Annotated in this window: 49 protein-coding genes (1 of these 49 cut by a window edge); 31 read left to right on the top strand and 18 right to left on the bottom strand. The window is 70.1% G+C overall.

What is annotated here, in order from left to right; genetic code table 11:
- Positions 1-585: the 5' portion of an NAD(P)-dependent alcohol dehydrogenase gene (locus ACFU8W_RS35895; RefSeq protein ID WP_384046576.1), read on the bottom strand. Its footprint begins 498 nt before the window's first position; 585 of the gene's 1083 nt are visible here — the first part of the coding sequence; the start codon lies at positions 583-585; its stop codon lies off the left edge, out of view.
- 73 nt (positions 586-658) lie between these two features.
- On the opposite strand from ACFU8W_RS35895, the gene ACFU8W_RS35890 reads away from it, so the two are divergent.
- The 8 genes from ACFU8W_RS35890 to ACFU8W_RS35855 all read left to right on the top strand — a co-directional run bounded on the left by ACFU8W_RS35890 (position 659) and on the right by ACFU8W_RS35855 (position 9738).
- Positions 659-2107: an aldehyde dehydrogenase family protein gene (locus ACFU8W_RS35890; protein WP_384046573.1), complete on the top strand. Its 1449-nt coding sequence runs from the start codon at positions 659-661 to the stop codon at positions 2105-2107.
- A gap of 499 nt (positions 2108-2606) precedes the next feature.
- Positions 2607-2918 (top strand): hypothetical protein, encoded by a 312-nt coding sequence (locus ACFU8W_RS35885; protein ID WP_384046571.1) that lies wholly within the window; start codon positions 2607-2609, stop codon positions 2916-2918.
- Positions 2915-4294, top strand: a complete 1380-nt coding sequence (locus ACFU8W_RS35880; RefSeq protein ID WP_384046568.1) for an amidohydrolase family protein — start codon at positions 2915-2917, stop codon at positions 4292-4294. Before ACFU8W_RS35885 ends, ACFU8W_RS35880 begins: the two co-directional genes overlap by 4 nt.
- A 252-nt stretch (positions 4295-4546) precedes the next feature.
- Positions 4547-5641 carry a BMP family ABC transporter substrate-binding protein gene (locus tag ACFU8W_RS35875; RefSeq protein WP_384046565.1) on the top strand — a complete coding sequence of 365 codons (1095 nt, stop codon included), beginning with the start codon at positions 4547-4549 and terminating at the stop codon, positions 5639-5641.
- A 29-nt stretch (positions 5642-5670) separates the two neighbouring features.
- Positions 5671-7227, top strand: a complete 1557-nt coding sequence (locus ACFU8W_RS35870) for an ABC transporter ATP-binding protein (RefSeq protein WP_384046562.1) — start codon at positions 5671-5673, stop codon at positions 7225-7227.
- Positions 7224-8402 carry an ABC transporter permease gene (locus tag ACFU8W_RS35865; RefSeq protein ID WP_384046560.1) on the top strand — a complete coding sequence of 393 codons (1179 nt, stop codon included), beginning with the start codon at positions 7224-7226 and terminating at the stop codon, positions 8400-8402. The genes ACFU8W_RS35870 and ACFU8W_RS35865 overlap by 4 nt, the downstream gene beginning before the upstream one ends.
- Positions 8399-9313: an ABC transporter permease gene (locus ACFU8W_RS35860; RefSeq protein WP_384046557.1), complete on the top strand. Its 915-nt coding sequence runs from the start codon at positions 8399-8401 to the stop codon at positions 9311-9313. The genes ACFU8W_RS35865 and ACFU8W_RS35860 overlap by 4 nt, the downstream gene beginning before the upstream one ends.
- A 41-nt stretch (positions 9314-9354) precedes the next feature.
- Complete coding sequence (locus ACFU8W_RS35855) at positions 9355-9738, top strand: nuclear transport factor 2 family protein (RefSeq protein WP_384046554.1); 384 nt, start codon at positions 9355-9357, stop codon at positions 9736-9738.
- A 100-nt stretch (positions 9739-9838) separates the two neighbouring features.
- On the opposite strand, the gene fdxA (ACFU8W_RS35850) is transcribed toward ACFU8W_RS35855, so the two are convergent.
- The 5 genes from fdxA (ACFU8W_RS35850) to ACFU8W_RS35830 form a co-directional block, all read right to left on the bottom strand.
- A complete protein-coding gene (fdxA, locus tag ACFU8W_RS35850) occupies positions 9839-10153 on the bottom strand; it encodes a ferredoxin (RefSeq protein ID WP_384046621.1) in 315 nt (104 codons plus the stop codon).
- A 160-nt stretch (positions 10154-10313) separates the two neighbouring features.
- Complete coding sequence (locus ACFU8W_RS35845) at positions 10314-10781, bottom strand: VOC family protein (protein WP_384046551.1); 468 nt, start codon at positions 10779-10781, stop codon at positions 10314-10316.
- 78 nt (positions 10782-10859) lie between these two features.
- Complete coding sequence (locus tag ACFU8W_RS35840; RefSeq protein ID WP_384046548.1) at positions 10860-12263, bottom strand: amidohydrolase family protein; 1404 nt, start codon at positions 12261-12263, stop codon at positions 10860-10862.
- Positions 12260-13381 (bottom strand): methyltransferase, encoded by a 1122-nt coding sequence (locus tag ACFU8W_RS35835; RefSeq protein WP_384046545.1) that lies wholly within the window; start codon positions 13379-13381, stop codon positions 12260-12262. The genes ACFU8W_RS35840 and ACFU8W_RS35835 overlap by 4 nt, the downstream gene beginning before the upstream one ends.
- On the bottom strand, positions 13378-14475 hold the full coding sequence (locus tag ACFU8W_RS35830) for a zinc-binding dehydrogenase (protein ID WP_384046542.1): 1098 nt from the start codon (positions 14473-14475) through the stop codon (positions 13378-13380). Before ACFU8W_RS35830 ends, ACFU8W_RS35835 begins: the two co-directional genes overlap by 4 nt.
- Positions 14476-14805: 330 nt before the next feature.
- Here ACFU8W_RS35830 and ACFU8W_RS35825 point away from each other — a divergent pair, with 330 nt between their 5' ends.
- From ACFU8W_RS35825 to ACFU8W_RS35810, 4 genes are read left to right on the top strand one after another with little or no spacing between them, the layout of a single operon-like run.
- Complete coding sequence (locus ACFU8W_RS35825) at positions 14806-15675, top strand: fumarylacetoacetate hydrolase family protein (protein WP_384046539.1); 870 nt, start codon at positions 14806-14808, stop codon at positions 15673-15675.
- 27 nt (positions 15676-15702) lie between these two features.
- Positions 15703-16866: an amidohydrolase family protein gene (locus ACFU8W_RS35820; protein WP_384046537.1), complete on the top strand. Its 1164-nt coding sequence runs from the start codon at positions 15703-15705 to the stop codon at positions 16864-16866.
- Positions 16867-16894: 28 nt separating this feature from the next.
- On the top strand, positions 16895-17668 hold the full coding sequence (locus ACFU8W_RS35815) for an HpcH/HpaI aldolase/citrate lyase family protein (RefSeq protein WP_384046534.1): 774 nt from the start codon (positions 16895-16897) through the stop codon (positions 17666-17668).
- Positions 17665-18021, top strand: a complete 357-nt coding sequence (locus ACFU8W_RS35810; protein ID WP_384046531.1) for a cupin domain-containing protein — start codon at positions 17665-17667, stop codon at positions 18019-18021. The genes ACFU8W_RS35815 and ACFU8W_RS35810 overlap by 4 nt, the downstream gene beginning before the upstream one ends.
- A 76-nt stretch (positions 18022-18097) precedes the next feature.
- Here ACFU8W_RS35810 and ACFU8W_RS35805 read toward each other — a convergent pair whose 3' ends face one another.
- The 3 genes from ACFU8W_RS35805 to fdxA (ACFU8W_RS35795) all read right to left on the bottom strand — a co-directional run bounded on the left by ACFU8W_RS35805 (position 18098) and on the right by fdxA (ACFU8W_RS35795) (position 20349).
- A complete protein-coding gene (locus tag ACFU8W_RS35805) occupies positions 18098-18883 on the bottom strand; it encodes an IclR family transcriptional regulator (protein ID WP_384046528.1) in 786 nt (261 codons plus the stop codon).
- A 156-nt stretch (positions 18884-19039) separates the two neighbouring features.
- A complete protein-coding gene (locus ACFU8W_RS35800) occupies positions 19040-20038 on the bottom strand; it encodes an NAD(P)/FAD-dependent oxidoreductase (RefSeq protein ID WP_384046525.1) in 999 nt (332 codons plus the stop codon).
- Entirely contained in the window at positions 20035-20349 is a 315-nt protein-coding gene (fdxA, locus tag ACFU8W_RS35795; protein ID WP_345509729.1) for a ferredoxin, read from the bottom strand. The genes ACFU8W_RS35800 and fdxA (ACFU8W_RS35795) overlap by 4 nt, the downstream gene beginning before the upstream one ends.
- A 206-nt stretch (positions 20350-20555) precedes the next feature.
- Here fdxA (ACFU8W_RS35795) and ACFU8W_RS35790 point away from each other — a divergent pair, with 206 nt between their 5' ends.
- From ACFU8W_RS35790 to ACFU8W_RS35775, 4 genes are read left to right on the top strand one after another with little or no spacing between them, the layout of a single operon-like run.
- A complete protein-coding gene (locus tag ACFU8W_RS35790) occupies positions 20556-21908 on the top strand; it encodes an SRPBCC family protein (protein WP_384046522.1) in 1353 nt (450 codons plus the stop codon).
- Positions 21905-22429, top strand: coding sequence for an aromatic-ring-hydroxylating dioxygenase subunit beta (locus ACFU8W_RS35785; protein WP_345509510.1), 525 nt, complete (start codon positions 21905-21907; stop codon positions 22427-22429). The genes ACFU8W_RS35790 and ACFU8W_RS35785 overlap by 4 nt, the downstream gene beginning before the upstream one ends.
- A gap of 21 nt (positions 22430-22450) precedes the next feature.
- Complete coding sequence (locus ACFU8W_RS35780) at positions 22451-23662, top strand: Dabb family protein (RefSeq protein ID WP_384046518.1); 1212 nt, start codon at positions 22451-22453, stop codon at positions 23660-23662.
- Positions 23659-24822, top strand: coding sequence for a hypothetical protein (locus ACFU8W_RS35775; RefSeq protein WP_384046515.1), 1164 nt, complete (start codon positions 23659-23661; stop codon positions 24820-24822). Before ACFU8W_RS35780 ends, ACFU8W_RS35775 begins: the two co-directional genes overlap by 4 nt.
- 413 nt (positions 24823-25235) lie before the next feature.
- On the opposite strand, the gene ACFU8W_RS35770 is transcribed toward ACFU8W_RS35775, so the two are convergent.
- A complete protein-coding gene (locus ACFU8W_RS35770; protein WP_384046512.1) occupies positions 25236-26309 on the bottom strand; it encodes a TauD/TfdA family dioxygenase in 1074 nt (357 codons plus the stop codon).
- A 752-nt stretch (positions 26310-27061) separates the two neighbouring features.
- Positions 27062-28048, bottom strand: coding sequence for a LacI family DNA-binding transcriptional regulator (locus ACFU8W_RS35765; protein ID WP_384046509.1), 987 nt, complete (start codon positions 28046-28048; stop codon positions 27062-27064).
- A gap of 291 nt (positions 28049-28339) precedes the next feature.
- On the opposite strand from ACFU8W_RS35765, the gene ACFU8W_RS35760 reads away from it, so the two are divergent.
- The 6 genes from ACFU8W_RS35760 to ACFU8W_RS35735 all read left to right on the top strand — a co-directional run bounded on the left by ACFU8W_RS35760 (position 28340) and on the right by ACFU8W_RS35735 (position 33919).
- Positions 28340-28678, top strand: coding sequence for a PfkB family carbohydrate kinase (locus ACFU8W_RS35760; RefSeq protein WP_384046506.1), 339 nt, complete (start codon positions 28340-28342; stop codon positions 28676-28678).
- Positions 28679-28710: 32 nt separating this feature from the next.
- The gene (locus ACFU8W_RS35755; RefSeq protein WP_384046503.1) at positions 28711-30057 is read left to right on the top strand and encodes an NtaA/DmoA family FMN-dependent monooxygenase; all 1347 of its coding nucleotides are present in this window, start codon (positions 28711-28713) and stop codon (positions 30055-30057) included.
- Positions 30058-30091: 34 nt separating this feature from the next.
- The gene (locus ACFU8W_RS35750; protein WP_384046500.1) at positions 30092-30616 is read left to right on the top strand and encodes a flavin reductase family protein; all 525 of its coding nucleotides are present in this window, start codon (positions 30092-30094) and stop codon (positions 30614-30616) included.
- The gene (locus ACFU8W_RS35745; RefSeq protein ID WP_384046498.1) at positions 30609-31067 is read left to right on the top strand and encodes a riboflavin kinase; all 459 of its coding nucleotides are present in this window, start codon (positions 30609-30611) and stop codon (positions 31065-31067) included. The genes ACFU8W_RS35750 and ACFU8W_RS35745 overlap by 8 nt, the downstream gene beginning before the upstream one ends.
- A gap of 120 nt (positions 31068-31187) precedes the next feature.
- Entirely contained in the window at positions 31188-31871 is a 684-nt protein-coding gene (locus tag ACFU8W_RS35740; RefSeq protein WP_384046495.1) for a nicotinamide riboside transporter PnuC, read from the top strand.
- Positions 31872-32164: 293 nt separating this feature from the next.
- Positions 32165-33919 carry an AAA family ATPase gene (locus tag ACFU8W_RS35735; protein ID WP_384046492.1) on the top strand — a complete coding sequence of 585 codons (1755 nt, stop codon included), beginning with the start codon at positions 32165-32167 and terminating at the stop codon, positions 33917-33919.
- Here ACFU8W_RS35735 and ACFU8W_RS35730 read toward each other — a convergent pair.
- Together ACFU8W_RS35730 and ACFU8W_RS35725 are read right to left on the bottom strand one after the other, a co-directional pair.
- Positions 33894-37670: a S8 family serine peptidase gene (locus ACFU8W_RS35730; protein WP_384046489.1), complete on the bottom strand. Its 3777-nt coding sequence runs from the start codon at positions 37668-37670 to the stop codon at positions 33894-33896. The two genes, ACFU8W_RS35735 and ACFU8W_RS35730, sit on opposite strands and share 26 nt — an antisense overlap.
- 195 nt (positions 37671-37865) lie before the next feature.
- Positions 37866-38861, bottom strand: a complete 996-nt coding sequence (locus ACFU8W_RS35725) for a TrmB family transcriptional regulator (RefSeq protein ID WP_384046486.1) — start codon at positions 38859-38861, stop codon at positions 37866-37868.
- A 166-nt stretch (positions 38862-39027) separates the two neighbouring features.
- On the opposite strand from ACFU8W_RS35725, the gene ACFU8W_RS35720 reads away from it, so the two are divergent.
- From ACFU8W_RS35720 to ACFU8W_RS35710, 3 genes are all read left to right on the top strand, one after another.
- A complete protein-coding gene (locus ACFU8W_RS35720; RefSeq protein ID WP_384046483.1) occupies positions 39028-42135 on the top strand; it encodes an ATP-binding protein in 3108 nt (1035 codons plus the stop codon).
- A 10-nt stretch (positions 42136-42145) separates the two neighbouring features.
- Positions 42146-42448 (top strand): hypothetical protein, encoded by a 303-nt coding sequence (locus tag ACFU8W_RS35715; RefSeq protein WP_384046481.1) that lies wholly within the window; start codon positions 42146-42148, stop codon positions 42446-42448.
- Positions 42449-42600: 152 nt separating this feature from the next.
- Positions 42601-45774: a S8 family serine peptidase gene (locus ACFU8W_RS35710; protein WP_384046478.1), complete on the top strand. Its 3174-nt coding sequence runs from the start codon at positions 42601-42603 to the stop codon at positions 45772-45774.
- Positions 45775-46074: 300 nt separating this feature from the next.
- On the opposite strand, the gene ACFU8W_RS35705 is transcribed toward ACFU8W_RS35710, so the two are convergent.
- Positions 46075-46755: a 4'-phosphopantetheinyl transferase gene (locus ACFU8W_RS35705; RefSeq protein WP_384046475.1), complete on the bottom strand. Its 681-nt coding sequence runs from the start codon at positions 46753-46755 to the stop codon at positions 46075-46077.
- The gene (locus ACFU8W_RS35700; protein ID WP_384046472.1) at positions 46752-47594 is read right to left on the bottom strand and encodes a metallophosphoesterase family protein; all 843 of its coding nucleotides are present in this window, start codon (positions 47592-47594) and stop codon (positions 46752-46754) included. Before ACFU8W_RS35700 ends, ACFU8W_RS35705 begins: the two co-directional genes overlap by 4 nt.
- Positions 47595-47826: 232 nt before the next feature.
- Between ACFU8W_RS35700 and ACFU8W_RS35695 the strand changes: the two genes are divergently transcribed.
- The 3 genes from ACFU8W_RS35695 to ACFU8W_RS35685 are packed head-to-tail and all read left to right on the top strand — an operon-like array spanning position 47827 to position 50786.
- Complete coding sequence (locus ACFU8W_RS35695) at positions 47827-48129, top strand: hypothetical protein (RefSeq protein WP_345509529.1); 303 nt, start codon at positions 47827-47829, stop codon at positions 48127-48129.
- Between the two features lie 13 nt (positions 48130-48142).
- On the top strand, positions 48143-49420 hold the full coding sequence (locus tag ACFU8W_RS35690; protein ID WP_384046468.1) for an activator-dependent family glycosyltransferase: 1278 nt from the start codon (positions 48143-48145) through the stop codon (positions 49418-49420).
- Positions 49421-49466: 46 nt separating this feature from the next.
- Positions 49467-50786, top strand: coding sequence for an activator-dependent family glycosyltransferase (locus ACFU8W_RS35685; RefSeq protein WP_384046465.1), 1320 nt, complete (start codon positions 49467-49469; stop codon positions 50784-50786).
- Here the strand turns inward: ACFU8W_RS35685 and ACFU8W_RS35680 are convergent.
- On the bottom strand, positions 50774-51547 hold the full coding sequence (locus tag ACFU8W_RS35680; RefSeq protein ID WP_384046462.1) for a TetR/AcrR family transcriptional regulator: 774 nt from the start codon (positions 51545-51547) through the stop codon (positions 50774-50776). The two genes, ACFU8W_RS35685 and ACFU8W_RS35680, sit on opposite strands and share 13 nt — an antisense overlap.
- 103 nt (positions 51548-51650) lie before the next feature.
- On the opposite strand from ACFU8W_RS35680, the gene ACFU8W_RS35675 reads away from it, so the two are divergent.
- The 3 genes from ACFU8W_RS35675 to ACFU8W_RS35665 are packed head-to-tail and all read left to right on the top strand — an operon-like array spanning position 51651 to position 54794.
- Positions 51651-52613 carry an ATP-binding cassette domain-containing protein gene (locus ACFU8W_RS35675; protein WP_384046459.1) on the top strand — a complete coding sequence of 321 codons (963 nt, stop codon included), beginning with the start codon at positions 51651-51653 and terminating at the stop codon, positions 52611-52613.
- Between the two features lie 5 nt (positions 52614-52618).
- Positions 52619-53422, top strand: a complete 804-nt coding sequence (locus ACFU8W_RS35670; protein WP_345509731.1) for an ABC transporter permease — start codon at positions 52619-52621, stop codon at positions 53420-53422.
- A 19-nt stretch (positions 53423-53441) separates the two neighbouring features.
- Positions 53442-54794 carry a carotenoid oxygenase family protein gene (locus tag ACFU8W_RS35665; RefSeq protein WP_384046455.1) on the top strand — a complete coding sequence of 451 codons (1353 nt, stop codon included), beginning with the start codon at positions 53442-53444 and terminating at the stop codon, positions 54792-54794.
- Between the two features lie 59 nt (positions 54795-54853).
- Here ACFU8W_RS35665 and ACFU8W_RS35660 read toward each other — a convergent pair whose 3' ends face one another.
- Both ACFU8W_RS35660 and ACFU8W_RS35655 read right to left on the bottom strand, forming a co-directional pair.
- Positions 54854-56050 carry a class I SAM-dependent methyltransferase gene (locus ACFU8W_RS35660; RefSeq protein WP_384046452.1) on the bottom strand — a complete coding sequence of 399 codons (1197 nt, stop codon included), beginning with the start codon at positions 56048-56050 and terminating at the stop codon, positions 54854-54856.
- Positions 56051-56081: 31 nt separating this feature from the next.
- A complete protein-coding gene (locus ACFU8W_RS35655; RefSeq protein WP_384046449.1) occupies positions 56082-57548 on the bottom strand; it encodes an NDP-hexose 2,3-dehydratase family protein in 1467 nt (488 codons plus the stop codon).
- Between the last annotated feature and the right edge of the window lie 123 nt (positions 57549-57671).

The following is a 57671-nucleotide window of genomic DNA, read 5'->3' as shown; positions in this document are numbered from 1 at the left end:
GCCGACGGCCCCGACTCCGAAGACCGCGATCGACGAGCCGGGGCGTGGCCGCAGCACGTTGAGCACACCGCCCGCTCCGGTCTGGAAGCCGCAGCCGAAAGGTCCGGCACGCAGCAGGTCCCACGACGGGTCGATCCGGACGACCGCCCGCTCCGGTGCGACGACATGGCTGGCGAACGAGGACTGACCGAGGAAGTGCGCGTTGACCTCCAGCCCCCCGTGGGTCACCGCGGTGGAGCCGTCGGGCCGGCGGCCGGAGAAGTTCACCGCGTCGAAGCTTCGGCAGTAGGCGGGCGAGCCCGTCAGGCACAGGGCGCAGGTACCGCACGATGTGAAGGACATGGCGACGTGGTCGCCCGGACGTACGGAGGTGACCTGTGCGCCGACCTTCTCGACGATGCCCGCCCCTTCGTGCCCGAGCAGCGCGGGCGTGGGGAAGAAGCCGGCGAACTCAAGGTCCGTACCGCAGACACCGACAGCGGCGACGCGGACGAGCACCTCGTCCGGGCGGGGATCTTCCAGGTCCACTTCGGTCAGGACGAACGGCTGTCCGGGCTGCTCCAGCAGAGCGGCGGTGGCACGCACGGGGCCTCCTCAGTGCCTCACAAAGCGAGACTGCATATTGACATGCGTGACAGGGCCGGTCAATGTTCCCTTCATGGCGGCTATCGGCTTTCCTTCCTCCCAGCACTTCATCGACGGCACGTGGGTGGCGGCCCGCGACGGCGGCACGCTGGACGTCCTCGATCCGGCCACCCGAAAGGTGATCACCGAGGTCGCCCGGGCGGGCCGCGCCGATGTGGACGACGCGGTCACCGCGGCGCGTCGTGCCTTCCCCGCCTGGGCGGCGACCAATCCGAGCGAGCGCGGGGCGCTGATCCGGCGCTGGGCCGACCTCATCATCACCGAGATCGAGGCGCTCGCGGCCGTCGAGGCACAGGACGTCGGCAAGCCTCTGTCCGGGGGTCGGACGAACATCTACATCGCCCACGGCATCATCGACTACTTCGCCGGCGCGGCCGACAAGCTCACGGGGGTCACGCTGCCGACCCGCAGTCCCGACTACCTGGGCTACACGGTTCCCGAGCCGTACGGCGTGTGCGCCATCGTCATCCCGTGGAACGTCCCCGCCGTGCTCACCGCCGCGAACGTGGCGCCGGCGCTCGCCGCGGGCAACACCGTCGTCCTCAAACCGTCCGAGATCGCACCGCTGGCCCCGTTCGCACTCGTCGAACTCGCCCACCGCGCCGGGTTCCCGCCGGGTGTGATCAACGTCGTGGCGGGCCTCGGCCCCGAGGCGGGCGTCGCCCTCACCTCGCACCCGGGGGTCGACCACATCAGCTTCGTCGGCTCCACCGCCACCGGACGGGCGATCATGGCGGCCGCAGCACAGAACCTCGTCCCGGTGAAGCTGGAACTCGGCGGCAAGTCGCCGAACGTGCTCTTCGCCGACGCCGACCTCGACACGGCGATCCCCGCGATCGTCACCTCCATCACCGAGAACGCGGGGCAGAACTGCTACGCCGGTTCCCGGCTGCTCGTGGAGGCGTCGGTGCACGACGAGGTGGTGGAGCGGGTCGCCGCCGCCATGGCCGCGGTCACGACCGGGCCGTGGGAGGCCGACCCGGACATGGGGCCTTTGGTCAGTGCCGCGCAGTTCGCCCGCGTCAGCGGCTTTCTGGCGCAAGCGCCTCGCGAGGGGGCTCGGCTGGTCACCGGTGGCGGAACCGCCGATGAGGGGTGGTTCGTCCGGCCGGCCGTGTTCGACCGTGTGGAGACGCGCATGCGCGTCGCCCGCGAGGAGGTCTTCGGCCCGGTTCTCGCCGTCCAGTCGTTCCGCGACACCGCCGAGGCGACAGAGTTGATGAACGCCACCGACTTCGGTCTCCTGGCATGCGTCTGGACCAACGACATCTCGCGGGCGCTGCGACTGGCGAAGGACGTGCGCTCCGGGCAGGTGGCGGTCAACCAGTTCCACGACGCCGGAGTGATCGGCTTTCCGTTCAACATGCAGAAGGACAGCGGCTTCAGCAGGGGCGGCGGGTACGCGGCGCTGCGCGAGTACACCCAGGAGAAGGGCGTGGCCATCCGGCTGCTGGCGCGCTGAGACCGGACACGACGGGTGCGACGGGGGTCACCGCCGGAGCGCCGGACAAGCGGTCCGGAGCCCCGACCGGTGACTGACCTGCCGCGCGGGCGGCGGACCGTGGCACCGCCCGCGCGTGTCTCAAGGACGCCAGCGGTGTGTGCCGAGACCGTTGGTCCGGGTGATCCGTGCGCGTGGGCGCCGGGCGGCACCGCACGGACAGCGGCTCACGAGCTCGCGCTGAAACGGCACTCGCTCATTCCTTGTCGGCCGGACGCGGAACCGGCATCCCACTCGTTGCCGAGCCCCCTCGCGGCCCGGCGACGGCTGTCTTCTCACCGGTCTCCACCCGTCGCCACCTGGGCCGTCGGCCTTGTGAAGAAGTGAGACGCCGGCGAGGCGAAGAAGTGGTGCAGGAGCGTTGACACCACCGGGCAGCGGCGGCAGAGTACCTCACAATACGTTCCACCGACTCGCAATGCGAGACGGGCGAAGGTGAGGAGGCTGCGCGGTGAGAGTCATGGTGCAGACCGAATTCGGCGGGTACGTGGGGGCGTTCCCGCAGGACGTCCCGGAACGGAAACGCAGACCGAGCGACCTCGTCGACGTTGCGTACCGTGGGCCGAACCGCCCGGCCCTGTCACAGGTCAAGGGTGCGGGCCCGACCCCTGGCCGCTGTCCCGCGCACGTGCCGGGAACGGACTTCGGCGCATCGGAGGCGTCGACCGGTGCTGCGGACGGCTCGGTCGTCCGAGACCCCGGGGCCCGGTCGCTCACCGCCCCCGCCGACCGCCCGCATTCACCCATCGGCAAGGGCGTGATCAACCCATGAGCGACCTGCTGATCGTGGGCGGCGACGTCGTCACGATGGACTCCGCGCGGCGCGTCCTCACCGGTGCCACGGTCGCCGTGTCGGAGAACGGCATTGCCGCGCTCGGCACGGCCGAGGAACTGCGCGCCCGCTTCCCCGGAGCGCGGGAGATCGACGCGTCGGGCTGCGTCCTCATCCCGGGCCTGATCGACGCACACCAGCACACGACCGTCGACCCCCTCGTACGCAGCACGATCCCGGACAGCATCGGCTCGCAGGAGTCGATCTTCGACTGGATCGTCCCGCTGCACGCCCACGCCGACGGTGACGACGACGAACTGGCCGCGACCATCACCGCCGTCGAGTGCCTGTCCCGGGGCATCACCACGGTGCTGGAGCCGGGCACGGTGGCCTACCCCGAACGCGTCGCCGCCGGTCTGGGCGCGGCGGGTGTCCGCGCACGGGTCGGCGGCTGGGGCTGGGACGCCAAGGACGTGCCGCTCGGCGCGCCCGCGCACGAGGTGCTCGCCCGGCAGGAGGACATCGTCCGGTCCCTGCCGGTCACCGGACCGGTCACCGGGTGGGTGACACTCGTCGGCCACGACCTGGCCAGCGACGAACTGTTCACCGGGGCCGCGAGCCTGGCCGAACGGCTCGACACGGGGCTGACCTGGCACATCTCGCCGGGACCCGCGGACGTCGAGGCATACGCGCTGCGGTGCGGGCGTCGGCCGGTGGTCCACTTCCGTGAGCTGGGCGTACTCGGCCCGCGTCTGCTGCTGGGGCACGCCGTGTGGCTCGACGACGCGGAGGTCGACGCGATCCTGGAGACCGGCACCTCGGTCGCCTCCTGCCCGGGGGCCTATCTGCGGCTCGCCCAGGGGTACACCCGCGCCTCGCGCCACGCCGAACTGGTGCGGAGGGGCGGCCGGGTGGCGCTGGGCTGCGACGCGCACAACGCGGGCGATGCCCCGGACATTCTCCTGGCCGCCTACCTGTTCGCCGCGCTGGAACGCGACCGTGACCCGCCCGACCCGATCCGCGCCGAGCAGGCGTTCGCGCTCGCGACGGTCGACGGCGCCGAGGCGATCGGCCTGGGCGACCGGATCGGCTCCCTGGAAGTGGGCAAGGCGGCCGACATCGTCGTACTCGACACCAGAGACCCCGCCTGGACACCCCGGGGCGATCTGGCCCGCCAGCTCGTATGGGGCCATGTGTCGCGCACCGTTCGTGATGTGCTGGTCGACGGCCGCGTGGTCGTCCGTGACCGGCGGCCGACAGGCGTTGATCCGGACGCCCTCGCAGCCGCTGCCGCCGACCGCTCCGCCGCCCTCCTACGGCGCGCGGGTCGCACACCCCGCCCGACCTGGCCCACGGAGTCGGCCGACGGCCGGTAGTAGGTGCCCACCGTCGAACGTCGTGGACATTCCGCTTCCCGGCAGCACACAACCCGCGCGCCGAGCGCGCCCGCATCACCACCGATGACTCCTCCGTAGTGCGTCGCCGCGAGCGAGGAACCCCACTTCCCGCACAAGCGTGTCTCCCGTGCCGAGCCACACCGAGGCATCGAACCCGCCGACGCACCGTCACCCCCCGCCGCCACGACCGCCCCGACGGGGCGGTGACACCCAGTGAATGGACCCACGCACATGACTTCACACAGCATGTTCCGGCGCCGTGTGGCCGCGGCCGGCCTCGCCCTCGCGGGTGCCCTCGCGCTGTCCGCCTGCGCCGACAACGCGGCGACGGCGCCCAAGGCCACCCCTGGGGCGAGCGGCGGCAGCGACAGCGGCTCCGGGCTCAAAGGGCCCGATGTCAACGGCGACGGCAAAGTCGTCATCGGTGTCCTCAGCCCTGGCGACATCAACGACCGCGGCTACTACCAGAGCTTCGTCGACTCGGCGGACGCCTACGCCAAGGAGAAGGGCTGGACGGTCGTCAAGCGCGGCAGCGTGCCCCCGAGCGACGCGCTCACCGCGGCACGCGCGCTGTGCCAGCAGCAGGTCGACCTGGTTGCGCTCGGCGCGAGTGAGCTGAAGACCGCCATCCCCGCCTCGGAGGAGCCGGTCTGCGCCAAGTCCGCCTGGTATGTGCCGATGCAGGGAAACATCGACCAGACCCCGCGCATCGTGCTGTCCACCGACGACCCCAACCAGTCCATGCTCGTCGCCGGCTACGCCGCAGGCCTGAAGATGAAGGCGGCCGGCCACACCAAGGCGGGGTTCATCACCGGCCTGAAGGCCGACTTCAGCGTCGCCGCCTCCACGGCCTTCCTGGCCGGGATCCGGGAGGTCGTGCCGAAGGCCACCCTGACCACCACCTACACAGGCGACTTCAACGACTCGGCGAAGGCCAAGGAGGCCACCCAGGCGCAGCTCAGCCAGGGCGTCAAGGTCATCTACCCCTACCTCGGCGGCGCCACCGACGCCTCCGCGAACCTCGCGAACGCGGGCGGCGCGCTGACCCTCACCCCGGGCACCGACCGGTGCGACTCGAACAGCCCCAAGTTCGACATCTCGGTGATGTTCAGCCCGGGCGACTACTTCCGCGCCGCGCTGGAGGAGTTCGCCAAGGACAACCTGAAGATGGGCACGACACGCGCGTGGCAACTGGGCGTCGACCCCTACCCGACCGTCAAGATCTGCGACGGACAGGGCGCCGAGGACCAGCAACTCGCGGAGTTCATCAAGAAGATCGGCAGCAAGGAGATCGACCCGGTGGCCGAGGTCGAGCGCCTCGGCTGACATGCCGACACCCACGAGGAAGATCAGCGATGACACCGACGACCTCAGCGGTTCCGATCCTCGAACTGCGCGGCATCACCAAATCCTACGGACCCGTCACGGCCTGCGACGCCGTGGACCTCAGAGTCGACACCGGCGAGATCCACGGACTCCTGGGTGAGAACGGGGCAGGCAAGTCCAGCCTCATGAAGGTCCTGCTCGGGCTGGCCCGGCGCGACACCGGCACCGTCCTGGTACGCGGCGAGGAGGTCGCGCTGGACAGCCCGCAGGAAGCGGCCGAACTGGGCATCGGCATGGTGCACCAGCACTTCAGCCTCATCAACGGCCTGACCGTGTGGGAGAACGTGGCGCTGGGCGACACCGGCAAGGTGAACAAGCAGGCCGTCTGCGACGGCATCGCCGAGGTCTCCGCGCGATACGGTCTGCCCGTCGACCCCGAGGCGCGCGTCGACACGCTCTCGGCCGGAGAACGGCAGCGGGTCGAGCTGGTCAAGTGCCTGCGGCGCGACCCGCAGATCCTGATTCTGGACGAGCCGACCTCGGTGCTGACCCAGGCCGAATCGCAGGAACTGTTCGCCGTGCTCGACCGCGTGGTGGCGAACGAGGGCCGCGCCGTGATCCTCATCAGCCACAAACTCGCCGAGATCGCCCAGGCCACGGACCGGGTGACAGTCCTGCGCAAGGGCCGTGTCGCCTTCCGGGCGGTCACGTCCGACACCACTCCACAACTGCTCGCCCGGCAGATGGTGGGCCGTGAGGTGTCACTGGGCGAGGAGGGCGCGGCCCTCGGCCTGCTGCCGGTGCAGCAGACGCGCGCCGGCCACGACGGGGCGCACGACCGGCAGCAGGCCGTGCTGCGCCTCGCCGGACTCACCGTCGTACAGGGCGGGGTCGAGGTTCTCGGCTCCGTCGATCTGACCGTGGGCGCGGGCGAGATCGTGGGCCTCTACGGCGTGGAGGGCAACGGCCAGTCGATCCTCGGCGACGTCCTCGCCGGGCTGGTCGCGCCGACCGCAGGCACCATCGAGGTCGCCGGGAACCCCGTCGATGTCACCCGGCCCGGCGCGTTGTCCAAGGCCGGTCTCGGCATCGTGCCGGAGGACCGGCACCACAGCGGCGTCGTCCTTGACATGAGCGTCGCCGAGAACCTGACGATGAAGTCGTTGGACGAGGTCAGCGGCCGGTTCCTGCTGCGGCGGCGCGCGACGCTCGCCCAGGCCCGCCGTCTCGCGGACGAGTTCAACATCGTCACGCCGTCGCTGGACGCGCCGGTGCGCAGCCTCTCCGGCGGCAACCAGCAGCGGGTCGTCCTCGCCCGGGAACTGTCCGGCGACACCAGGGTCCTGGTGGCCGCGCAGCCCACCCACGGGCTTGACGTCGGTGCCATCGAGGACATGTACGCCCGGCTGCGCAGAGCGGCCGACGAAGGCGTCGGAGTGCTGCTCATCTCCACCGAACTCGAGGAAGTCATGGCCCTTGCATCCTGGATCGCGGTGATCTCCTCCGGGCGGATCAGCGGAGCGCTCCCCGTCTCCGAGGCGACCCCCGAACGCCTCGGCATGCTGGTGGGCGGTGAGGCAGCATGAGAGCCGCCCCGACGATGGCGCCGGACGATCTCGGCCGGCGCGTCCTCGCCCATCTCCGAGGCGGCCGCGACGGCTGGCTGACCGCGAGTCTCACCGTCGTGCTCATCGCCGTCGCCCTGGGCGTGTCCGCGCTCCTGCTCACCCTGACCGGTGCCTCGCCGAGTGCCTCGCTGTCCGCCATCTGGACCGGAAGTCTGGCCAACACGACCGGCTGGACGACGACGCTGCTCAACGCCGCGCCGCTGCTGCTGGTGGCGGTCGGCGCTGCCATCTGTGCCTCCGCCGGCACCTTCAACATCGGACAGGAAGGACAGGTGCTCATCGGCGGTCTGTTCGGCGCCTGGGTCGGGCTGCGGCTGGCCCTGCCCGGCCCGATGCTGGTGGTCGTGGTGATGGCCGCCGCAGCGGTCGGCGGTGGCCTCTGGGCCGCGCTCAGCGCGCTGATGTACCGCTTCCGCGGTGTCAACGTCGTGGTGAGCACCTTGCTGATGACATTCCTCGCCATCCAGCTCGTCACCTTCGCGGTCAGCACCCCGTGGCTCCAGGAGAGCGCCCAGGGCTCCTCGGGCATCGCCGACGCGCAGTCCAACCCCCTGCCGGCCGACGCCCTGCTCGGCGGCCTCGGGCAGTACCCCTCGGTGCAGTTGAACGCAGGACTGTTCCTCGCGCTCGTCGCCGCGGTCGGTGTCGCGCTGGTGCTGAGCCGCAGCCGGTGGGGCTTCCGGGTACGCATGGTGGGACTGAATCCGCTGACGGCCCAGCACACCGGAGTCCGGGTGGCCGCGCTCGGCGGCTTCACCCTGGCACTGTCGGGCGCCTTCGCGGGGCTGGCGGGAGGGCTGCTGCTGGCCAGCCCTGTCAGCCCCAACCGGCTGCAGGCCGGGCTCTCGGACAACGTCGGCTGGGACGGCCTGCTCGTCGCGCTCGTCGCACGCAACCGGCCCCTGATCGCGATACCGGTGTCGTTCGGGTTCGCTGTACTGCGGGCGGGCGGGGACTTCCTCTCGGCCACCGGGGTGCCGTACTACCTCGTCGACATCGTCAAGGCGTTGCTCGTCCTCGCGTTCGTCGCACCGCCCCTCCTCGTCGGCCTCCTCCGCAGACGGCGCGGTGCCACATCGCCGACGCCGTTCCCCCTGCCCGCTGTCCCGACCAAGATGAAGGCGGCCGTGTGAGCGTTCTGGACAACACCACGACCATTCTGGCGAGCGGTGTCCGGCTGACCGTGCCGCTGGCGTTCGCCGCCTGTGGCGAGTACCTGGCCCAGCGCGCCGGAGCGATGAACATCTCCGTCGAGGCGATGATGCTCGGCGCCGCGTTCACCTCCATCGCCACCGCGAGTGCGACCGGCAGCGCCACCGCCGGTCTCGCGGTCGGCGTGGTGACCGGCCTCGTCATCGGCTTCGTACACGGCAACCTCTCCCACCGTGCCCAGATCAACACCTTCGTCGTCGGCCTCGTGCTGAACGCGCTGGTGCTCGGACTCACCAGCTACCTGATCACCACCCAGCAGTTCGCCTCGCACCAGGTGGGGGTGCTGTCGATCCCGCTGCTGAAGGACATCCCGCTCATCGGCCACGCGCTGTTCTCCGGACGCTGGCCCGCCTACCTGCTGATCCTGCTGGTGCCGCTCACCTGGTGGCTGGTGGACCGCAGCCGCTGGGGCCTGGAGCTGCGGGCGGTGGGGGAGAACCCGCAGGCCGCCGATGTCACGGGTATCAAAGTCGGTGTGCGGCGCCGGCAGGCCCTGTTGTGGTGCGGCGCACTCGCCGGTCTCGGGGGCGCCTACCTCGCGGTCGGCGAGGTCGGATCGTTCAACCAGAACATGACCGCCGGACGCGGGTACATCGTCATCGCCGCGGTGATCTTCGGGGCGTGGCGGCTCGGCCGTACCCTGCTCGGCTGCCTGGTGTTCGGCCTCTCCGACGCGATGCGCCTGGCGCTCCCCGCGCTCGGTGTCACGCTCAACGCCCAGCTCCTCGTCGCGGCCCCGTATCTGCTCGCGCTTCTCGCCATGCTGCTGTTCGCCACCCAGCACCGAGAACCCGCCGCACTCGGCCGGCCCTTCGAGCGCGGCTCGACATGACGGTACGTGGACGCCGTACGGGCGAAACGGGGAGGCCGACTGTGAACGACACCCGCGCCACGGTCGAGGCGTACCTGGCCGCGCTGAACGCGCACGACGCCGACGCCGTGGCGGCCTGTGTGGCCGAGGACTTCGTCAACGAACACACCTCGTCGATGGGCCGGAGCCGCAAGGGCCGCGCAGAGTACCGCGCGGCCCTGACCGGGTTCCTGGAGAACTTCGCAGACCTGCGCTATGTGCCCGAGAGACTCCTCGTCGACGGCGAGTCGGCTGCGGTGCCGTACGTCATGACGTTCCGGATGCGCTCGGTCGGCGACCGCCCCGTGCGCGTCCGCGGGGTCTTCGTGTTCACCGTCGCGGGTGGTCTCATCACGCGCCGCACGGACTACTGGGACAGCGGCGAGGTGCGGCGCCAACTGGCATGACACCCCTCGGGAAGACACCGGCGAGGGCAGGCGCACACACCGCGACCCCGGCCCGCAACTGCTGCGGCCGGGGTCCGAGATGTCCGTGGTCGCGTGGCGGTCACGCTCCCAGGTGGGGGTGGTCGTGGCCGACGCGGCCTGTTTTGCGGGCTCCGCCGGGGGAGCCGAGGGGTGGGGTGCCGAGGGTGAAGAACTCGGCGTTGACCTGCTCGAAGTGCTTGTTGTGCGCGGGCAGGTCTTCGTGGTGGTAGATGGAGATCTGCGGGCAGACGGGTTCGCAGCGCCCGCACTCGACGCATTCGTCGGGCTGGATGTAGAGCATCCGGTCGCCCTCGTAGATGCAGTCTGCCGGGCACTCTTCCATGCAGGACTTGTCCATGACGTCGACGCAGGCGTCGGTGATGACGTACGGCACGCGCTTGTCGCCCTTCACACGATCGTGCGGAACAGGATGATGGCGGCGCCGGCACCGCGGGCTCTCGGCCGACCCGATCGCCGACGCCACCGCCGATGACCAGCGGGTCGGCCGAGGAGCGTGCGGCCGGCTCCCGGCTCGGCCCCGGAACTGCTGATGCTCAGCCCCACAGCTCCTGGATGGTCGAGAACACCTTCTGGTTGTGCGAGAACTCGATGGTGTTGCCGTCGGGGTCGTTCACGGCGCAGATGTACCCGATGTGGGCGGCCATGTCCATCGGCTCCCACCGCAGGTTGCCCGTCTCGCGTGCTTTCGCCGCGACCTCGTCCACGTCCTCGCGGTGGGGCAGCTCGATACCGATGTGCGCGAACGGCGCCAGCGTCGGCACCTTCTTGCCCGGCTCGATGCCGAAGCGCGCCCCGACCTCGGGAAAGAACTCGGCGAGGACAAGGACGAACGCCGAGTCGACCTGGCCCTTGTTCGACAGCCAGGCGCTGCGCCCGTTGTCGTCGTCGTTCCTGGTGACCAGCACCAACGGGGTGATGCGCTCGTAGAACTCGATCGATTGGTCCAGGTCGCTGACCGGGATGGCGACATGGGTCCAGCGGGCTTCGGTCAGTTCTGCCATGGTTCTGCTCTCCTCATTCGTTCCTGTCGTTCGTGTCGTTCGTGTCGTTCGGCGCGACCGCGACGCGCGGCCGTGCGGTCAGACGGTGGGCCACTTGGCCCGGTCGGGCAGGCCGGAGCGGGCCACGATGCCCTCACCGGCGGTCTGGGCGCGGCGCAGGAGGTCGTCCTCGTCGATCGTCGTGCAGCGGTAGTTGTCGACGACGCGCCGCCCGTCGACGAACACGGTGTGCACACCCCGCCCGTCGGCCGACCACACGAGCTGGTTGGCGACGTTGTGCAGTGGCCGCCACTCCGGCCGGTTGGTGTCGTGCAGCACCAGGTCGGCCTTCTTGCCCGTCTCGATCGAGCCGATCTCGTGCTCGGCCTGGAGTCCGCGGGCGCCGTTGCGGGTGGCCATCGCGAACGCGTCCTCGGCCGGGAAGATCGTGGCGTCACGCCGGGCGTCCTTGAACAGACCGGCGACGAGGTAGGTCGCGCGCATCAGGTCGTGGTAGTTCGAGGCGTTGTTGCCGTCGGTGCCGATCGCTACATTGACACCGGCTTCCACCATCTCGGGGAACTTGCCGATCTGGGTCACGCCGTACGACACCTTCAGCGCCGTGGTCGGGCAGTGCGACACGCTCGTCCCGGTGCGGGCGAGCAGCGCGACCTCGTCGTCGTCGACGTGGACGGCGTGGGTCAGGATCACGTTGTTGCCCAGCACGCCGAGCTTGTCGAGGTGCACCATCGGCCGTTGTCCGTACGACGCGAGGAACCCCTCGGGGTCCATCGCCGCCGGCGACATGTGGAAGCTGAACCCGGTGCCGTACTCGATCGACAGGGCCTTCGCCGCACGCCACAGCTCGTCGCTGCAGCAGGTGTGGCCGATGATGATGGGCCATGCCTGGATACGGCCGTCGGCCACTGAGGCGTACCGGTCCATCGAGTTTTCGAGGCGCGTGATCGCTTGTGCGGTCGACATGCGCAGCACCTCCGGCGTGGGGACCAGATCCCATGCCCACGGTCCGACGCGGGCGCGAATGCCGATCTCGCTGAGGGCCTCGACGACCGGGTCGATGAACCGGATCGTGCCGGCCTCCAGGAACGCGGTGGTGCCGCTCTTGAGCATCTCCAGCGCCGCGAGCTGGGCGGAGATGTGCTCGTCCTCCTCGGTGTAGTACGTGTGGATCGGTGTGAGCCACTCGAAGACGTTCTCCAGGAACGGGGTGTCGTCCGGGACGAAACCGCGCGTGAGCGGTTCGCCGGTGATGTGCACATGCGTATTGATCAGCCCCGGGGTGACGACGAACCGTTCACCGGCGATGACGGTGTCGCTGTGCCACTGGGCGGTCACGTCGGCGGTCTTGCCGACGGCCACGATCAGGTCGCCCCGGATGGCTACCGCTCCGTCGCTGATCACGCGGCGGGAGTCGTCCATGGTCACGACGTGGGTGTTGACGATCAGGGTGTCGGCGGGTGCCGTGGTGTTCGGGGAATTCACGAGGTGGCCTCCGGGGTGCGGGAGCGGATGAGGCGGACGTGCTGGCGCGGCACCGGCTCGAACGAGTCGACCAGCTCGGCGTCGGCCGCTTCGGCCCACGCGCGCAGGTCCGCGACCGTGACACCGAGCCCCGCTGTCGAGGCCAGCATCGTCAGGGACAACAGCAGTTCGTGGCGCGCGGCGACACAGACGGCGCCGCGGTCCTCGCCGACACCGTCGTCACCGTGGTCCTCGCCACCGCTGTCGTCGTGTCGGGTGCGGGCCGGGTCGGGACGTGTGTAGTCGACGACCACGACCACCCCGTCCGCACCGGCCAGTTCGACCGCGCGGGCGAGCAAACGCCGGGCACGCTCGGCCGGTTCGGCGCGCAGCACATGTGCCAGGACGACGACATCGGCGGCGGCGACCGGGAGATCGGCCTCCAGATAGTCGCCGGCGACGGTGATCACACGCTCACGCAGGCCGACCTCCCTGGCCGCCTGCTCGGCGATCGGCAGCACGTTCGGCCGGTCGACCGCGATCACCGTGCCGCTCGGCCGGGTACGCAGCAGTGCAGTCAGCCACGCCCCCGAGCCGCAGCCGAGGTCCACGACCGTCGGCTGCCTCGGCCACCACCCGCGGCGCTCCAACTCGGCGGCGACAGCGCTCGCCACGCGGGCCTGGGTCGGGCCGGTGGCGCGTACGAGCGCCGGGTACAGCGCGGTCAGGTCGGCTGTCACGGCGGGCTCGGGTGCGCCGGTGCGGACGGTTTCGGCCAGGCCCGGCCAGGCTCCCGGCGGCCCGGGGGAGTGCCGTACGAGTGCGGCCATGGAGGCAGGCGCGGACGACACCAGGTAGTGCTCGGCCACGGGCGTGAGCCGGAAGCGACTCCCGACGGCGGCGAGCAGGTCGAGTGCGACGAGCGTCTCGGCCAGCACGGTCACCGGGGCGTCCTCGGCCGCACCGATCGAGGCCGCCAACTGCTTGGCGTCCAGGCCCTTCCCGGAATCGGCGTGCTCCGCCAGGGCGTCGAACAGGCCGAGGTCGAGCGCGGCCGAGAGCGCCCAGTAGGACGTGAAACCATTGATCACGTCCCATACCGGAGCCGGTCCGGCCGGGGTGGCGCTCGTCGTGTTCATGGGCGCAGCACGATCTTGCCGGTGGCCCGCCGCGACTCCATCCGCTGCTGTGCCGCCGCGGCCTCCGTCAGCGGGAACTCGCTGTCGACCGGGGTACGGAACGTCGAGGCCCAGTAGGCGTCGAGCATCGCGGCGAACTCGCGGCGGTCGTAGGGGTCCGAGCCGAGCAGTCGCAGCCCGAAATGGTAGGCGTAGACCAGGTCGAACTCGGCCCGGTTGCCCGTGGTGTTGCCGAGGAAAACCAGTCGCCCGCGCGGCGCGAGGCTGTAGATGCCGGTGTTCCACGTGGCCGGGCCGACATGATCGAGTACGAGGTCGGCGCCCCGCCCACCGGTGAACTCGCGCACGGCCGCCACGACGTCGCCGGTCGTCGAGTTGACCACGACGTCGGCACCCAGGGCGCGTGCGTAGTCGGCCTTCGCGTCCGAGCTGACCGTGGTGACCACGCGGGCACCGCCGGCCTTGGCCAACTGGATCAAAGCGGTGCTGACACCGCTGCCTGCCGCGTGGATCAGCACCGTCTCGCCGAGGCGGACCTTGCCGATCTCGATGAGCGCGTGCCAGGCCGTCATCCAGATCGTCGGCACGACGGCCGCGTCGACCAGATCGACCTCGTCCGGCACGTGGTGCACATTGGCCGCCGGGACGAGAACGTACTCGGCGTAGCCGCCGGCCAGGGTGGCGCCGATGACACCCGCGCTCGGGCATCCGCCGTCCTTTCCGGCGGCGCAGTTCTCGCAACGGTTGCACGGCACGGCCGGGTTCACCACGACGCGCGTGCCCTCGGCGAGCGTGGCCGCCTTGCCCGCCTGCCCGTTGCCCGCCCGCCCGTTGCCCGCCCGCCCGTTGCCCGCCTGCCCGTTGCCCGCCGGGCCGACCGCCGCGACGGTGCCCGCGATGTCCATGCCGCTCACGTGCGGCAGTTTGAAGCCGGGGATCAGCCCGGGCCCGCGTCGTTGCAGGACATCGAGGTGGTTGAGGCCGCAGGCCGCGACGCGTACGAGCACCTCGTCCGGTCCCGGTTCGGGCACCGGGACGTCGGCGACCTGGAGCACCTCAGGTCCGCCGTGTGTCTGATGGAGTACAACCTTCATGGGAGAGACCTCCGCTGGCTGTGTGACTTCTGTTGCCGGCCAGCTCGTTGCACGCCTGGTCGGCATGCAACGGTCTCCGCGGAGCGCCGAAAACGCTCCCCCTGGCCGATTTGTTGCCCATCGACCAAGTGGGCCGGAACGCTATGGCGCCCGTCGAGGGTTGTCAATGCTCCTCACCGAGTCGCCGTGAACCCGGCGAGCCCGGTACCGGCGTCCGTCCAGGTCGGCGTACCTCCGACACCTCGTCAAACACTGTCCGGACAGGAGTCCTCGCATGCCTTCAGTCCGCACTTGCGTATTGCTTGACATGATGCCATCTCGCATTGAAAGATGCCTGTCATGCAGGTAGTGACGACACAGGCCGGCCTGGGCCGGATCGAGGACGGGGCTGCTGCCCTGTTGGACACTGCATTTCCGCACGTCGGAGCGGTCCTTCAGCAGGAGGGCTCACTGCACTGTCTGGCCTCCTGCCCGGTGCGTCGGCGCATCCCGCTCGAAGAGGTCACCCTCACGGCACTGTTGGGCCGCCCCCGCGCGGTGTGGGGCGTCGGACTCAACTACGTGTCCAAGGCGGCCCGGACCGGCCGGGGACTGCCCGAGCAGCCGATCCTGTACCTGGCCGCCTCGTCAGGAGTGTCGGCACCCGGCGCTCAGGTGGTGATCCCACGGGCCGCGACCGAACCCGACTACGAGGGGGAGATCGCGGTCGTCGTGGGGCGCCGGCTGTACCGGGCGAGCGAATCGGAGGTATGGCCCGCGGTCGCCGGAATCACCGCCGCCAACGACATGACGGCCCGTGATGTCATGCGCACCACAGGCATCCCCGCCCTCGCCAAGAGCTACCCGGGGTTCACACCGCTGGGCCCCTCGCTGCGCACTCCCGACGATCTCGCGGACCGCGACGCCATCGGCGTACGGACCCGGATCAACGGCGAGCTCCTGCAGGACGACACGAGCGCCGGGATGATTTTCCCGATCCCCGATCTGCTCAGCAGGCTGTCGTGGTTCGCCGCGCTCGAACCCGGCGATGTCGTCCTCACCGGAACCCCGGCCGGCACCGGCCAGGACCGCGCGTGCTTCCTCGCCGACGGCGACGAGGTACGAGTCGAGGTGGACGGCGTGCTGCCCCTCTTCACCCGCATCGTGCGTCCCTCGGACGCCTCACCGCGCGACCACCGGCCGACCGAACAGGTCGGCTGACCGCCCCTCACCCTGGAGCAGACACCGATGTCCCACTCCTCTGCGCCGTCCTACGACCTTGTTCTGACCGGCGGCACCGTCATAGACCCGGCATCGGCCACGAACGCCCGGCTCGACGTGGCGGTCACCGGTGACCGTATCGCCGCGATCGGCGAGGGCCTGGCGGCCGACGCGGCCCGCACCATCGACGTCACCGGCTCCACCGTGCTGCCGGGCCTCGTCGAGGGCCACACCCACATCTTCCAGCACGTCTCCGCCGTCGGCGCTCCCGCCGAGGAAGCCCATCTGCGCCGCGGCGTGGTCGCGGCGGCGGATGCCGGCACGGCCGGCGCCTCGACCTTCGCGGCCTTTCGCAAGCTGGTGGTCGAGCCCAACCCGCTGCGCATCGTCAACTTCCTCAACGTCTCCGTGCTCGGCCTGATCGACTTCAGATTCGGTGAGCTGCTGAACCCCGACACCCTGGTCCCCGAGGACGCGCTCGCGACCGCCGAGGCCCACCCCGACATCGTGCGCGGCTTCAAGATCCGTCTCTCCGAGGACGTCGTCGGCGAGAACTGGGAGTCGCTGCTGAAGAAGTCCGTGGCGCTCGCCGAACAGGCCGGTCTGCCGCTGATGCTGCACATCGGCGAGACCGCGGAGCCGCTGCCCGTCGTCCTGGACCACCTGCGCCCCGGCGACATCGTGGCGCACTGCTACACCGGCAAGCCGCACGGAATCCTCGACGGTGACCACGTGCAGCCCGCCGTCACCGCCGCCCGTGAGCGCGGCGTGCTGTTCGACTCCGCCCACGGCAGGAGCAACCTCAGCTTCGAGGTGGCGCGCCGGGCGATCGCCGACGGATTCCTGCCCGATGTGCTCAGCTCCGACACCAGTGCGCGCAACTGGCGCGGCCCGGTGTTCGACCTGCTCACCAGCATCTCCAAGCTGGTCGCGCTCGGCGCGCCGCTGGAGGAGTGCATCCGGCGGGCCACCGTCGAGCCCGCGCGACTGCTCGGGCTCGACACCGAGGGCTACGGGCGCCTGGAGGTCGGCGGGCGGGCCGATGTCACCGTCGTCACCGAGACCGACGAAGTCACTCTGCCCGACGCCGCGGGCAACACGATTCTCGCGCCGCGCCTGGAGCCGACCGTGGTGCTGCACGGTGGCGCCGAGGTCGACATCGTGCCGTGGCGAGGACTGCGGTCGGCCTGACCGACTGGGACGCCCAGGGGAGGTTCTCATGACCACCGGTTCCGCCCATCCGCTGCGGCGCCGACTGCGAGCGGCCCTCACGGCGGGGAAACCCGCCGTCGGGACCTTCGTCAAGCTGGCGTCGCCCGACGTGGTGGAACTGGCCGCGACGGCCGGGTTCGCGTTCATCGTCGTCGACCTCGAACACTCCACCCTCAGCGAGCGGAACGCCGTCGACCTGGTGCGCCACGCGGACGCGTGCGGGCTGGCGGCCCTGGTCCGGGTGCCCGAGGTGGACGCCGCCGCCGTCAACCGGCTCCTGGAGGCCGGGGCGGCCGGGATCCAGTTGTCCATGCTCACCCGCGTCACCCAGGCGCAGGCACTCGTGGCGGCCACTCGGTTCGCTCCGGCCGGCCGCCGCTCCGTGAGCCTTGCCAACCGGGCCGCCCGGTTCGGCGCGGCCCCGCTGGGCGGGTTTCTCCGCGCCGAGCAGGACGACCCGCCGGTGCTCGTGGGCCAGATCGAGACCGCGCGGACCGACCCCCTGCCGGAGCTGGTCGCCGCTCTCGACGTGTGTTTCGTCGGCAGCACCGACCTCGCGGTCGACCTGGGTCTGCCGACGGACCCGGCGGTGCTGCGCGCCGCGGTGAACCGGGTGAACGACGCCGCCCGTTCCGCGGGGGTGGCGTTCGGAGGCTGGGCGCCGACCCGGGCCGCCGCGGCGGACCTGGGCCTCGATGACGCCGGCTACCTCGTGGTCGGTTCGGACCTGCAGATGCTGGCGGCCGGCCTACGGGCGACCGCAGGAGAGGAAGCTCGATGAGCACACGCAACACAGCGCTGGTCAACACCGTCGTCAACTGGGACGAGCTGCCGGCGACCCAGGTGCGGCCCGGGGTACGTCGCCGCGTCTACGCGACGGACGAAGTGATGATCTGTCACCACGAGCTGCAGGTCGGTATGGAACTCAACCCGCACCGGCACGAGGACTTCGACCAACTGGTCCATATCGCCGAGGGGCGCGCGAACTACTACGTGGACGGTGTCGCGCACGACATGCGGGCCGGCTCGTTCCTGCTCGTTCCCCGAGGCAGCGAGCACTACGTGGAGCCGACCGAGGCCCCTTGCGTGAACATCGACTTCTTCGTCCCGCCGCGAGCCGACCTGCTGCCCTGAGCGCCGGACGGCCCGCCACGGACCACGGCTGAAGGCCCACCGCGGACCGCGGTGGGCCTTCAGCGTCGTAGGACGGTCAGCCGCTGTCAGGGGTGCCCAGCCGCTGCGACAACGCGCGGGCGGTCTCCAGCAGTGCCTGGGCCATCGGCGACGTGACATCGTCGGGCACGGTCGCCGTGGTGCCGACGATCGCGAGCGTCCCGCTGATCTTGTCCCCCTCGAAGATCGGCGCCGCGACGGTGCGGACTCCGTTGACCGTGGGGGAGTTGACCGACAACCCGTGCTGCCGGATGGCCTCCAGCTCCTCGGTGAGTTCGGCCGAGTTGCGGACGGAACGCGGCAGGGTCGGCACCTGCTCCGGGGGCAGCAGCGCGAGGAAGACGCGCCCCTGTGCCGAGGACGTGAGGTTCAGGCGCGAACCGACCCGGACACTGATGCGCACCATGTGGTCGGTGTTGTCCACCGAGCGCACCACGGTCGCCGACTCGCCGTCCCAGACCGACAGTACGATCGTCTCGTCGATACGCCGGACCAGATCCTTCATGTACGGCTCGGCGGCGGCCACGATCGGCAGTCCGGCCCGCGCCGCCGAGGCGAGCGTGAGCACCTGGGGACCGAGGGAGTACAGCGAGGTGCGCTCGTCGTACCGGAGTAGATTCGCCGCCCGCAGCGCCTTGGTGTAGCGGTGCGCGGTCGCCTTGCTCGCCCCGAGACGCGCGGTGATCTCGTTGAGGCTCATGTGCGGCTTGCCGACCGTGAACGATCCGAGGATCAGGGCCGCACGCTGCACCGTCTGGATCGTCGGGGCGGTCCTGTCCGGGCCGTCCTGTTTGCCGGTGCCGCCCTGCGCCTTTGTGGGCATGAACGTATCGCTCCCAATCGCACTTGGCTTGCCATAAGACACTAAATGAAACGCCGTATTGAATAGAGTAGTCGTAAGGGGGAGTCTAACGGCGCGGGCGGGGGCGCGAGAGCCCCTGCGCCGCGGCGTGCCCGGGCGGTTGTCCGGTGTGCGGACTCACGCGTCGGAGGAGTGCCCGGGCGTGATCGAACGGGCCGGGTCCAGCAGGGCGGCGACATGGTTGACGGCGAGAGCCGCCTCGCCGAAACCGATCGAGATGAGGGTGACCTTGCCGTCGTGGTCGGCGATGTCACCGGCCGCGTACACCCGCTCCCGGCTCGATCGCATCGTGCGGTCGACGAGGATGCGCCGACGGCGCAGTTCCAGTCCCCACCGCTCGATCGGGCCGAGGTCGGCGATGAAGCCGAGCGCGGCCACCACGGTCTGGGCGGGCAGAGTGATCCGGTCGCCGTCCGAGGTGGCGACCACGACCTCCGACACCGCACCGTCGCCGTGGATCTTCTCGACCTCGTAGGGAGTGAGGACCCGCACCGAGGAGGCGTGAACCTGCTCGACAGTACGTTCATGGGCCCGGAACCGGGCACGCCGGTGCACCAGTGTCACCGACGAGGCGATGGGTTCCAGGGACAGCGCCCAGTCGAGGGCGGAGTCACCACCGCCGACCACCACGACGTCCTGTCCCCCGAGTTCGTCCAGACGCGGTACGAAGTACCGCAGCCCCCGGTCCAGGTACTCGGAGCCCACCGGGAGTTCGCGGGGGATGAAGTTGCCGATGCCGCCGCACACGAGCACCGCACCCGCGGTGATCCGCGTACCGGTGTCGGTGACGGCGACGATGCCCTCGGCGGTGTCGTCCAGCTCGGTGACCCCGTGTCCGAGCAGATAGGTGGGGTTCCACCGGTCGGCCTGTTCGGCCAGCCGGTCCACCAGCTCCTGGCCGCGGACGGCGGGGAAGCCGGCCACGTCGTAGATGAGCTTCTCCGGATAGAGCGCGGCGATCTGTCCACCCACCTCGGGCAGCGCGTCGGCGACCGCCACGCTCATGCCGCGGAAGCCGGCGTAGTACGCGCCGTACAGCCCGGTCGGACCGGCGCCCACGATGAGCAGGTCGACGGACACCTCGGCGGCGGTGTCCGTGGCCGCGTGGCCGCTCACGCCACCACCTCGGGGTGGTCGTGGCCGACGCGGCCTGTTCTGCGGGCTCCGCCGGGGGAGCCGAGGGGTGGGGTGCCGAGGGTGAAGAACTCGGCGTTGACCTGCTCGAAGTGCTTGTTGTGCGCGGGCAGGTCTTCGTGGTGGTAGATGGAGATCTGCGGGCAGACGGGTTCGCAGCGCCCGCACTCGACGCATTCGTCGGGCTGGATGTAGAGCATCCGGTCGCCCTCGTAGATGCAGTCTGCCGGGCACTCTTCCATGCAGGACTTGTCCATGACGTCGACGCAGGCGTCGGTGATGACGTACGGCACGCGCTTGTCGCCCTTCACACGATCGTGCAGAATGCGAGACGGTGTATCTCAATGCGAAATTGGATGATGGCGGCGTCAGGTCGGGGTGTCAACCGTGTGACGGATGCTTGACACCGTCGAGCTCACCGGGGGAGGCTAATGCGACATACGAGACGGCGTCTCACGGAATGCCGCTCGGGTCGGGACTTGTGAGAGGCAAACTCCCCATGGGAAGCAATCCCCGGACCGCACCAGCAACGATGATCGTCGAAGACTGGGACCAGCTCACCTTCCGGGTCAACCGCGAGGCGTACCGGAGCCCGGAACTGTTCGCCAGGGAACGCGGCTGGGTGTGGATGCACACCTGGCTCTACCTCGGGCACGAGACCGAGATACCCAACCCCAACGACTTCAAGGTCCGCACTCTGGGCGGTCGACCGCTGATCTTCTGCCGGGACACCGCCGGCGAGGTGCACGCGTTCCTCAACTCCTGCCCGCATCGCGGCACCGTGCTGTGCCGCGAGAACGAGGGCTCGACCAAGCTCTTCCAGTGCTTCTACCACGCCTGGACGTTCCGCAACAACGGTGAGGTCGCCGCCATCCCGGACGCCGGCGCGTACGAGTCGAGCGACGAGTTCCGGGCCTCCATGGGACTGCGCGGCGTGCCGCGCCTGGAGATCCACGAGGGGTTCGTCTTCGTCTCCTTCGACCCCGACGTCCCGCCGCTGCTCGAACACCTCGGCGACGCCGCCGACTACCTGACGATGATCGAGCAGCAGCACGTCGGCGGCATGACCACACTCCCCGGCACGCAGCTCTACAGCGTGCGCGGCAACTGGAAGCTCGCCGTCGAGAACGCGATGGACGGGTACCACTTCGCACCGACCCACAACACGTTCGTGGGCTACCTGCGGGAGAGCGGTTACGCCGTCACCGACGACAACCAGTACGCGTACAACCTCGGCAACGGCCACGGTCTGCTGGTCCTGACCGGGCACGGCGGGCGGATCAGCATGATCTGGGAACCGCGCTTCGGCGAGGCCGAACGGGTCCGCACCGACGCCCACCGGGCCGAGATGACCCAGCGGCTGGGGGAGAAGCGGGCGCACCACGTGGCCGACGAGAGCCACATCCTGTTCGTGTTCCCGAACCTGCTGCTGTTCGACATCGAGGGCCTGTCGATCCGCCAACTGGAGCCGGTGGCCCCCGACCAGACCGATGTGCGCGCCTGGCAACTGGTCCCTCGCGCCGAGGACCCGGAGACGCGCGCCCTGCGCATGAAGACGGTCGTCAGCTTCGTCGGCCCGGGCGGCCTCGCCACACCGGACGACATCGAGGCGTACGAGGCGGTTCAGCGCGGCATCCAGGCCACGGCGGGCACCGGGATCCCCGAGCTGGACTTCAGTGACATGTCGCGTGGCATGGCCGACGAGGCCAAGGGAGCGCAGGGCCGGTCGGTCGACGAGGGCGCGATGCGCGGCTTCTGGCGGCACTGGATCGACGCCATAGGTCTCGACGACGGCATCGAGATCCACGGCGAGCGTCCGGCTTCCTTCCTGGTGGGGAGGGACGTGCGATGACGACGATCGGCAACCGCAGCTCCGTGTGGTGTGCGGGACGCACCGTCAACCGGCAGGACGTGGAGGACTTCCTCTACACCGAGGCCGACATCCTCGACCGCTGGGACTACGACGGCTGGCTCGCCCTCTTCGAGCCCGGCGCCCGCTTCGAGATCCCGACCACCGACTACCGGCCCGGCTGGTCGCCGCACGAGAGCGGATCGTTCGTCGACGACGACTGGGACCTGCTCCGCGCCCGGGTCAAGCGCCTGAAGTCCCGCAAGGCGCATGCCGAGAACCCGCACTCACGCACCCACCGGCTGGTGTCCAACGTGCGGCTCTCCGAGGACACCGAGGACTCCTTCAAGGTGGCCGCCTCCTTCGTGGTGCACCGCGCCCGCGACGGGCACTTCGACGCCTACGTCGGGTGGTACGACCACCTCCTGGTGCCCACCGAGGACGGGCTCCGCTTCCGGTTGCGGCGTTCCGTCCTCGGTCACGAGTCGCTCGCGGCGGGCGCCCGACTCAGCTTCATCCTCTGACCGGCGACGGACGGTGACCCGATGATCAGACACACCTTGTCCTTCCGTTTCGCCGAGGGGACCGACCGGACGACGCGAGAGTCCGTGCTGGGCGAACTGCGCACCTTCCCGGACCGGTACCCCGCCATGCGCGGCTTCGTCCTCGGCGAGAACATCAGCACCCGCGACCAGACCTTCACCCACACCATGGCCGTCGACTTCGACAGCCAGGACGACCTGCTCGCCTATCTCGGCAGCGAGTCGCACGAACACTTCGTGCGCACTCGCTGGCGGCCGGTCATCGCCCAACAGGCCATCACCTCGTTCGAGTTCGCCGAGCGGGCGCCCCTCACGGCAGGAAGGAGACCGTCGGTGAGCACCCGCCCGCACGGCCCGTACGGCATGGAGTACGCCCGGATCGAGGTTCCGGACATGCAGGCCACAATCGACTTCCTCGAATACCACGTCGGTCTGCAACTGGAGCAGCGCACGGACGACCACGCCTACCTGCGCGCCGACATCGAGCACCACGCGATCGAGTTGATCCACGCGCCCGAACGCGCCGACGGATGGACGACCGCCGTCGGCTACAGCGTGGAGAGCGAGGAGGTCCTGGAGCAACTGCACAAGGCCGTTCTCGACGCCGGCCTCGAGGTCCTGGAACTGCAGGAGCGGCAGAAGGTGTTGTGCGACAACGGCTTCGCGGTGAAGGACCCCAACGGCCTGACCGTCGAGCTGTTCACCGAGTTCCAGGAGTACGCCGAGCCGCCCCACATCGAGATCCGGCCGCTCGACCTGGTGCACCCCTTCATCGCCACCCCGAAGTTCGAGGAGACGCTGGACTTCTACCAGAACGTCCTGAAGTTCCTGCCCTCGGACCATGTCGTCGGCTCGACCACGTTCTACCGCTGCGAGGACCGCTACCACCACAGCCTCGCGGTGCAGAAGAACACGGAGCACTACGTCGCGCACCTGTGCTTCGCGATGAAGAGCCTCGACCATGTCATGCGGATGCGTGCCCGCGCGCTGTACAAGGGTGCCCCGATCGCCTCCGACATCGTCAACCACTCGGCATCGACGTCGATCGCGTTCTACATGCACGACACCCGCTTCGGCCCGCGATACGAGCTGTGCGACCGGCACCGGGTGTTCACACCGGAGGAGCACGAGACTCACCGGCCCCGCAGAATGCCGGCCGACCCGCGCAACATCGACGTGTGGCGTCCGGCCTCCGACGACTGGGGACGCTTTTGAGACAGCAGTTGCTGGACGTCCTGCAGCTGCTCGACACGACCCCCGCGCCACGAGGTCAGGAACGGACGGCGGCCCATCGGCTGCGCAGTTGCTGCGCGGCCCGGTGGCCGCACATCGAGTGGCAGGTGCAGGAGTACGGTCGCGAGGGCGGCAGTCTGGTCGCCACACAGGGGGCCGGCCCACTGCTGTACTCCCACCTCGACACGTCGCTGAACCACGACGGCGCGGGCATCCGGCTCATCACCGGCGACGCCACGCCGGTCGGTCCGCTCGGCGTGGCCGACGACGTGGTGACCGGCTTCGGGCTCGGGGTCGCCCGCGGGCCGGTGGCCGCCGCGCTGGTCGCCTTCGCCGAAGCGGGTGCCGGACGGCTGCTGCTCGCCGGCTCCGGGACACACCGCCGCGCCGGCGGGATCACCGGCCTGGAGGCATATGTCGACGCGTACCCGCTGCCGCGGTCCGCGATCGTGGCCAAGTGCGGCCCTCCCACGCTGTTGTGGCACGAGCCCGGGGCGCTCTACCTGACCGTCCGGGTCACCGGCCGCTCCGGGGCCGCGATGGCGGCGGAGTCGGCCACGCCGCCCGGGGGAATTGTCGCCTCGGCCGGCGTCATCCTGGACGAGCTGGCCCGCTGGCGCACGGCGTACCTGGCCGCCGACCCGCGGCTCGGGCAGACCGGCCGGGCCTGTGGCATCGGTGCGATCGACAGCGGCTGGCCGGACAAGCCGGACCTCCTGCCGGCCCAGATGCGGATCGGTCTGTACGTCGTAGCCGGTGACCAGGTGGAGCCGAAGGCACTGGCGGCCGAGCTGGCCGACCGGTTGCGGATGCGGTGCGCGGGATCGGTGCTGCGGAACTGCGCGGTCGATGTGGAGGCCGAGCCGGTGGCGTCGGCTGCGGCCACGCCGACCGACGCCCCGGTGGTGACGGCAGCCTGGGCCGCCTGGCTCGACGAGTTCGGCTCGCCGCCGCCGACCGTCACCGGCTGGACGGGATCGACCGACGGCGTCGTGCTGCGCGCCTGCGGCGTCGAGACCGTGCGCCTCGGCCCGCAGGCGAAGCCGGCCGCCGATGATCCGCGTTGCGATGAACTGTCGCTGGAGCAGCTGACTGCCTATGCGCGCATCTATCGACGGCTGTTGACAGAACTGCCGGCGTAGCCCGGAGATTCTGGCGCGGGCGGCGCTTGCCGACGAACCGTGCGGGCAGCTCGTCGACAGCGCGGGCCACCCGCCACACCGGGAAGTCGACGGGACCCGGCGCACGGAGACGACGGGCACGCCGGGAGGGTCCCGCGGGAACGGCGCCGGCCACTGACGCCCAGGGAGGTGTGGGCCTGTCCGAAGGGGAAGACCCGCCAACCGGGCGATCTCTCCGCTGCCCGGCGGCACCTCGTTCCCACCCTCGGCACTCGTCGCGGAGAGAGTGCCCGAAGGGCGCCGGAGCCGGCTCCGGCGCGTGGGTGTCACGGCCGAGTTCATGCTGTTCGAGGACTTTGCCTCAGTGCCCGACCGACCGGCAGTCCGTCCTGCCGACGACGAGGATGACCGACCGTCACCGAGAGGGCACGACGTCACACTCCCCAGTCGTCGTTCACGGTGACGGCGTCGGCGATGCGGAATCGGCCACCGGCCAGCGGTGGTCCGGTGGGCTCACCCATTTCCACGACGTGCTTGCCGAACCTGGGCGTCAGCGGGCGGCCGACATCACGCTTGAGCCACAGACGCAGCAGGTGCCGGCGGCGTTCCGGCTGCGGGTGGTCGACGTAGCCGGTACGCGAGTGCAGTGCGGCGTAGTTGAGCAGCCACTGCACATCCCCGGGCTGGAAGTCCATGTCGATCGGCAGGCCGTGGTGCTGGGAGATCTCGTCGAAGAGGTTGATGGCCTCGACCTGGTCGGGCGTCAGCTTCGGCACGTCTGGGTACTGCTGGGCGCTGAAGACCATCGAGCTGCCCGCGTAGGTGCTGAAGACGCCGTCGACGTAGCTGATGATCGGCGAGGTGTATGTCAACTCCGGGGAGTCGGGGTCCTGGCGCCGCCAATCCCAGTGATAGGAGTCGAAGAGCCGCGGGGCGAGGTCCGGTCGGCGGAGCAGCAACTCGTTGTAGACCGTGGTGCCGCTGACCAGGCTGGAGGCTCCGCCCTCCTTGGCACCTCGCAGACACATGAGGGCGACGACGTCGGAGCTGTCCGAGTGGAACGGCAGTCGGTCCCGCACACGGGAGGGCAGGGCGCCCTCGTCGGACAACGTCTTGTCCGACGTGGCGATCACGTGGTCGAGCAGGTCGCCGCGCTGGTTCTGCCCGATCGGCCGACCGAGGTGCAGGCCCATGACGAAGAAGATGGCGGCGGCCATGACGTCGCCGTATTCCTTGGTGCGCAGGCCACGCACCAGGACGAAGCCCCGGCCGGTGTCCATCTGGCGGGCGCACTCGTCGTTCAGGGCACGACAGGCGTCGAACGGGTAATCGGTGGCGGTGACGGTGCGCAGGTCCGGGTCGTCGGCGACGAAGCGCCGGCCCAGGTCTTCCAGCTCGGCGCGCTCGGCGTCGCTGAGGACGTAGATCCACTCCGTGGACTTGGACAGCTCGTCGCCGCGCCAGGCGGACGGCCCGGAGATCGGCTCACGGCCGACAATGGAGGTCACGCTGATGCACTCCTCGAAGATGTGATGACAGGCCCGTCGGAGAAGACACGACGGACGACATTCCGGTGTGCGGTGGCTGCTCATCGCGCGGCGACGAACGGCACTCAGGAAACTCGGAAGACTCAGAACGGAGTCTGTGGCTCGCCGGCAGCCGTTCCGGGGCGCAGCCCCTCCCGGGGCGGGGAGTAGCTGAGCTGTCGGTCGAAGGTCCGGCGGCCGGCGCACGACACGAGCAAGGCGCCCATGAGAGCAACTGGCCTCATGCTGGTCCCGTCCTTTCGAGAAGTGTCCTCACGGTAGGGGAGACCCGAGTGCTCGTCAATATACGAGACGCCATCTTGCGAGGCGGCATGTTGAGTGAACGGTGGCATCCTCGCCGTACGCGGCTCGGCGGCCGGGCGCTGCGGCAGAACGGCGGCGCGCACATGGGGCCGGGCCGACCGCAGATGCCCGCGCGGCAGGTGGCCGAGTGCGACGAGACGGCCGTGGCCGGGTGGAGGGGGCGATCCGGCCGGGGCGAAAGAGCCCGGGCGGCGTCGAGGACGCCGAGCAGTCGCCATTCCAAGTGAACGGACCACCGGTCACGGACATATGTGACGACACATCAGCTTGCAACCCTCAGAAAAAGACGGGCTTCTGGCCAGTGGGGTGAGCGAACCGCAAGGCGAGCGCCGGCCCGCAGTCGGGTCAACCAACTGCCGGTAGCCGCCGAGTGACCAACTCGCTTCGCCCACCGGCGATATGTCGGCCCATCAGGCCTCTTCGGTCGAGGCGCGGACGATGAGCTCAGGAGGAAACCGCTCGACCCGCTCGGTCCGCTCCCGGCTGGGCGCCTGAAGGAGCGTCAGTGCGCGCTGCGCCATGGCTGACAGCGGGTGGCGGATGGACGTGATGGGCGGGTCGAGGAGCTTGATCATCTCGGTGTCATCGAACCCGGTGACGGCAATCTGCCGGGGTACGGCGACCGACGAGCGGTGCAGCGTGCTCACGAGCCCCACGGCAAGGACGTCCGCTCCGCAGACGACCGCGTCGACCCGGTCGCGCTGCTCGATGATGCGACGCCCCGCCGTCCGTCCGGCGTCCGTGGTGAAACTGGGCAGGAGGATGGTGGTGGCTTCAGGCCCTTGAGCCTCGACGAAGGCCGCCAGCCGTTCGGCGCCCGAGGAGGACGCCTGATCGGCGACGAGCGCGATCCGTCGCCTCCCCATGCCCTCCAGATGATCGAGGAGGAGCCGCACCGCGGACGCGTTGTCGAGCGTGACGGCGACTGTGCCGGATCCCTTGGCCCACCGGTCGAAGAGGACCACCGGACCTCGTCTGGAGGCATCGCGGACAGCGGGTCCGGACTCGTTGACGGACACCGGGATGACGAGCAGACCGTCCACCCGGCCGGCGAGCAGGGTGTCGATCTGCTCGGCCTCGACCGCGGTGTCGTTCGCCGCGTCGGAGATTACGAGCGTTCCACCGGCGGCACGCACCTGTTGCGCGATGGCATCGGCGAGTTGGACGAAGTAGGGGTTGGCGAGCGTGGGGACCACCACGCCGATGGTCCCCGTGGCGCCGGTCCGCAGCGCCCGGGCGGAGTGGTTGGGCTGGTAGCCGAGCCGGTGCGCGGCCTCTTCGACGCGGCGCGCGAGCTCGGGATCGACGTTGCGCGGCGTGCCGGCGAGGACCCGTGATGCCGTCGCGCGGGAGACCCCGGCGGCCTCGGCCACGTCGATGAGTCGGGGCGCTGTCACGTGGGTGTCCCTCTCGGTCGGGGCGAGCGGCTGCGCCGGAGCAGCGGGAAAAATCCGGCAGCACGAGGCTACTTGACGGCGCGGGTGAGCTGGTCCAGCATATCGGAAATCGATCTCCCAAGGAGTCCGCATGTCGCTCATCACCGTTGTTGGTTCGGTGAATCGCGACGTCGTCCTGACCGTCAAGAACCTGCCGCACCCCGGCGAGACCGTGCTCGCGCGGCACTTCGTGGAGGGGGCGGTGGCAAGGGCGCGAACCAGGCCGTCGCCGCCGCCCGCCTCGGATCACGGGTGCGTCTCGTCGCCCGGGTCGGCGCGGACGCGTCCGCCGTCCTCGACGCGCTCGCGTCCGAAGGCGTCGACGTCGGTGCCGTGCGGTCAAACGGGCTGGCCGCGACCGGAATCGCCACGGTGGTCGTCGACGACGCCGGCGAGAACACCATCGTCGTCGACCCCGGCGCCGGCGCCGACCTCAGCGTCCAGGGACGAGGCACCGCCCTCCCTGCCGCGGTCGAACGCGCCGTGCTCGCGGCCTCGCACGATGCCACCGGCGTCGGTGCCCAGACCGCCATGCCGTACGCGGCCCAGCTCGACCCACCCGCGGTCATTTCCGCTTTCCTGAATCCCTGAGGGTCACCCACCAGCACTACGGAGAACCACCCATGAGGAACCTCAAGATCGGCGTGTTCGAGAACGCGCAGACCAATGCGAGCGGTACGGCCACCTGGCGTCACCCCGACAGCCGGCGGCACCTTTTCGACACCCTGGAGTACTGGCGCGAACTTGCCGCGATCTGCGAGGACGCCAAGCTGGACTTCCTGTTCCTCGCAGACGCCTGGGGCTGGTCCGAGATCAACGGCACGCGCCCGCCCATCGCCACGGAGGAGACCCTCGACCTCCCGAGGCTCGACCCGATGGTCGTGGCGTCCGCGCTGCTGTCCACCACCACCGACCTGGGCCTCGTCATGACGGGCTCCGTCCTCGTGGAGCCCCCGTACGCTTTCGCGCGCCGCATCGCCACCCTCGACCAGCTCTCCGGCGGCCGGATCGGCTGGAACATCGTGACGACCGGCACGGCCGACACCGCGGTCAAGGCGTTCGGCATGGAGATGGTGGCCCACGACGACCGCTACCGGATGGCCGAGGACTTCCTCGAACTCGTCTACAAGTACTGGGAGGGGGCCTGGGAGCCGGACGCGCTGGAGAAGGACAAGGACGGGAGGTTCGCCGACCCCGCCAAGGTGCACCTCGTCACCCACAAGGGCCCGTTCTTCCGCTCGGAGGGGTATGGCAACACCGCGCGTTCCCCGCAGGGCACGCCCGTTCTGTTCCAGGCGGGGGCGTCGCCCGCCGGCCGCCGGGTCGGGGGCCGGCACGGCGAGTGCATGTTCGTGGGCAGCGGCTCGGTCGAGCAACTTGCCGGGCACACCGCCTCCATCCGCGAGGAGGCGGTCAAGGCGGGCCGTCGAGCCGACGAGGTGAAGGTCATGTCGGCGTTCTCCTGTGTCGTCGGTGCCACGACGTCCGATGCGGAGCGGCGCTACCAGCGGATCCTCGACGCCCAGCGGCCCGAGGCGTCCGTCGCCAGCTACGCCATGTTCACCGGGCTCGATCTCTCGTCCTACGCGCCCGACACGCCCATGACGGATCTGTCCACCGAGCTGTCCCAGACCCAGGTGGCCCGCTTCGCCGGCAAGACGGTCGGCGACGTCCTCACCGACTGGCACAAGCACGGCGTCGGAGCGCGGCCGGTCGTCGGCACGGCCGAGGAGATCGCCGACGAAATCTGCGCCCTCGCGGAAGGCGCCGACCTCGACGGTTTCTTGCTGTCCCCCATGATCCAGCCGAGCTCGACGACGGACTTCATCGAGTCGGTCCTGCCGATCCTGCGGGCGCGTGGGGTCTTCCGCGGAGAGTACGCGCAGGGCGAGAGCCTGCGCGAACGACTCACCGGAGCGTCCGACCGCGCGCTGCCGGCCAGCCACCCCGCGGCCCGCCACCGGCACTGAGCACAGAACCCGCGACGAGAGGATGTCGAAGACCATGGCCACGTCTGCCCACAACCCGTCCGGGGCGTCCGCACCGGCGGAGCTGGACGCGGATGCGCTGCGACGCGCCTTCGGGGCCTACCCGACCGGAGTCATCGCGATCGGCGCGCTGCGCGGGAACGAGCCGGTTGGGTTCGCGGCGAGCTCGTTCGTCTCGATCTCGCTCCAACCGCCCATGGCCGCGGTCAGCGTGGCCCGCACCTCGACCACCTGGCCGCGCCTCACGGAGGCACCCGTCCTGGGGCTGAGCGTGCTCAGCCACGGCCAGGGCGCGCTGTGCCGACGTCTGGCCTCCAGGGAGGTCAACCGTTTCGACGGCGTTGCGTGGCAGGCGACGCCTGATGGCGCCGTCATGATCGAGGACGCCGCGCTCTGGCTGACGGCCCGGGTGAGCGCGACCTACGACGGCGGCGATCACGAGATCGTGCTCATGGAGTTGCTGACGGTCGAGCTCTTCACCGGCGTGGAGCCGCTCGTCTTCCACACCAGCCAGTTCCGCGAGCTCATTCCCCATGGGTGACCCCCTGACGGTCTCCGCGCACCTCGCGGGCGTGGTGGTGCACGGTGCCGGTCGGGGCCGCGGGCTCGGGTTCCCCACCGCGAACGTCGCGGCCGACCCGGGCTCGCCGGTGCCGCCACCCGCGATCTACAGCGGCTGGGTGGTACGCCACTCGACCGGCGTCGTCCACCACGGCACGATCAGCATCGGATCGAACCCGACCTTCTGCGACACCACGGATGTGCACGTCGAGGTGTACTGCCATGACACCTCGGACCAGTTCTACGGTGAGCGCGTCGAAGTGTGGTTCGTGGCACGGATCCGAGACACGGTGAAGTTCGCATCCCCCGAGGACTTGGTGCGCGCCGCCCGGCAGGATGTCCTGCGGTCCGAGGAAGTCCTCGCCTCGGACCACGCGCGGCGCGTCCTCGACGATGCGCTCGCCACATACCGAAGGACCGCCTCCTCCTGAGGCACCCCTGCGCACGGACTCGGCGCGCGGCGCCGACCTCCCTGCGTGACCACCCACCGGCCCCGGTTCGGGCCGACAGCCCACTCCCAGCCTTGCTCCGAATGAACAAAGGTGTGAGTAATGAGTGCATTCCAGTGGTTGAACGAGCAGTTCAACTTCTTCGGCTTCCCCGTCTACTGGTCCGACTTCCTCGGCAACCTCCTGGCGCTCGCAACCGTCTGGCTGGCGCTGCGACGGTTCCTGGTTGCCTGGCCGGTGCAGATCCTGGGTTCGATTCTGCTGTTGATCGCGAGCCTGAACGTCGATCTCGGAGGTAACGCCGCTCGACAGGTTGTGATCATAGCGTCGGCATCGTGGGGCTGGGCGACGTGGCGCCGCAGCAAGGAGAAGGAGGGCACGATCAACGTCCGGTGGGCGTCCTGGCGGGAGCGCAGCGTACTGCTCGCCGCCATGGCCGCCGGGACCTTCGCGTTCGGCGCCCTGCTCAAGACGACCGACGCGTCGTTCTACCCCGGCGCTCCCTGGTGGATGGTCCTCGCGGACGCCTGGATCTTCGTCGGCTCGATCCTGGCGATGTACACCCAGGCCCGGCGGTATGTGGAGTTCTGGTTCGTCTGGCTGGCCGTCGACCTCGTCGGGGTGCCCCTCGCCTTCCACTCCGGGCTGTACTTCTCCGGGATCGTCTACGCGATCTTCTTCGTCATGGTCATCATCGGCATCCGCGACTGGGCCTCCCGCAGCAAGGGCCAGGAGATCGCCTCGCCCCTTGAGTCGGCCGTTGTGCTGGAGGGGCGGAACAACTAGCCATCGGCCACGGGGACGTACGCTCCCGGATCGGCCACGGAAGCGGCGAGCGGTTCTGGAGCCGCCGATTGACCGATGGTCACCGTCGTGAGAGCCCAGCCCGGGCACACCTGGGCTGGGCATCGCGCTCCGTGCCGACTCAACAGGCCCCCCGCGTCAGGCGACCGGCCTGCAGGCCACCGGAGAACGGGAATTGACGGCCGGAACAGCCTCGCGCTGGTAACGGACGGGTAATGCCGCCTTCGTACCGTCCGCCGTCCGCTGACGTCGGCGGGCCGTGAGGAGGCATCACGATGACCCCTGTCCCCACTATCCCTGTCGTCGTCCGAGTGCTCGGTGGTTTCCGGGTGGAGCGGGGCGGCCGGACCGTTGCCGAGCAGGACTGGCGGCGGCCCGGGGCGCGGCGTCTCCTGAAGGCGCTGGCTGTCTCGGACGGGCAGCGGATGGACCGGCGGATGCTCGCGGCGCTGCTGTGGCCCGAGGCACTCCCGCAGGCTGCGGACCGCAACCTGCGGGTCGCCCTGCATGCGGTGCGCCGCACCCTGGAACCCGAACTGGCTGCGCGTGCACCGTCCTCGTACCTCCACTCGCAGCCCGGCGGGATGCTGGCGCTCGATCCGTGCTCGGTCCGGGTCGACTACGCGGAGGCCCTCGCGGCGGCCCTGCCGGAGCGGACGGCACGGATGCTGACGCACGGGTTGCTGCCCGGTGAGAACGAGGCGTTCCTGCGCGGTCCGCGCCGTGTACACCAGGCCGCGCGGCGGCGAGCTGCGGTCGCCCTGGCCGGGAGCGGGCCCGAGGCGGTCGGGCTGCTGCGTGACATGCTCGCCGTGGATCCGCTCGCGGTCGATGTCTGTCGGGCTCTCATGGCGGAGCTGCTGGCCTCGGGCCGGCACACGGAGGCGACGGAGTGCTTCCACACGCATCGGCGGGAACTCGCTGAAACCTACGGCCTGGAGCCCGACGCGCACCTTCGGGAGCTGTTCGGGCGTGCCGTCGCGAAAACCCCGGCCCCTCAGCACCGTGCGGACCCGCCACGTGAGTTCGTCGGTCGTGAAGCGCTGCTCGGTACGGTGTGCACGCTGTTGCGCACGCCCGCCACCTCGGTGGTCGAGTTGACCGGTGATCCCGGGATCGGTCTGACCCGCCTCCTGAATGCCCTGGGTGACCGGCTGATGGATCACGAGGCCGTGGTGCTTCGGTCGTCGGAGCGTGTGCCGGCCGCTCACGGCCCGTACGGCGCGGTCCTGGCCTGCGTCGACGGGCACGCGGCGCGACTCGACGCCACCGGCCGGGCGACGCTCGCCCGGGACCATCCCGGCATTGCCGCGCTCCTGCCCGGCCTCGGCGGCCGTCCGGATCGCGCGGCCTCTCAGGTCGAAACGCAGGTGATGGCGCTGGCCCGGGACCTGGCCCGCAAGGGGCCGGTCGTCTGGCTCATCGACGACACGGAGCGCCTTCCTCCGGCCGGGCATCGTTTGCTGGTCAGGCTCGCGAGGGACCGAGGGGCATCGGGCGGAATCGTGGTGGCGCATCGCGGCCGCAGGCCGTTGTTCCCGCATGGGACGGCGCGGTGCCTGCGTGTGCCTCCGCTCGGCGAACGTGACTGTGCCCGGTTCACCGGCGTGGGGGACGGCCCCTCCGCTGCGGAGGTGTTCCGTCGCTCCGGCGGGAATCCGCTTTGGGCGCTGTCCGCCATGACCGGCGACGGGGAAATGGTGCGGCGCAGGCTGGGCCGGGAGTCGCCGGATGTGCGGCGTGCCGTGGAACTGATCGCACGGCAGTCCCCTGGCCGCGCTCCGGGAACGTTGCGCGGCGTGGATGAGGCGCTCCGGCTCGGCTGGGTGCGAGGGGGACGCGGACGACCGTACCGAGTCGCCTCGGAGGTGGTGCGGCGAGCTGTCGCCCCGGTCCGTCGCGACACCGGCTTTGCGGCGCACATGCAGTACCGCCCGGCGGAGGTCGCAGGAGCAGCTGCCGCCCGCACCGACGCGGACGGCAGCCGACCTGCTCGGCTCCGGGCTACTTCAGTGCGTAGGCCCGGGTGATCGTCTGGACCGTGCGGTTGCCCGCCGCGTCCCAGACCTCGGCCTTGAGCGTCACGAAGCCGTTCGTTTCCGAGAGCTTCGGGGCGCGATATGCGGCCCGGAAGGAATGGCCGTCGGTGCGGTCGACGTCGGCCGACTGCCAGGTGGCGCCATCGTCGTAACTGACGGAGACCTTGGCCCCTGCCATATCGGCCGACCCCTTGTAGCCCTTGGACCGGGAGGCGTCGACCGTGAGGGTCTGCTTGCCGCCGGCCGCCACCTCGTTGCGGACGTCCGCCGTCATGCCGTAGTCGAGGAGGACGACGGGCAGAGCCGCGCACGTGGTGGCCTTGGGCATGGTGACCTTGCAGTCGTCGACGTCCATGCCGGTGGGCGCGGCCGAGGTGAAGCTGTACTCGGTGCGGGACTTGGTGCCGAGCCTGACCCCCTCGTAGTCCTTGCTGCGCCCGCTGTCCTCGACGAACCGGTAGTCGGCCTTCTGCGGCACCATCAGCGCTCCGGTGTCGGTGATCTTCTCGCCGTCGCGGTAGAACGTCCACGTCCGCGCGCGGTTGCTCTTCAGGTAGTGGTCCGAGTCGCCGTCACCGCCGAGCTGCGGCCCGAAGACCGTGCCGACGTCGGAACGGCAGAAGTTGCAGGCGTAGTCGGTGTGGTTGGCGGGGTGCATGACGGGGCCGAACCAGTGCTCGTCGGTGACCTGGCCGGGCCGGTAACTGTGCGTGCTCTCGTACATGGATGCCGGGTAGTCGGTGCGGGCTGCGACCGCCTGGCTGTAGGTGAGGGTGGAGGCGGCCCGCACGTACTCGTCGCGTCGGTGTCCCTGCTGGACGAACTGTGACGAGCGGACGGACGTCATCGGGTACGCGCCCCAGGCGTTCATCGTCTGGTAACCGACACGGTCGACGCCGTCGGTGTGGAAGGTGTTCTTGATCTTCGCGAAGTCGCCGGGGCCCGGGGTGACGGTGAGGTCGTCCGGAAGGGCTCCGTGGTAGTCCCATTGTCCGCCGTACGTGTAGCGGGACTCCTCGACTCCGTCGAGGGCGACGGTCGTCCGTCCCTCGGAGACCGCCGCGGTGAGTTTGAGGCCGTCGGCGTGACCGATGGCGAAGTAGGGGACGTTCACTCCGGTGACGACGAAGCCCTGCGCCGAGTCGTCGGCGGGTGCGACGACGACCGCGGAGGCGCCTGCGGAGGCGACGGCGCGGATCCGGGCGCCGACTCCGGTCATGGTGTCGGTGTGGAGCAGGGCCGCCTTGCCCGTCAGGGACTTGCCGGCCAGCTCGTCGGCGGTCCCTGCGCCGACGTCGGCGACGTCGTACGTCCTGGTGCCGTCGAACCGCTTGAGGTAGCTGGATGTCTTGGCTGTCAGGGAGAAGGTGTCGGGCCGGGTGACGGTCGCCCTGACGAGGGGTTCGCGCTTCGAGGCGTAGAACGAGGCGCGGATGTCACCCGTGTCCGGCTTGCTCCACGGGATGGCGCCGACGTGCTGGTCCGACCAGTTCTGAAGGCCCGCGTAGCCGACCGTCGACCGGCGGCCGTCCGCTGCGGTGCGGGTGACCTGGTGCGAGAAGTCAGAGGCTTCCAAAGCGCCTTGCGCCTTGGAGACCCGGATGTCGAAGTCCTTCGCCCGGGCCGCGTCGATTGTGGCCGTCGTGTCCTTGCCGTCGAGGTCGATGTCTCCGACGTTGAACAGATCCGCTGCTCCGTCCGTCGAGGCGTGTTCCCCGCCGCCGGAGATGACGACACCGGTGAGCGTGTAGTGGCCCGCGGGCAGGGCGACCTGCTGGTGTCCGCCGTAGAGGTGCAGGGACTGGAAGGTGTTGTTGTCCAGACCCATGACCAGGATGTCGACACGGCGCGGAGCGGCTCCGTCGCGGCCCTTCGCGTCGAGTGTCAGGTCGTAGCGCTTGGGCTCCATGCTGAATCCGAAGACGGTGTGGGCGCTTGCGCCGTCCGCGGCCGTGGCGACGACGCGGCCCGTGTAGCGACCCGCCGTCACGCCGTTCGGGTCGAGGGTGACCGGCACCTCGACAGTGCTGCCCGCGGGCACGCCGACCTTGCTGCCGGGCAGGGTCAACGCCCCTTGCGGCAGGGACCCGGTGGCCTCGGCGGAAAGCGTCACCTCGCGGTCCGTGGCGGTCGGGTTCGTCAGCTTCAGGGTGCGGGTCTGCTTCTCGTGAGGGGTGTCCTGGTGCTCCACCAGGCCGAAGTCGGCGCTGCCGGACAGCTCCAGGGTCGGGTCCAGCGCGGCTGGGACGTCGACGCGTCCGTTGCCCTGCTCGTACACGGTATTGGTGGCGTTGGGCTTGGCGTGTGCGGTGAGGGCCTCCTTGATCCGCTGCCCCGACCAGTCGGGATGGCGCTGCGCGAGGAGGGCCGCGGCGCCGGCGACGTGCGGGGTCGCCATCGAGGTGCCGCTGAGTGTCGTGTAGTGGTCGCCGACCGGGGTGCCGAGGGTGGTGCCGGCCGCACGGGCCGCGACGATGTTGACGCCGGGAGCGGTGATCTCCGGCTTGATGGCGTAGTCGCCGATGCGCGGCCCTCGGCTGGAGAAGTTGGCGAGTGCGTCGGAGCGGTCCACGGCCCCGACGGTGAGGGCGGAGTCGGCAGTGCCGGGGCTGCCCACGGTCTGGGCGGCGGGACCCGAGTTGCCCGCCGCGATCACGAACAGGGCGCCTTCGGCGCTCAGTTGATCGACGGCTTCGGTCATGGCGTCGCCACCCGCGGTGGCCGGTCCGCCCAGGCTCATGCTGACGACATCGGCACCCTGGTCGACGGCCCACTGCATGCCGGCGATGATCTGCGAGTCGTTGCCGGAGCCGCTGTTGTCCAGGACCTTGCCGACGATCAAGTCGGCGCCGGGGGCGACGCCCTTGTACTTCCCGTCGGAGTTGGCACCCGATCCGGCGATGGTGGAGGCCACGTGCGTGCCGTGGCCATGGCCGTCGGTGACGGACTGGCCGGGTATGAAGCTCTGGCTGGCGACGATGCGGTCCTTGACATCGGCGTTCGTCGGGTCGACCCCCGTGTCGAGGACGGCGACCTTGGTGCCCTTGCCGTCATAGCCCTTGGCCCACGCCTCGGGTGCGCCGATCTGCGGCACGCTCACGTCGAGGGACGCCTTCGCCTTGCCGTCGTACCAGACCCTGGCGACGCCGCTGCTCCCGGGCGTGGTTACGGCCTTGCCCTTGCGGGGTTTCTTCGAGACGGGCTTGACCGCCCTCCAGAAGGCTCCGGCACCGTCCTTCTCTACTCGGACACCCGTCATGTCGACCTGGTCGGCAACCATGTCCCGTTCGGAATACGGGAGTTGGTCGGCTCGCTTCTTCAGTGCCGCGGCTGTCGGCCGGTCGGGGTAGGAGAGGATGACGGGCAGGGTGTCACTCTTCGCGTCGGTGTAGCCGTCCTTCACGAGTTGCGTGATGTTGAAGAGACGCTTGTCCAGAGCCCGGGAGGCGATCCCGTCAATCGCGTCGGACGGGAAGACGTACAGGTCCCCGTCGGGCCCGGTGACGGTCTGGAAGGTCTTGCCGGTGCCCGGCGCGGCGTGCGCGTCGACGGCCTGCCGACCGTCGGGCGCGGTGGTGAGGGTGACGGTGTCCCCGGTGACGAGGGTGATGTCGGCGGACGTCCCCTTCTTCTGCTGGGGTTGGACGATGCCAGTGGCGGGAGGGGCCGCCTGTGCTCCGGCGAGCCCGGTCAGGGCGGGGAGCGAGGCGGTGACGGCGACGACGGCGGCGGTGGCCAGCACGCGTCTGGACGTTCTGCCTCGAGCAGAGTGCTGCACTTGTTCTCCTCCTGGATTGGGGCGGAGGACCGTGAACTCCCGTGTCAGGGCGTTGAGTTGAGCCCTCGCGGAATGACGCTGAACGGTCCGTTCCGGGACGTTAGCGCGGTGACGGTGCGTGAAGAAGAGCAGGTGACGGCGCATTCGTGACAGGGTCACCTATGCGTCAGGTGTGCCGGACGGCCGGTCGTGTGCGCCGTCGAAGGTGACCCAGTCATGCCGTGCCGCATACCACCCCAGTTGCATACGCGAGTCGACTCCCGCCCGGTCCATGAGGCTGCGGGCTCGCCGCAGCACGGTGCGGCGGCCGACACCGAGACGACGTCCGATCACTTCGTCGGTCAGCCCGCTCAGCAGGAGAATGAGCAACTGGACATCGGCGGCATCGAGTTCACCGGGCGCGGTGCCCGACGCCTCGACAGGTAACCCGTCGGCCCACAGTCGCTCGAAGAGTTCGACCAGCGCGTCGAGGAGTGGGCTGGGGTGCACGAGAGCGGAGCCACCAGGCCCGCCCAGCCCACCGTCGAGAGCGGGCAGAATCGCCAGCTCCCGGTCGACCACCACCATTTTAATGGGCAGCGACGGGGCAAGACGGGCCTGCTCGCCCGCGGCGACATAGCGCTGGATGCGGTCGAGCCCGCCGGGCCGCTCCACCGCACGCCGGTCATAGACCGTGCGGTAACGGACCCCCGCGGCCAGCTGCTCGATCTCGGAGCTGTTGTTCAGGCTGAGGTAGGGCGGCTTGTCGAACATGAGCACCTCGCTGCGGGCCCTGCGCTGGATCTGGTCCAGACGCTGGCGCACCGCCTCGTCCGGGGTGAACTCGACCGGCAGACCTTCGGCCTGCTCCCGGGCGCTCCTGCGGTAGTCATCGGCGAGACGGCCGATCGCGACCCGTGCCGAGTGCAACTCCTGCATCCTGCGCAGCAGCAGTACCTCGCCGGCTATGTCGGGCGGTGCTGCCGTGACGTGGGCGCGGCTGTCTGCCGACACGGTCACGAGCCCCTTCTCCGCCAGCCCTCGCACCGCGATCTCGACGTCGGTGGAGTGCAGCGCGCACAGCGCGGGCAACTCCTGGATCCCGCACGAGCCCTGCCGCACCAGCTCCGCGTACACCGTGGTCTCGACGTCAGTCAGTCCCAGAGCTTCGAGCACAGTGTGTCTCCCCTCTCGTTCCGATCACAGTGCGCGTCGACGCGGTGAGGTGAGAAGACGTACATCCGCGCGGGGAGACATCGAGTAACACGCCAGTAACGGTTGTCCGGACCATGGGCGTTGAAGAAGGGACGCACAGGTTCCGGGAATCGCTATGGTGGGCGCAATGTCAGGACGGGCCGCATCGGGAGACTCACCGCAGCTCCGCGTCTTCCTGCTCGGCGGTTTCCGCGTCGAGCGCGCGGACGGTGTCCCTGTTCCCTCTCGCTGGCGTCGCGGCGCCGCGCAGACCCTGGTGAAGCTCCTGGCGGTGGCGCCGGGGCTGCGGCGCCACCGGGAGCAGGTCATGGACCTGCTCTGGCCGGACACCCCACCCGACGCGGCGGTACGCAACCTTCGGGTCGTGCTGCACGCCGCGCGACACGCCCTGGAGCCCGATCTGGCGCCTCGAACACCGTCCTCGTTCCTGCTCGGCGACGGCGAGCTGCTGCTGCTGGCACCCGGCCGCGTGTGGGTCGACGCGGACGAGGCCGAGGCATCCGCGCGTACGGCGTTGGCCGAGGGTGACGTTGCGGCACTGGCGGCGGCCCGCTCGGCCCTCGGCCGCGAGCTCCTTCCGGAGGACCGGTACGCGGAGTGGGCGGAGCAGCGACGGGGCGAACTGGTCGTCCTGCGTGACCGGCTGGTGCCCGCACAGGCCCGGCGGCTGCTGTCCGCAGCCCGTACCTCCGATGCCGTGGACGTGCTGCGATCGGCACTGGAGGACAGCCCCGCCGACGAGCGTCTCGGGCTGCTCCTCGCCCGCACGCTCGTCGACGCGGGACAGCCCCGGCAGGCGATCCGCCAGTACCACGCCTCCCGTGAGGCGCTCGCGGACGAACTGGGCGTGCGGCCGGGCCCGGACTTCGAGGACGTGCACCGCGCGGCACTGTCCGCGCTGGACCGCAGGCCGCTGCCGAGCGCCACCCGTCAGCCGACGGTGCTGCCCGCGGCGATCCGCCGCCGCGAGCCGCACCCGCTGGTGGGTCGTGAGCGCCCGCGCTCCCTGCTGATCGAGCACGCCACGACCACCGTCGGCAGCCCGCTCGTCGTGGTGCGCGGTGAGGCGGGCATCGGCAAGACACGCCTCGTCGCCGAAGCCGCGCGCGCGGCGGCCGGAGTCGGTGTCACCGTGCTGTGGGGCTCCGGGCACGATGCGGAGGGGCACACGCCCTACGGTATGTTCGCCGATGCCCTGGAAGGCCGTCTGGCCCAGTGCGACCCGGCCGAGCGGGCCCGCGTCGGCGCGGAGCACGCAGGGCTCGCCGCGCTGGTGCCCTCGCTCGGCGGCGCTCCTCCGGTGGCCGGTCCTGAGGAGGAGCGCGCCCGCCTGTTCCGCGCAGTCAGCGGATTCCTCACCGATCTCGCGGGTGGCGCCCCGGCGTTGGTGGTGCTCGATGATCTGCACGACGCCGATCCGGGATCGCTGAGCCTGCTGCACCATCTCGTACGGGGAGCGCAGACGCGACCCTGGCGGTTCATTGCGACGTACCGGGACGACGAGCTGACGCAGGACGCCCCGGCCGCGCAGACGCTAGGCGGGCTGCTGCGTCGGGGCGCGGCCGTCGAGGTGGACCTGTTGCGCCTGGGCCGCGCCGACTGTGCCGCTCTGTCCGCCGCCGTTTCCGGGCCGGAGCCGGATGCGCGGACGGCCCGCCGGGCCCAGCACCGCATCTACCGACTCTCGCTCGGCAACCCCCTGTTCGCACTCGAGCTGGCGAGGAGCGGAGTGACGGCGGACCCGGGCACGGCGGCCGCCCCGGCCGGGAACGAAGTGCCTTCCGGGATACGCCACCTCGTCTCCGAACGGCTCGCGGCCCTCCCTGAGCCCGCGCGACAGATCCTGGGTGCCCTGTCGACGGCGACCGGTACCTCGGTGTCCCTGACCGAACTGGAGGAAGTGGCCGCGACCGGACTCCATCCCCCACTGGCCCCGGGCCACGTGGCGGCCGCCCTGGGCTCGGCGTCCGAGGCCGGCATCGTCGAGGAGCGCGAGGTGGTACTGGGCGGACGCACGGTCCTCGGGTACGCCTTCCGGCATCCGCTGGTGCGGCTGGCCTGCGCGGAGCGGCAGAGCGGCGCGATACGGCGCCGGCTGCACCGCGCGCACGCCGACACCGTACTGCGGGTGCGCCCGGACGCCGTGGACCTGATCGCCGCGCACATGACGGCCGCCGACCATCCGCGAGCACATGAGTTCCTGCGCGCGGCGGCCGAGAGGGCGGCGACGCTGTTCGCCAACGACAGCGCGTGCGGGTACTACGCCGACCTCGTCAGCCGTCTCGACGGCCCCGAGGCAGCGGCCGCCCGTCTCGCGTGGGGCGAGGTGCTGCGCAGGGCGGCCCGGTTCCACGAGGCGGAGACCGTCCTGCGCCAGGCCCTTGCGCACTACGTGCGGGCGCAAGACGCGTCGGGGACGCTGCGCGCGGCGGCCTCCCTCGCGGAAGCGCTGGGCAGGGCCGGGCGGCCCCTGGACGGCCTTGCAGTACTCAACGAGGTGGCGCGCTTCGAAACTCACGGGACGCCGGAGGACAGGGCCGCGCACCGGATGGCGCGCGGCGCGCTGTGCTTCAACGCGGGACGTTACGAGGCCGCCTTGGCCGCACTGCGCCGGGCCGAGACGTACCTGGGCGCGCCCGGGGCGGACCACCAGGCGCTCCTGTCACGCCTGTTCACCATCCGCGCGGCCTGCCTCATGGCCACGGACCGCACGCAGCACGCCCGCGCGGCGGCCGACGAGGCACTGCTCGCGGCCGACGCGTCCGGGGACGCGGCCCGGCTGTCCGGTGCGCTGTCCGTCGTCGGGGAACTGGCCCGCGCCGACGGTCGGTGGGAGGTGGCACGAGACTGCGCCCGGCGGGCCGTCGGGCTGGCCCGCCGCACCGGCGACCCCGCGGTGATGGCCTTCGACCAGGGCAACCTCGCCGTGGCCGAACTGCGCGTCGGGGCACTGCACCGCGCGACGTCCCTGGCCGAGTCGGCGGTGCGCGTCGCCCGCTCGCTGGAGGAGTCGTGGGTTCTGCCGTACGCCCTGGTGGCTCTCGCCGAAGTGCACGTCGGGTGCGCCAGGTACGACGGGGCACGAAAGACCCTGGACGCGTGCGAGCGGGCCGTGGCCCGTACTGACGATCCTCAGGTGCGGGCAGGGCTGCGCCGGGTGCGGCTTGAGCTGGCCGCGATCACGCACGGGGGCGAGGCGCAGCGTGGTAATGGCCGGGTAATGCCCGCCGATTAGCGTCCGGGCCATGCCCCCCGCCACCGAACCCACCGAACCGGCGCACACCGTCATCGACGCGGGTGGCGAACCATGGCCGAGGATCCTCGGCCTGTTGGAACGCCGCCTCGGCCAGCTGCCCGACGCCGGAGTGGTGGAAGTGCACAGCGCGAATCCTGACGTGCGGGTCGGCGTACACGCCTGGTGCGGTTCCGGCACAGGCGAACTCCTCGAGGAGACGGTCACCGGCGAACAGGCCTGCTACCGCATCCGACTGTGGCCGCCGCCTTCCTCTGCCGCACCTTCCTCACTCCCGAATCCGGAGGCATCGTGACCCCATCCAGACCCCTCCTGCCACGCGGCAGGGCACGCCTCGCCGTCGCAGCGGCGGTGAGTGGCCTCTGCGCCTCACTGTTCGTGCCGACCGCGCAGGCCACCGAGTCCAGGACACTTGATGGCGCAGCACACTCGACCACCGTCACCCTCGTGACCGGTGACCGAATCACCGTGACCACGACCGCCGACGGCAAGAAGTCCTACGTGGCCGAACCCGCCGCGGGCTCTGCTCCGGGCACAATCCTGACCCGCACCGACATCGAAGGCGACACGTACTTCTACCCCAGTGACGTGATCGGCAAGGTCGGCAGCGTTCTGGACCCACGGCTGTTCAATGTCACGGAGTTGGTGCGCGACGGCTACGACGACGCTCACCGCGGCTCGCTGCCCCTGATCGTCCAGCACTCCAGGGACACACGACCCGCCGCACTGGCCAAGGACGGACCGCTGCCGGCGAAGCGCACCTTCCACTCCATCCACGCAAGCACCGTGACACTCGACAAGGACGACACGGACACGGTCGGCGAAGCACTCGACGGATCCGGTGCAGCCCTGAAGGGCGTGCGGCGCATCTGGCTCGACGGCCGGGTGAAGGCCGACGCTCTCGACCGGAACCTGACGCAGATCGGCGCCGACACCGCTTGGCAGTCGGGACGTACAGGCACCGGTGTGAAGGTCGCCGTCCTCGACACCGGTGTCGACAGGACACATCCGGACCTCGCGGGACGCGTCTTGGAGACCAAGGACTTCTCCGGGTCGGGCAACACCCTGGACAAGGTGGGTCACGGCACCCACGTCGCCGCGACGGTCGCGGGCAGCGGATCCGGGGCGCCCGCCCTGCGCAAGGGCGTCGCGCCCGACACGGACCTGGTCGTCGGCAAGGTGCTCGGCGACGACGGCTCCGGCTCCGACTCCCAGGTGATCGCGGGAATGGAGTGGGCGGTCGCGCAAGGCGCGAGAGTTGTCAACATGTCGCTGGGCAGCGGCCTGAGCAACGGCAAGGACGCGGTGACGACCGCCCTCGAGTCGCTCACCACCTCGTCCAAGACCCTGTTCGTGGTCTCGGCGGGCAACAACGGTCCTGGCATAGGCACGGTGTCGGCCCCCTCGATCGCGCCGCACGCCCTGTCCGTCGCCGCGGTCGACTTCGCGGGCGGCACCGCCTCGTTCTCCAGCCGCGGCCCAGCCGCCAACGGCACGGTGAAGCCGGAGATCGCCGCCCCCGGCGTGAACGTCGTGGCGGCTCGCGCCACCGGCACGAACATCGGCACCGTTCAGCCGGACCCGAACTACACGGCCCTGTCCGGTACGTCGATGGCGGCGCCGCACGTCACGGGCGCAGCCGCTCTGCTGGCCCAGGAACACCCTGACTGGTCGCCGGACCGGCTCAAGCACACGCTGATGGGCACGGCGAAGCAGCCGTCCGCCACGCAGTCGATGTATGACGTGGGCAGCGGTGTGGTCGACGTCCCGGCCGCGCTCGAGCAGACCGTCGTCGCCGACACCGGCGCGGTCGATTTCGGCCGGCTCGACTCCTCGGACGGCACCGCGACACGCACGGTCGAGCTCACCAACACCGGCTCTGAATCCGTCCGGTTGGACCTCTCCGGCACACTGGCGACCGCAGGGTCCACCACACCCGAAGGCCTGCTGAAGCTGTCCGCCTCGACGCTGACCCTGGCGGCAGGTGCCTCCGAGGACGTCACGCTCGACGTCTCTGCGGGCGGCACACCGACCGGCACCTACAGCGGCGCCCTCACCGTAACTCCGGCGGGCGGTGGCCAGGCGCTGCGCATCCCGCTGCTGCTCGACCGCGCCCAGAGCATCACGGTCAAGGTCCTGAACCGCGACGGCAATCCGGCGCCCGCCCAGGTCTCTCTGCTCAACGCCGACAACGGCACCGGTGGCAGCGTCACGATCGGAAACGGCGGCAGCCTCGCGCTGCGTATCCCGGACGGCGATTACCTGGGCCTGGCCAACGTGTCGATGAAGGTGAACGGAACTCCCGCCGTCGCCGTGATCAGTGCCGATCTGCACGCGGGGGACAAGGAGATCGTCTTCGACGCCCGCACCGCCCACCGGTGGACCGCGTCGGTCTCGGGGCGCGACACCCGCACCGAGTTCATGACCGGCAACATCAAGCGCACCACGGCGAACGGCACCTACTCGGTGACACACAGCATGCTCGCCGGCGGTGCCTACGGTCCCTTCGGACGCGATGCTCTGTGGATCTCACCCACCACCGGATCCCACCTCGGCAAGATCACGTTCAGTGAGCACTGGCGGCTCGCCGATGCCGGGAGCGACCAGTACAAGGGAGACAGCTCGGCCCTGTATGACCTTGCCTTCGGGCAGCGGCAGGTACCTGACGACCCCGAGCACCGGCTCACCGCGGACGACGTCGACCGGCTCGCCAAGGTGCGCACCACGTACCGGGGACTCAACGAGGAGTACCGCTACCAGGAGGGGAGCACCGTCTACGCGCCGACCATGACGGGTCTGAACGTTTCCTCGCCCTCGTACCTGAGCGTCCCGCGCGCCCGCACGGAGTACATCACCGCGAAGGACACCACGTGGCTGCGCTTCGGCTACCGAAACCGTTCCGGCATCTCGATGCGCTATCCGCCGCGCCAGTTCACGTACGAGCCGGGCACGCACACCCAGCACACCTGGTACACAGGTCCGTTCGCGGTCGGCGTGGCCGGGCAGATCACCGGAACAACCCTCCAACTCAAGGTCGACGACTTTGTCGCGCCCGACGGCGCAGTGAGCGACTACGGGGACTTCGGCTCGCCGCAGAAGTGGACGTCGTCGACACGGCTGACCCGGAACGGAACCGTGATCGCGGACCGGGGAACAGCCATCACCGCGACGCTGCCGGACGCGGGACGGGCCTCGTACCAGCTGCGCCGTACCTTCAGTGCGGGCGACGCCTTCCCGATGGGCGGTGAGGCGACTGCCACGTGGGGCTTCACCGCGGGTGGTGACGGCGAAGCGACCACGCCGGTACACCTGCTCAACGCCTCCGTGGACGCTCCGCTGGACAACCTCAACCGGGCCCGGGCCGACCGGCCCCTGTTGGTGGACGCCGCGGTCTCGGGCGCTGTCGGTGGGCTGCGTCCGGTGCAGGCCTGGGTGACCTCGGACGGTGGCACGCACTGGACGAAGGTGTCCGCTCACCGTGCCTCCAACGGGCACTACCGCTTCACGGCGCCGCGCTCCGCCCTCGTGTCCGGTGGATTCCTCGGCGTGCGGGTGAGCGCCGAGGACGAGGCGGGCAGCACCGTCGACATGGTGCTGCCGCGCGCGATCCCCGTGGTGTGAGTGAGTTCGACCCGGCGGACTGCACGCCCGCCGGGTCGAACTCCGCGAAGACGAGCACGAACCGCTCCCTCATACGCGACAACTCCGTGCGTGCGGAGAATCTCGTCCGCGCAGGTCATTCCGCTTGCGGCCGCTGCCAGTTGCGACGGGATGACGACCACTGGTGCTCCTGCGTCTCGCCTGTCTGACCGTGTCGAAATCCGCGGGCTGGGTGACCCAGGCGGTCAAGAACGCAGGGCCGCGTGCAGGCCGGGCAGGCATGCGGCGAGGGGACCGGTGGCTTCGCCGCGTACGTGGACCTCACGTTTCCTGCTGCCGGGCCGGGACAGTAACCGCGGTGAGGAGAACACCATGACGTGCCTGCCAGGTGCCGTGGAAGTGGTCCAGACGGGTGCCGTCGACGACGGGGCCGGGGACGAGCAGCCTGGCGTGGAAGGTACCGGCGTCCGGGTGGATGGTGATCTCAGCCTGTTCGAAGTCGAGCCACCGACCGGTCAGCGGGTACCAGGTCTTGTACACGCTCTCTTTGGCGCTGAACAGCAGCCGTTCCCAGCAGATGTCCGCGCGCCGCAGAGCCAGGTCGGCGAGCCGGTCACGCTCCTGGGGCAGTGCGATCAGCGGCAGGATGCCGCGGTCTGGCAGGGCCTCGTTCGGCTCGGCGTCCAGGCCGACCGACGCCACCTTCGTACGGTCGGCCACGGCGGCGGCCCGGTAGCCACGACAGTGAGTCAGGCTGCCCACGACCCCTGTGGGCCACGACGGGGCGCCGTGCGGCCCCTTCAGAATCGGCACCGGGGGATGCCCGAGACGCACGAGTGCCGTGCGCGCGCACGCACGGACGGACGTGAACTCCCGGCGGCGTGCCTCCACCGCGTTCGCGACGAGCGCCTCCTCCCCGGGGAAAAGCCGCTGGTCCGACGGATCGTGGAAGAGTTCGGCGTGGACGACGGCGGCCGGGAACAGCGCTGGGGCATCGATCACCGGTGCCCCGTACGGCTGGCGCCGTCCAGTACCACGGGCACGTGTCCTGGAGACCCCGGACGAGGCTGCCACTCTCGTGGGTAGCCCAGCGATACCTCCTGGAACGGTACCCCGTCGTGCCAGGTGGTGCGGGGGATGTGCAGGTGCCCGTAGACCACGGCGCGGGCCCGGAAGCGTCGGTGCCAGTCGGCGGTGTGTTCGGTGCCGCACCACAGGGCGAACTCCGGGTAGCGCAGTACCCGGGTGGGTTCGCGGATCAGTGGGTAGTGGTTGACGAGCACTGTGGGCAGGTCGGACGGGAGCGCCGCGAGACGTTCCTCCGTGGTCTTCAGCCGTGCCCGGCACCACTCGGCGCGTCCGAGGTAGGGATCGGGATGCAGGAGGAACTCGTCGGTGCATACGACGCCCGCGTCGTGCGCGACGGTCAGGGCCTGCTGTTCGGTGGAAGTTCCGCGGGGGCGGAACGTGTAGTCGTAGAGGAGGAACAGGGGAGCCACGGCGACCGGGCCGCCGGGGCCGTCCCAGACGGGGTACGGGTCCTCCGGAGTGAGAACGCCGAGTCGTCGGCACAGTTCGACCAGGTGGTTGTAGCGGTGGACGCCGCGGGCTTGGACAGGATCCTCGGCCACGGTCCACAGCTCGTGGTTGCCCGGTGCCCACACGACGGTGGAAAACCGGTCGCGCAGCAGGGTCAGGGTGCTCTCGATGTCCGTCGACAGCTCTCCGACGTCCCCGGCTATCAGTAGCCAGTCGCAGTCCGACTCCGGCCGGAGCCGCTCGACGATCTCGCGGTTCTCCGGATGCCGGACGTGCAGATCGCTGATGGCGAGCAACGACATCCTGACCTCCCTCCCTCCGCGACATGGTGACTTCTGCCCGGACCCTACGAGGGCTGCCCGGACGCGGGAACCCCTGACTCGCCGTGGGGTTCCCCGGCCGCGCAGGGGAGTACCGGTGACCCGCGACGCGGGGGCCGGTTAGGGGAAGCTAGGGGTTAATCCGTGCAATGCGCGCTCGTACGCTCTCGGACAGACCGCGATGCGATCTGGATCCGAGCGTAAGGAGAGTGCCGTGGACCCCCTTTCGCTTCTCGTGGGTGCCGGTATCGCCGTGACCGGCTTCCTGGCCGGCCGGTTCGGAGGGCGTCGGCGCACCGCGGAGCGGCCTGAGCTGCCGGAACCGGTCTGCACCTGCGGCCACGGGCTCGCCTACCACGACCAAGAGAGCCAGGCGTGTCACGGCCTGGTCAAGACCCCGGTGGAGTTCGACAAGGTGTATGGCGCAGTGGACTTCGAGATGAGGCAGTGCACCTGTCGCCGCTACGTCGGGCCGGTGGCGCTGGAGACGTTCTACGCCCCCGAGATCACCGACTGACCGCGGGCACTCCATGCGTGTACTCTTCACGGTCTTCGCGGCCAAGACACATCTGTACAACCTGGTGCCGATGGCCTGGGCCCTGCGCTCGGCCGGCCACCAGGTCTGCATCGCCAGCCAGCCCGACCTCATGGACGCCGTGTGCGGCAGCGGCCTGACCGGTCTGCCGGTCGGCGACGAGCTGCGGATGGGAGGCGGGTCCCGGGGACCGACCGCGCAGACCTTCCAGGGCGTGAGCGGTGACATGGTCTGGGCGGACCCGGAGGACCTGGGCTGGGAGAAGGCGCTCGGCGCGTTCACCGTCGGCTGCTCGGTGCAGTACGAGTACTTCGCGGGCGGCGCGATGCTGGACGAACTCGTCGAGTTTGCCCGGGACTGGCAGCCGGACCTGGTGATCTGGGACGCGCTGACGTTCGCCGGCGCGATCGCGGCCCGTGCCTGCGGGGCGGCCCACGCCCGGATGCTGTTCGGCCTGGACTACGTTTCGCGCACCTACCAACGCTACCGGGAGCTGCTGCTCCGGCAGCCGCCCGAGCGGCGCGACGACCCGGTCTCGGACTGGCTGCGCGGCCGACTGGACCGCTACGGCCTGGACTTCGAGGAACCCGACGCCCTGGAGCTGATGACGGGGCAGTGGTCGATCGACCCGACGCCGCCCGGGATGCAGTTCCCGCTCGGCCTGCGGTACGTGCCGGTGCGCCAGGTCCCGTACAACGGGCCGGCCTCCGTGCCCGACTGGATCCACGAGCGGCGGACGCGCCCGCGGGTCGCCCTCTCCCTCGGCATGTCGGGCCGTGATCTGATGGGCGGCGACACGATCTCCGTGGAGCGGCTGCTCGCCGGGTTGGCGGACTTCGACATCGAACTCGTGGCCACCCTGAGCGCGGTGCAGCTGGCCTCGGTGTCCGCGCTCCCCGACCATGTGCGCGCCGTGGAGTTCGTCCCGTTGAACGAGCTCCTCCCCACCTGCGCCGCCGTCATCCACCACGGAGGCTTCGGGACGGTCGTCAACGTCCTGACGCACGGGGTGCCGAACCTGACCGTCCCGGCCCCCTGGTGGGACGAGGCCGACCTCGGGCGGCACATCGCCGAACGCGGCGCGGGCCTCGTCGTCGCGCCGGAGGCGCTCGGTCCCGACACCCTCAGGACCGGGCTGGCCCGGCTGCTGAACGAACCGTCCTTCGCCGAGGGTGCCGCACGGGTGCGCGACGAACTGCTCGCCGTGCCCAGCCCCCATGACCTCGTGCCGACCATCGAGGCGCTGACCGCCGAGCACCGGACCAGGCGATGAGCCGGGGCCGTCGTCGGTGTGCCGGTGCCGCCCAACGGAGACCCGAATGCGCGTCCTGTTCACCGTCTTCGCCGCCAAGCCCCACTTCTACAACCTGGTGCCGATGGCCTGGGCCCTACGGGCCGCGGGGCACGAGGTGCGTGTCGCCAGCCAGCCGGACCTGATGGAGGCCGTCACCCGGACCGGCCTCACCGGGGTGCCGGTCGGTGACGAGCTGAACCTGTCGAACTCCTTTGCCACCGGGGGCTCCCGAGGCGCCGAGGGGAGCGGCGCGACGTGGCAGCGGCTGAGCGGGGTCACCGAAACCCGTGCGGAGAAGCTCACTTGGGACTACGTCCTCGGCACCTTCACCATCGGCTGTTCCATGGAGTACGAGCACATGGCCGACCAGACGATGCTGGACGACCTGGTCCACTTCGCCCGGAGCTGGCAGCCGGACCTGGTGGTCTGGGACGCCCTCACCCTGGTGGGGCCGATCGCGGCCCGGGCCTGCGGGGCGGCGCACGCGCGGATGCTGTTCGGCCTGGACTACGCCTCCCGGATGTGGGGCACCTACCAGAGGTTCCTGGCCGAGCAGCCGCCCGAGCGGCGTGACGACCCGGTGGCGGACTGGCTCACCGGCAGGCTGTCGCGTTACGGCCTGACCCACGAGCCGGACCTGGCCACGGAGATGATGACCGGACAGTGGACCATCGACCCGACCCCGTCGTGGATGCAGCTCCCCCTGGAGGTGCCCCGGACGCCGGTGCGGTACGTGCCGTTCAACGGTCCCACCGCGGTGCCGGACTGGGTGCTCGAGAAGCCCTCCCGGCCGCGGGTCTGCCTGTCGCTCGGCATGTCGGGGCGCGAGCTGCTGGGTGGGGACAAGGTCTCGGTTGCCGGGGGCGCGTCGACCGAGGTGTCCTTCCACGAGCTGCTCGTCACCCTGGCCGGACTCGACATCGAACTCGTCGCGACCCTGAGCGCGGACCAGCTTGCCGCGCTCCCGGCCCTGCCGGACAACGTACGCACCGTGGAGTTCGTGCCGCTCAACGAGTTGCTTCCCAGCTGCGCGGCGATCATCCACCACGGCGGGTTCGGCACGGTGGGCAACGTCCTCGCCCACGGGGTGCCGAACCTGACCATTCCCGCGCCGTGGTGGGACGAGGCCGATCTGGGGAGGTGCATCGCGGCGCGCGGGGCAGGGCTGTTCCTCGACCCGGACGAGGTGACCCCAGAGGCGCTGCGGGACGGTCTGCGGCGGCTGCTGGAGGAGCCCTCCTTCCTCACCGGGGCCCGGCAGGTCCGGGAGGAGCTGCTGGCTACGCCGAGTCCCGCTGAGGTCGTGCGGGAGGTGGAGGAGCTGACTCGGCGTCACCGGCGTTGACGCGTCCGTTCCTCCAGGTAGTCCTCGACGCCGTCGAGCAGTCGGCGCAGTGCGAAGGTGAAACCGTGCGTGTCGCTGCCGGAAGCGTCGCCGGTCTGGAAGGCGCCCGTCGCGACGATGGCGGAGAGCGTCGGGAAGCGCTCGGGGTCCAGCAGGCGCTCCAGGGTCTGGGCGTACTCCGAGTTCATGTCCTGCTGGTCGACCCCGCTGGCCGCGGCGGCGTGCGCGACGTCCGAGGTGAGCCGGGCCAGGCCGGCGACGGCCCCGTTGAGGAAGAGGCTGATGGAGAGCATCTCGTTGTGGGTCAGACCGATGTCGCGCAGCGAACGCAACGAAGCCTCGAGCCAGGCGAGCTGGTTGGGGCCGACGGGCGGCCCGCTCACCTGGACCTGGAGCATCCAGGGGTGCTGCTGGTAGCGCTCCCACAGGGCCGACATCCACATCTCGATGCGCTCGCGCCAGTTCGCCGCCTCCGACAGGTCGGGCGGCGAGCTCGCGGCGGCGTCCATCATCACGTCGATCAGCTGGCTCTTGCCCGGGAAGTAGCGGTAGAGCGACATGGTCGTGAAGTCGAGCATGCCGGCGACGCGTTGCATCGACAGGGCCTCCAGCCCCTCGGCATCGGCGAGCTCTATCGCGGCTGCCACGATCCGCTCGGCGCTGAGACCGGGCCGGGGGTTCCGCTGCGGCTTGTTCCGGTCCCCCCACAAGAGATCGATGCTGCTGCGTGATTTTCCGTTGGAATCGCGTGTGGTCGCCATTGCTCCCCCTGTTTGGGTGACGTCTTAGTCGGTGTGTGTGTATGCTATAAACAAGCAGTGTGCGACGTAATCAGTTGTTGTCCGGCGAGGCTTGGAGGCGCACGTGGGCAACGGTTATGCCATTGAGATCGAAGAGCTTCGTAAAGATTTCGGGGATGTGAAGGTACTCAATGGTATCGATCTCAGGGTGGAACGTGGCAGCATGGTCGCGCTCCTCGGCCCGAACGGCGCGGGCAAGACCACGCTGGTAAAGATCCTGGCCACGCTGACCGGTGCCAGTTCCGGGTCCGCGAGCGTGAACGGCTACGACGTGACCAGACAGGCGGACGGCGTGCGCCGGTCCATCGGCCTGGTCAACCAGTTCATGGCGTTGGACTACGTGCACACGGGCCGGGAGAACCTGGTCATGCTGGGGCGGCTCCAGCGCCTCGGCATGGCCGCTGCCCGGAATCGCGCCGCCGAACTGCTGGAGCAGTTCGACTTGGTGGAGGCCGCCGACCGGCCGGTCACCACGTACTCGGGCGGCATGCGGCGCCGGCTCGACCTGGCCATCAGTCTCATCACCGCTCCGCCGGTGCTATTCCTGGACGAGCCGACCGTCGGTCTGGACCCGCGCAGCCGCATCGGCATGTGGGACGCCATCAAGGGCCTGTTGGCGAGCGGGTCCACCATCTTCCTCACCACGCAGTATCTGGAGGAGGCGGACCAGCTCGCGGATCGGGTGGCGGTCCTCGACCAGGGCCGGATCATCGCCCAGGGCACCGCGCAGGAGCTCAAGGACCGGGTCGGCAGCGAGCGCATGGAAGTCGCGTTCCCGACCGCCGAGGACTTCTCGGCCGCGCGCAGCTCCGTCGGCGAGGAGAGGGTCGGCTGGAATATCGATGAGATGAAGGCCAGTATCGCGGTGGACGATGTCGCATATCTGGTCGGAAAACTCGGTGAAATCGAACGGAGCGGAGCCCGAATAGGGTCTCTCGCGCTCATTAAGCCGTCGCTCGACGACGTATTCATGCAACTCACGCAGAAGACCGAGAGTCGCGAATCGGAAAGGGCGGGACAGAAGTGACCGTCATGTCTCAGGGCGCGGCCCGCGTCCCCCAGGCCGGAGGGTCGAAGATCTACTGGGCGATCAACGACGCCCGGGTCCTGACCGGACGCTACGTCAACCACATCCTGCGCCAGCCCGACGAGATCGTCACCTCGGTGATGATCCCCACCGTCATGCTGCTGCTGTTCCGCTACATGCTGGGCGGGGCGGTCGACGTGGGGTCGACCACGTACGTGAACTTCCTGATGCCGGGCGTCCTCACCATCGGGGTCACCCTTATCGCGGTGTCCACCACGACCGGGGTCTTCCTGGACATGCAGGAGGGCTTCGTCGACCGGTTCCGATCCATGTCGGTGCTGTCCGTCGCGGTCATCATCGGTCATGTCGTGGCGGGAGCGCTCCGCGCCGTCATCGGCCTCACCGTGCTGGTCGGCGTCGGGTTCCTGGTCGGGTTCCGGCCGTCGGCCAACCTGTTCCAGTGGCTGGGCGCCGTGCTGGTGCTGCTGCTGTTCGCCGTCGCCGTCGCCTGGGTCTCCGCCCTACTGGGACAGGTCGCCAAGAGCACCGCCGGCGCCAGTGGCCTGGCCCTCATCATCACGTTCATGCCCTACGCGAGCAACCTGTTCGCGCCGACCGAGACGATCGCCCCGGGCCTCCGCGCCTTCGTGGAGCACCAGCCGGTCACCGCGGTCATCGACACGCTGCGCGCGCTGTTCCTCGACCAGCCGCTGGGGAACTCCCTGTGGCTCGCGCTCCTGTGGTGGGGCGGCATCACCCTCGTGGCCATCCCGCTCTCCGCCCGGCTCTTCCGCCGGCGCTTCTCCTGAGGCACGGAGAGGAGACGCTGTGCACCCTGACCCCGCCCTCACCCCGGTGACGGAGGAGATCACCGCCTTCGACCTTCCTGTGACCGGGCGGCTGCCCACCGAACTCGACGGGAGGTACCTGCGGATCGGCCCCAACGCCCTGGGTCTGGAGGACGCCGCCGCACATCACTGGATGCGGAGCGAGGGGATGGTGCACGGCGTCAGGCTGCGCGACGGCCGTGCCGAGTGGTACCGCAACCGCTGGGTCCGCTCGGACGAGGTCCGCAGACGGCTGGGAGAGCCGGAACTCGGTGTCAGGCCCACAGCGGGCGCCGACTTCTCCTGCAACACGCACGTAATCGGGCACGGCGGTCGCACCCTCACTCTCACCGAGGGCGGTGCGGCCCCGCAGGAACTCTCCTACGAGCTGGACAGCATCGGACCGTGCTTGCTCGGCGCGACCCGGCCGGGTTTCACGATCCCCGCACACACCAAGCGCGATCCGCGCACCGGGGAACTGCACGGCATCTCGTACGTGGCGGGTTTCGACTTCGTACGGCACACCGTGCTGGACGCGGCCGGTGAACTGACGCACGTCCAGGACATCGAGATGGGCGGCAGTGTGATGATGCACGACTTCGCGCTGACCGAGCGCCACGTCGTCGTCTACGACTCGCCGGTCACCTTCCGCCCCGAGGCCCTGCAGGCGGGCGCCGGCGTCCCTTTCGCCTGGGACGACCGGCGGCCCGCCCGGGTCGGCCTGCTGCCGCGGACCGGCGGGGACGTCCGGTGGGCGGAGGTGGGCCCGTGCTTCGCCTCTCACACATTGAACGCCTACGACGACGGGCCGTATGTCGTCGTCGAACTGGTCACCCTCCCGGAGCGCTTCGACTTCGGGACGCTGACCGCCGACCGCTACGGGGTCCTGGACCGCTGGACCATTGATCCGGTGGCCGGCACGGTGCGCGAGGAGCGGATCGACGACCGTCCCCAGGAGTTCCCCCGGGTGAGCGAGTCCTTCGTCTCCCGGCGCCACCGCTACGGATACGCGGCCGCCACCGCGGCCATGTACCGGGCCTACGTGCCGCTCGACGGGCCGCTGCCCGACGCGGCGTTCGACAACGCGCTGATCAAGCACGACCTTCTGCGCGGCTCCTGCGAGATCCACCGGTTCGCGCCGGACGCCGCCGTGGGGGAGGCCGTGTTCGTGCCGGCCGAGTCCCCAGCGGCGGAGGACGACGGGTACGTCCTGGCGTACGCGCACGACCCGGTCCGCGGCGCCGCCGACCTGGTGGTGCTGTCCGCTCAGGACTTCACCGCCGAGCCGCTCGCGCGCGTCCACCTGCCGCGCAGGGTCCCCCTCGGGCTGCACGGCAACTGGCTGCCCGGCTGAGCGGTCCGTCCCGGCGGCGGAGGGGGACCGCCGCCGCCGGGACGGACCGCTCAGCCGCGTCAGACGATGTGGACGTCCGGCACGTAGAGGATCCAGCGGCCGCCGGCCTCCCGGAACGCCTGCTCCTTCGCCATGACCTCCTCGGCGTGGTTCCAGGCGAACAGCAGCGCGTAGTCCGGATAAGGGTCGGAGAACGCCTGCGGCGGGTGCACCGGGATGTGTGTCCCCGGGGTGAGTCTGCCCTGCTTCGAGGGGGTCGAGTCGCACACCAGGGGCACCAGATCGGGGCCTATCCCACAGTAGTTGAGCACCGTCGAGCTCTTCGCGGTGGCTCCGTAGCCGACGACGCGGTGCCCCTCCCGGGTCAATCGGCGCAGCAGCTCGACCAGTTCGGTCCTTATCGTCGCGACGGTGGCGGTGAACCCGTTCAGGGTCTCCGGCTCGGTCAGCCCCCTGGACTCCTCCTCGGCGAGGAGCTCGGTCACCGCAGCCGTCGGCCCGCGTCGGCCGGTGCGCGCGAGGGTGTAGCGGATCTGGCCGCCGTGCACCGGGAGTCGTTCGACGTCCACCAGGTCGAACCCGGACCGCCGTGCCATGGCGCGGACCGAGCGGGCGGTGAAGTAGTAGAAGTGCTCGTCGTAGATCTGGTCGAAGCTGGTCCGCTCGATGATCTCGCCGAAGTAGGGGTCCTCGAAGACCAGCACTCCGTCCGGCGCCAGCAGGATGTCGGCACCCTCCAGGACGGTGGCGATGTCCGCGACGTCGCACAGGGTGTTGGCGGCGTAGATGATGTCCGCGGGGCCCTCGGCGGTCCGTACCTCCTGCGCGGACGCGGTATCGAAGAAGGAGCAGTGGACCCGTCCGGCACCCTCTCCGGACGGCTCGAACGCCAGCTGCCGCACACCGGCGTCGCGGACGGTGTCCAGGACCACTCCGTCGTTGTAGCCGATCTCGACGAAGAAGGGGTCCGTCGAGGTGAGTTCGGCGGAAAGGAAGCGGCGGGCCGTCCGCTTGAAGTGCTCATGCATCACGGTCGATCCCGACGAATGGTAGGGGTAGCCCTTGTGAGCCCTGCGGCCCTGCGGGACCTCCTCCAGCAGCTGGACCATCGTGCAGGACGCGCAGACCCCTACGGCGAGACGGAAGCGGAACTCCTCCTCCGTCTCGCCGGGGGAGCGGAACGCCGAGGACAGCGGTTGCCGTCCGAAGTCGAGGAACTCGTGAACCGCTGCACTGCATACCCGACAACGCGACATGAGCGCGGACCTTTCCGGGGGCGTGGTGGATTCAGGCGGCGGACGGCTGCCCGGACAGACTGTGCAGGCAGGCGACGAGGCTGCGGGCCTGGATGTTGACGTAGTGGCTGTGCCGCAGCAGATCGACCAACTGGTGGATGGTCATCCAACGGAAGTCGGGATGGCCGGGCTCGGTGTCGTGGTCCGTCTCCACGATCATGTACCGGTTTCGCGCCTGGAAGAAGCGGCCGCCCTCCTCGGAGAGGACGACGTCGTAACGGATCCGCTCGGGCGGTGCGTTCAGCACCTCGTCCAGGAACATCGGACGAGCCGCCGCGGGCAGGTGGTCGAAGTTCGCCGGCGTGCACTGCACGGTGGGGGAGAGCTCGGCCCCGTCCAGGTAGCCGGGCTCGACCAGGGCGTGCACCAGCGCGTGCAGCACTCCGTCGATCCGCTTCACCAGGAAGGCGACCACGCCGGTGTCGTACGGCTTGATCATCGGCTGGGTCCAGTGCTGGACCTCACGGCCGCCGGCCTGTACGTCGACGGCGACGAGGTCGAAGAAGCGCCCGGTCTCGTGGGTGATGGAGTACTCGGTGCGGTGCCACTGCTCCAGCCGGTTGAGCGGCAGCTTCTCGGTGGTCACCTCCGAGCGGCTCCGCACCTCGGTGATCCACTTGAGGATGTCGTCCACCGTGTGACGGCTGCCGCCGGCCCCGCTGCACGAGCGGACCAGCGCGGAGCCGAACCCCTCGTCGTCGGCCGGGACGGGCACCAGGGGATCGGCACCGGAGAAGGGCAGGCAGGACAGCACCGTACGGGCGTCCATGTTCACGAAGTCGTCCTCCGCGAGGAGTTGGTGCACCTGGCCGAGTGTGAGCCAGCAGAACCCTTCCAGCAGTTCGACGTTCTCGTCCACCTGCACGACCATGTTCCGGTTGCGCTTGCGGTAGAACCACGACCCCTGCTCCGACTGGCGCACGTCCGTGATCAGCCGGTGTCGCTCCGGGGTCCGGAAGTACTCCAGGTAGGGCACCGCCCGGCCCCGGTGGACCCGGGTGTAGTTGCTGCGGGTCGCCTGCACGGTGGGGGAGAGCTGGAACCCGTTGACGTTGCCCGGCTCCACCTTCGCCTGCATCAGGCAGTGCAGCACACCGTCGAACTCCTTGACCAGGATGCCCAGGATACCGATCTCGGACTGGTTGATGATCGGCTGGCTCCAGTGCGGCACCGGGCCGTCCGGGATGTGCACGTCCAGGCCCTCGACCTGGAAGAACCGGGCGCTGTCGTGGATGAGGTTGCCGGTCACCGGGTGGCTGCTCCAGCCGACGAGGTCGTCCAGCGGGATGAGCCGCACCTCGCAGGGCGACAGGCGGGCGAACCCGTCGAACCACCAGTGGAACTCGTCCAGCCCGGTGAGCGGGCTGTCCCGCGTGTGCACCGACTCCGCGATCTTCGTCGCGATGGAATGGCTTCCGCCGGCCGCGGGGCCGACGGGACGAGCCGAAAGTTCCGTCATCAAATGCTCCTCGCTCGACGTCGCCGCATCAGACGATGTGGACGTCCGGCACGTAGAGGATCCAGCGGCCGCCGGCCTCCCGGAACGCCTGCTCCTTCGCCATGACCTCCTCGGCGTGGTTCC

This window comes from Streptomyces sp. NPDC057565 (assembly GCF_042801455.1).
GTDB lineage: Bacteria > Actinomycetota > Actinomycetes > Streptomycetales > Streptomycetaceae > Streptomyces > Streptomyces yanii.
The sequence above is the reverse complement of the archived record's forward strand: the minus strand, read 5'-3'. Positions and strand labels throughout refer to the sequence as shown.

Coding starts and splice junctions, on each gene's coding strand:
- ACFU8W_RS35700 (WP_384046472.1), bottom strand. CDS start 47,594: ATGTCGTTGCTCGCCATCAGCGATCTGCACGTCCGGCATCCGGAGAAC.
- ACFU8W_RS35790 (WP_384046522.1), top strand. CDS start 20,556: ATGGGAAGCAATCCCCGGACCGCACCAGCAACGATGATCGTCGAAGAC.
- ACFU8W_RS35715 (WP_384046481.1), top strand. CDS start 42,146: ATGCCCCCCGCCACCGAACCCACCGAACCGGCGCACACCGTCATCGAC.
- ACFU8W_RS35660 (WP_384046452.1), bottom strand. CDS start 56,050: ATGTCGCGTTGTCGGGTATGCAGTGCAGCGGTTCACGAGTTCCTCGAC.
- ACFU8W_RS35740 (WP_384046495.1), top strand. CDS start 31,188: ATGAGTGCATTCCAGTGGTTGAACGAGCAGTTCAACTTCTTCGGCTTC.
- ACFU8W_RS35825 (WP_384046539.1), top strand. CDS start 14,806: ATGCCTGTCATGCAGGTAGTGACGACACAGGCCGGCCTGGGCCGGATC.
- ACFU8W_RS35680 (WP_384046462.1), bottom strand. CDS start 51,547: ATGGCGACCACACGCGATTCCAACGGAAAATCACGCAGCAGCATCGAT.
- ACFU8W_RS35720 (WP_384046483.1), top strand. CDS start 39,028: ATGTCAGGACGGGCCGCATCGGGAGACTCACCGCAGCTCCGCGTCTTC.
- ACFU8W_RS35685 (WP_384046465.1), top strand. CDS start 49,467: ATGCGCGTCCTGTTCACCGTCTTCGCCGCCAAGCCCCACTTCTACAAC.
- ACFU8W_RS35845 (WP_384046551.1), bottom strand. CDS start 10,781: ATGGCAGAACTGACCGAAGCCCGCTGGACCCATGTCGCCATCCCGGTC.
- ACFU8W_RS35690 (WP_384046468.1), top strand. CDS start 48,143: ATGCGTGTACTCTTCACGGTCTTCGCGGCCAAGACACATCTGTACAAC.
- ACFU8W_RS35875 (WP_384046565.1), top strand. CDS start 4,547: ATGACTTCACACAGCATGTTCCGGCGCCGTGTGGCCGCGGCCGGCCTC.
- ACFU8W_RS35670 (WP_345509731.1), top strand. CDS start 52,619: ATGTCTCAGGGCGCGGCCCGCGTCCCCCAGGCCGGAGGGTCGAAGATC.
- ACFU8W_RS35745 (WP_384046498.1), top strand. CDS start 30,609: ATGGGTGACCCCCTGACGGTCTCCGCGCACCTCGCGGGCGTGGTGGTG.
- ACFU8W_RS35810 (WP_384046531.1), top strand. CDS start 17,665: ATGAGCACACGCAACACAGCGCTGGTCAACACCGTCGTCAACTGGGAC.
- ACFU8W_RS35820 (WP_384046537.1), top strand. CDS start 15,703: ATGTCCCACTCCTCTGCGCCGTCCTACGACCTTGTTCTGACCGGCGGC.
- ACFU8W_RS35835 (WP_384046545.1), bottom strand. CDS start 13,381: ATGAACACGACGAGCGCCACCCCGGCCGGACCGGCTCCGGTATGGGAC.
- ACFU8W_RS35880 (WP_384046568.1), top strand. CDS start 2,915: ATGAGCGACCTGCTGATCGTGGGCGGCGACGTCGTCACGATGGACTCC.
- ACFU8W_RS35805 (WP_384046528.1), bottom strand. CDS start 18,883: ATGCCCACAAAGGCGCAGGGCGGCACCGGCAAACAGGACGGCCCGGAC.
- ACFU8W_RS35735 (WP_384046492.1), top strand. CDS start 32,165: ATGACCCCTGTCCCCACTATCCCTGTCGTCGTCCGAGTGCTCGGTGGT.
- ACFU8W_RS35655 (WP_384046449.1), bottom strand. CDS start 57,548: ATGACGGAACTTTCGGCTCGTCCCGTCGGCCCCGCGGCCGGCGGAAGC.
- ACFU8W_RS35815 (WP_384046534.1), top strand. CDS start 16,895: ATGACCACCGGTTCCGCCCATCCGCTGCGGCGCCGACTGCGAGCGGCC.
- ACFU8W_RS35865 (WP_384046560.1), top strand. CDS start 7,224: ATGAGAGCCGCCCCGACGATGGCGCCGGACGATCTCGGCCGGCGCGTC.
- ACFU8W_RS35750 (WP_384046500.1), top strand. CDS start 30,092: ATGGCCACGTCTGCCCACAACCCGTCCGGGGCGTCCGCACCGGCGGAG.
- ACFU8W_RS35780 (WP_384046518.1), top strand. CDS start 22,451: ATGATCAGACACACCTTGTCCTTCCGTTTCGCCGAGGGGACCGACCGG.
- ACFU8W_RS35785 (WP_345509510.1), top strand. CDS start 21,905: ATGACGACGATCGGCAACCGCAGCTCCGTGTGGTGTGCGGGACGCACC.
- ACFU8W_RS35830 (WP_384046542.1), bottom strand. CDS start 14,475: ATGAAGGTTGTACTCCATCAGACACACGGCGGACCTGAGGTGCTCCAG.
- ACFU8W_RS35755 (WP_384046503.1), top strand. CDS start 28,711: ATGAGGAACCTCAAGATCGGCGTGTTCGAGAACGCGCAGACCAATGCG.
- ACFU8W_RS35890 (WP_384046573.1), top strand. CDS start 659: ATGGCGGCTATCGGCTTTCCTTCCTCCCAGCACTTCATCGACGGCACG.
- ACFU8W_RS35885 (WP_384046571.1), top strand. CDS start 2,607: ATGGTGCAGACCGAATTCGGCGGGTACGTGGGGGCGTTCCCGCAGGAC.
- ACFU8W_RS35870 (WP_384046562.1), top strand. CDS start 5,671: ATGACACCGACGACCTCAGCGGTTCCGATCCTCGAACTGCGCGGCATC.